This is a genomic window from Ewingella sp. S1.OA.A_B6, assembly GCF_049889095.1.
In the GTDB taxonomy this organism is placed as follows: domain Bacteria; phylum Pseudomonadota; class Gammaproteobacteria; order Enterobacterales; family Enterobacteriaceae; genus Ewingella.
Map to the genome: position 1 here is coordinate 1 of NZ_JBLJFK010000007.1, position 57292 is coordinate 57292.

A 57292-nucleotide genomic window follows, 5' to 3' on the forward strand; every position below is an offset into this window, starting at 1 on the left:
TTAAGGGCAAAGGCTATCTGTTCTTCGGTATAACGGGTCTTTTTCATGGTTGATATGCCTCTCAGTGAGATGAAAGAAAGACCGGATACTTCAGTTTAGACTGGCACTGTTTTCAGGGAGGAGATCAAACTTATATTTTTTGGATAAAATATCACTTAAAAAACTGATTGATAATTTAGAAGGTTTATTATTCTGCTTGCAATCAGTTGATATTGAATGGAAGAATGAATTTCATGAATATTGGTTTGTCTTAGAGCAGGTTTATGCTGTTGCATTGTTTAGAAATGAAAGCATTGATCCTAATGATCCCGACATACTGGAGTCTTTAAAACAACTTCAATGTTTATTGAAAACTTAAAAATGTTCGAATCCCGGCCTACGCCGGGATTTTACTTTTAAGCACTCAGCCCAGCCGTTCTGCGCCTGACAATGATCACATTAGGCGCGGGTATGATATCCACATCCTCCGCCCGGCTGATGTGGAGTTGGGTCAGCCAGCCGTCCGAAATAACCAGGCTGCCGTCGTTGCGTACCCAGTCGGCTCCAAGGTCGTGATTGTACTGGCTGGCCTCGCACAGTGCATCCCAGTCATGTTGATCGGTCACTATGGTGATCCACAGCGCCTGTTGTCTGAGCTGTAGCTTAATCGGCGTGTCGGTCGTAAAACCGTTATCGGCCAGTAAATGGCCACTGAGCGTTAACTCAGGAAACGGCTGAGCGGTAAAGGTGATGTTCATGTGCTTCTCCTTAAGCGTTCAGTCCGGTTCTGATAACCAAACAGCCATTCTCCGCCGTAACTCTCACCGGCTGGCCTGTGCTAAATCCCTGTTCCAGCCACTTACTTTTAATGGCCAACTGAAGGCTGCTACGGCGGCAATACAGGGGCTTGCGGGGGCGATTTTAGGGCAATCAGGCCATTATGCGCAGGCATGCTCAGTCTTGCCTGTGGTAAAAATGCTGCTGCCTATCGCCTGTGCTTTGTCCAGGTGAAGGCCGATATCCGTCGGTTCTGCCGAAAAAAATAGCTCGGACGTTACCACTGGTGCGCCACAATAGTCGAAAATCCCATGATCAATCTGAGTCTTCATAGCATCCGAGTAGCCATGCCGGGCGAATGTTCGCCTATCTGCGCCGCCTATCGCGACCAGATGGACCTTAAGGTGTGACAATTTCTTCGCCACTTTACCTCCGCCATTATCATCATATGCCCAGCCATTGGTGAACACGCGATCAATCCATCCTTTGAGTTGTCCCGGCATTGACCACCAATAAATCGGGTAAACCAGCACTAATGCGTCAGCGCGGTCGAGACGCGTTTGTTCGGCGATAACGTCGTGCGGCAGGGGTGATCTTTTATTAAATGCAGACATATCCGCTGTCGTGAACCGGGGGTCAAAACCCTCGGTGGCCAGATCGGCAATTTCAGCGGTATGACCCGAAGAGGACTGAGAAATACTCCCGGCAATCTTACGGGCGATAGTGTGTGTCAACGAGTCATTGAGCGGATGTGAAACAACGATAAGGGCGTGCATAGTGTAAATTCCTTCTTGTAGATGAGGAGGACGGGTTATATAGTATATATACTATTGGTAAGTTACTTTTGGTATATAGCAATGTCAAGCAGTGAAAATAGAAAACCGATTGCCTCTTCAAGGCCTCGTGTACGGTTATCGAGAGAAGATCGTTATGAGCAACTTTTAAGCGTGGCGTGGGTTGTCATCCGTGAAGAGGGAACTGAAGCATTAACACTCGGCTACCTTGCCGAGCGTTCCGGCGTGACAAAACCGGTGGTGTACGATCACTTCGGTACGCGTTCAGGTCTGCTGGCTGTGCTCTATCAGGATTATGACCAGCGTCAAACCGCGTTGATGGATATTGCGCTGGCACGCAGTGAAGAGACGCTGGTGGATAAAGCCACAGTGATCGCTTCATCCTATATTGATTGTGTATTGTCTCAGGGGCGTGAGATCTCTGGGGTGATCGCCGCCCTGACTGGCGCGCCCGAACTGGAAAAGATAAAACGCGAATATGAAGCGACTTTCGTTGAGAAGTGCCGCGGCATACTGACTCCTTTCGCAACAGGGGAGTCCATCACGTCGGCGGGTCTTTGGGCCATGCTGGGGGCGGCTGAAGCATTGTCGTACGCCGCCGGGAGAGGGGAAATTAGCGGGCAAGAGGCAAAAGGTGAATTGTTTAACACGATCATTTCAATGGTTGAACGCGCTGATGCGCGGCGCGGGTAAGAGATTCATTCCTGATTTTCTATATCACCACGATTGGCGGGCGCGCCAGCCGGGTCGGCGAAGGCAGTGACAAGGTAAATCTGCTCACCGTCGTAGAGGGTGTGCTGCCATATCATTTATATTACTAAAGATTAATGCTTGCTTAATGAATCAAACCAAGCATAATATGCGACATCGGTTTGGAACACAGACCTTATGAAAGCAGTTTTAGTAAAGCAGTCCTCAGTTCAAGCGTTATCCCTAGATACCCTTCTTCATGAGCCGCCTCCTAAGTGCCCAATAAGTAAATTCTGAAAAACAGGCCATGTTCGCCACATTAAGTGGCTCAAAAAATTAAAGGAAGTATCTATGTCTAACAAAATGACTGGTTTAGTAAAATGGTTTGATGCTGGTAAAGGTTTTGGTTTTATCTCTCCTGAAGACGGCAGCAAAGATGTATTCGTACATTTCTCTGCTATCCAGAGCAGCGATTTTAAAACCTTAGACGAAGGCCAAAAAGTAGAATTCACCATTGAAAATGGTGCTAAAGGTCCGTCTGCTGCCAACGTTGTTGCGATTTAATCGCCGTTAATTTCGCTGGAACTTGTAATTGCGTTGAAGGCTAAAGCCTGAGCAAATAAATTCTAGTGTTAAAAAACCCGCCTTGAGCGGGTTTTTTCGTTGATTGAATGTAGAAAAATGATATGAATGCCACAACACCGCATGGGTGCTATTCACTGCAATTGCAGTAGGGAGAACAAAAAACCAAACAGGGCAAATCCAATCATTGTAGCGAACAGTAGACCAATCATAACTCTCCAACCCAACACCTAAACCTCCCTCAAAGCAGTGTCAAAAATCTGCAAAAAATTATCATAATTTGCCTATTAATCAAATAGGGCTCTAACGGGATCCAAACCAACATAACAGGAAGAGTGATCTGCTCTGCCCGAGCGCGTCTCAGACGCTCCATTTGGCATTATCAGGCGGCAGCTAGAGTAGCTGATAATAATTTCACTTTATGCATCGCGCGGAGCTACACCTGAGTTGGTCAGATGAGATGAATAGTTAAAATTATATTTACACATTTAAATGTTTAAATATAATGGTGCGACTTTCACACTCAGGAATCTGGAACGTTATGGCACAAAGTAATTTATTCACTCCGCTACCGTTTGGCGACTTCACTCTACGTAACCGTATTGCCTTACCTCCGCTAACACGTTGTCGCAGCGATCAACCAGGTAATGTCCCTGGTGAACTGATGGTTGAATATTATCGTCAGCGCGCAACTGCGGGTTTTATGATCACCGAGGGAACACAGATAGAGCCGCGTGGACAGGGCTATGCCTGGACTCCAGGTATCTACAGTGATGAGCAAATTACTGGCTGGAAAAAAGTCACTGAGGCTGTGCATCGGGAAGGTGGAATACTTTACTGCCAGCTCTGGCATGTTGGTCGCGTATCCCACAATGAACTTCAGCCGGGGAAACAGGCTCCTGTAGCGCCATCGGCGGTAACAGCAACCGGCGTTCGCGTTTTTATTGAAACCGGTCTTGGCGAAGGAATGCTTACCTCTCCCAGCGAGCCACGCGAACTTACCACCGTAGAGGTAAAAGAGATCGTTGAGTTATATCGTCAGGCTGCTGTAAATGCGAAAGCGGCGGGATTTGATGGCGTGGAGTTACATTCTGCAAATGGTTATCTTATTAATCAGTTCATCTCCGAACATACCAATTTACGTACTGATGAGTATGGTGGCTCATTAGAGAACAGGCTGCGTTTCCTTAAAGAAATTATCCTTGCGGTGAGCTCTGTTTTTGGTCGTCACAGGGTGGGTGTGCGATTTGCTCCGCTCTTTACCAGCACGGATGAAGATCGCGTTTATCTGGGGTTGGTGGAAAGCGATCCGCATACAACCTATATCTTGGCGGCAAAAATGCTCAGTGATTTGGAAATCGGCTATCTGTCTATAGCTGAAGCCGACTGGGACAACAGCCCCGACCTACCTGCGAGCTTTAGAACTGCTCTGCGAGAAGCGTTCAGATCACCCATCATGTATTCAGGGCGATATACCATGGAAAAAGCTGCATATATCCTCGAAAACGGATGGGGTGATTTGTTTGGTTTTGGCAGAACTTTCATCGCTAATCCGGACTTACCGGCTCGTTTCAAAGAAGGGGTGGAGCTGAACCCTGTTGATGCTTCCACGCTGTATGGGGGCACCTGTAAAGGTTATACTGACTACCCGGTTTATCGCTCCTGATTTTTGTGAGGCTGCATGTCACCTGAAAATGCCATGAAATTACTGTCCAATCCTACGCGTATGGCAGTATTGACGTGGCTAAAAGATCCACAAGACGCTTTTGGGGGATACAGTCAGTTATATGAATATGACCTTTATGGTGTATGTGCCAGCCTCATCCAGAACAAGGCCAGTTTGTCACAGCCAGCGACTTCTCTTTGCCTTAAAGTCCTGTATGAAGCAGGTCTCGTTGAAGCAACTAAAGTAGGAAAATGGACCTACTATCGGCGTAATGAAGCACGCATCAATGAAATGACGAAAGCTGTCTCAGACTTTCTGACAATGTTATAAGCTCGCTTTCCGCACAAAGCGGGTGCGATTAGCACCCGCGAGCAGAATTTAATAGTAGTTGCCCTGGCGATAATCCCAGGTCTGGAAAATATCAGACATCATGGACATGATTTTATCAACGTCCAGGCCTTTACGGATCAACATCGGACAAGGCGTTACATTGCGTTGACCTTTTTGCTCCGGTATTAATTTGCCATCTGCATCCACCATTGACACCATCACACCTTGTTCGTAGCGCGTTTTTTCGCTTTCGTTTGGTTGAATCGATGTCACATATTCATTGGCCCCGATGATTAAATCGGCGTGTTCTTCAATGCGCTCGCCGATCCCTTCTACCTTCCCGCTGTTGCCTTTACCTGATGGGTTTGCTGAGCTGGCAAAAGAGAACTTATCGTAATTTTCCCACAGTTCTTTTGCCAGGATCTCACCAGGCTTACCAAATTTTATTACGAAGCAGCTCGTATCACGTTGGTCCATCATCATCGTTTTGGAACCATCATCTGGAATACGCGCTTTTGCTTCTTCTTGCCAGGGTAAGATACAACCCAGCAATACATCTTTATCCCAGTGTTGTTGGTACAACTGCTCGATTTCAGGATTTAACTGAGCCAGCTGCTTCAGTTGCTCCATAGAACCGCACAGCACAACGCCAGGTTTATTGCGGTTCCTTTCTTTCGCTGAAAATTTGCGATTGAGACCCTGGGCATCGGTCGTCATAATGATATAGCCAACTTTTGTTGGGCAAACGATCATACCACCGTAGTTTGATAAGATATCGATGGCTTCTTGCTGCAAACCACCATTCCACTGTATTTTTTTGTTAGTCATTTTTACACCTTTTTTGGGTAATAATTAACATTATCGGGAGACTCAAACCCTGCATTCATCCTGGTATTATAAATACGCGGTTTCTGATCATTAATGCGTTACTGACAATAATCTTCAATAAGGTCTTGGTGGGGTTTCTTCCTGAAAAAGTGACCATCACGTTTAATGGATGTTTAGTTCATTAAAGACATCGTGATTTGAAATTGTCTTTAGTATTAATGGGTTATTTTCTATGGCTTTTGTTCAGGAGATGCCTAATGTTTACCACCATTAATACTACAGGTCTTTTCCTGTGTTTCATTAAATCAGTCAATTTTGATGAAAAGAATGTAGAATAATCTTAAAATATAACCTCGGTGAGTGATTTTTAATGAATTACGTTATTACATATTAATAAATTAATATAAGTGTCATAATTAATTACTACTATTTGTAGTATGTGGAAATATTATATGTATGCATCTCATCTGCGTATTTTGATGATTTTTACGTCTGGTTTTCAGAATTTAAATGTCGATAAATTTATGCGTATCATGGTGGTGCCCCAAGAATAAGGGAATTACCCTATCTTGGGGAGTGCATTTCTGGTTATCTTTAGGCGTAATAACTGCAGCCGAACATGGTTAAATATGAGTGCCTAAAGATAGACAGCCTGTAAGTAAAAAAATAGCCATTGTGCACATAGTAAAGTAGATACTTTTCACGTTTGTCATCATTGTAGTCTCCAAATTAAACACTCAAAACAAAGATACGCATCCCGTCATTACGAAGGACATAGTGATGCACAACATTACTAAATATAATCGAGTCATATTCATTTCATCCCATTAAAGTGAACCGTACCGTACGGTTCACTTTAGGTGTAAAAAAAAAGCGCGTCAAGCTTTATGGCCCACTCACAGAATACTCCTAAGAATTGAAATGACACTACGCAGGATCTGACCCAGCGTTGAACAACGTCACTGAGGCGGGCTTGTTGAATCATCTTTTTGCCACAAACTAGCCGAGATCAGTGAAAAGGGGATAGATTATCGATGGCCGTTCACATTGCTGTTGCAAGTCACGGCATAATGCATAAACAGGGCGCAATACGCTGCGCCCTGATGTTTTAACCAAACACTATTTACCCAGCTCAGACATCACTTTTACGTCGGTTTGAGCGATCTGGCGCTGTTTTCCCCAGGCATCTTTGTACTTGATGAGGCCAGTATCCCGGTCAATCTTCGGTTTACCTTCACTGACTATGGTCCGCCCGTCATTGGTCTGAATCGCATAGTTACTGGAGCAACCTGCGAGCAAGGTGGAGAGAATGACTGCTGATGCTAAAAGATAACCTGTTTTCATAAGCTACTCCTTGTCGTTAAACCTGTTTAAGGTTTAGCACAAGATGAAAATTGAACCAGTTAATTGATGCATTTACTCGCTTGCTGATGGATTTTTGCGCTGAAAAGATTCACTTTATCCCTGGACGGTCAGATGCTGCATGCGGCACGTCATTTAGATATATGCTGCGTAGCCGTTAATTCACCTTCTTATCCCGCTTTCTGCCTTTGCTCTATTAGGGCGAGAAAGCGAACGGTGAAGTGAGGGTGCTGCTGTGGTAAACAGTGTCGATAAAGATATGAAACGTTTATAAGCGCCCGAATGATTTTGGCACTTATAAACGTGGGCTGAAAAAACAGAGTTACCGGCTCCGAGGGTTGGTGCCAGTATCGCAAAACCTAAGGTTAGCTTCCCCATCGACTTTTAAGATAACTGACGGCTTCCTGAGTCTGCGGCTGATTGAGATAGTTTTCTCTGAACAGAATAGTGCCGTTAATTTGCGGCATGGACTCGTTAAGATCGAGCTGCTTTTTCAGCTCCGGTACGCCACCACGGATCATCCAGTCCGGCTCATTCTTTGACGGTTCGCCGACTTTGTACAGTGCAATGCCAATGTACAGGCGCGTGTGAGTGGGTTTCACCACCTCTGCCCACCATGCGGCCAGTACATCATAACGGGCGGCTTTGCGTGAGAAAGGCCAGTATAGTTGCGGGGCAATATAATCCAGCAACCCTTGCTGTACCCAGCGGCGGGTATCGGCATAAGCTTCATCATAGGCCGCTGCTCCCTGAGTTTGGGAACCTGCCGAGTCATGGGAAAGATTTCGCCACACGCCTGCCGGACTGACACCGAATTCGACATTGGGTTTGAGTTGCTTGATGGTGCGCGAAACCTGTTCAATCAACTGCTGAGTATTGTGGCGCCGCCAGTCTGCCTTCGAAGCGAATCCCTGCCCATATTTTTTGAACGTTATGCTGTCGTTAAGGCTTGAACCTGGGGATTCAGCATAGAAATAGTCATCGAACTGCACACCGTCAACGGGATACCGGGTAACGACCTCTGCCACGATGCTGGTGATCCAGTCTCGCGCCTCCGGGATGCCCGGATCGAGCACAAAGCGATCGCCAGCAGTGCGGATCCACTCGGGATGCAGTACGAACACGCTGGCGGGATGCAGAGATAATGTATTGTTAAGCTCTGCAACAGTTGAAGGTTTGGTGTTAACGGATACGCGATAGGGGTTAAACCATGCGTGAACTTTCATGCCACGTTTGTGTGCTTCATCCAGCATAAACTGCAGCGGATCGTAGCCCGGATCCTCACCAATTTTACCCGTCATCATATCTGACCATGGCAAAATTTTTGATGCCCACAGAGCCGTGCCATCAGGCTTAACCTGGAAGAACACGGTATTGATACCGAGACTTTTCAGCTTATCCAGCTTGCTGGTCAGCGCTTGCTGCTGCTGGTTAATGCGGATGGCAGGACTGCTTGCATTGATGGATGCCACCGGTGGCCAGTCAAGGCGGGAAACCGTCGCCAGCCAGACGCCGCGCACCGGCTCATTACTCTGAGCAGATTTTGTTGGCAGTGGTTGCATATTTACCGCAGGAGGTGGGGTGACCAGCGATCTCGGTGGCGCGGAGGAGCAACTGGCAAGTAAAAGAACGGCAGCAGCCCATGCGACGACCTTTTTAACTGTCTTGACGGGAGGAAAACTGAGTGAAAAAACGATGGTAGACTCCGGTTCTATAGGCTAGTCGCTCGTAAAGAGACATTCTCTTATTATTCTTTATAAAGTCAATTTGTTAGAGGCTTAGCTGGCCTGCCAACTTCACCTCATTTGCATCTCTCACTGCCCACAGTTTCATTATTGTATCTATACTCTCACGGAGCAAGATAAGGCACATTCATTCGATTGGTCAAAAAGTGTAAATTGATCATGAGTTTGGCCCTTCTACCTGACAGAAATACTGGCAGAAATAAATCCGCCATTCAGGAGGTTTTTTGCAGCCTAGCGCTGATTGTAAAATTCCCCGTGGATTTATCTGCCGGAAAATGCGTGCTTTGAGGAATTGATATGAAGTTTGAAGGTATTTCAAAAGGATTTTTTATTCTGATCCTTTTCATTGTAACCGTGGCTTTTCTGGATGTACTGGGACCTTACTATTCGTCCGTACTTTGGGCCGTCATACTGGCCGTTATTTTCCATCCGATGAACAAGCGGATAAGGCAGTATCTTGGCGAGAAAAACGGGCTGGCCTCGTTTCTGACCGTGATAGTGATTTGTCTGATTGTATTTACCCCGCTTGCGCTCCTTGGCTCTTCTCTGGCGATTGAACTTAATCTTCTCTACACCAAGTTGCAGAACAATAACACGCAGTTGCCCACGATTCTGGCAGACGTGCTGCAACATTTTCCTGCGTGGGCACGTCAATTCCTGACGGAACACGATCTGGACAGCACGGCTGAAATCCAGCAGAAAATGTCAGGTGCTGCGCTTAAAGCCGGGCAGTACCTTGCCGGCAGCGTTTTTGTTATAGGAAAGGGCACCTTCAGTTTCACGGTAGGTTTCGGCATCATGATCTATCTGCTGTTCTTTCTGCTTAAAGACGGGGCGTATCTGGTTAACCTGACCATGCAGTCCTTGCCGCTGTCCAAAGACATTAAACATCATCTGTTTGTGAAGTTCGCCGCCGTGGCCCGTGCCACTGTTAAAGGTACGGTTGTGGTGGCTATCGTGCAGGGGATTTTAGGTGGTCTGGCCTTCTACTTCACCGGTATCGAGGGGAGTCTGCTATGGGGAGCGCTGATGGCTTTCCTGTCCATCATCCCGGCGGTAGGTTCTGCCATCATCTGGGTACCGGCGGCCATCTATTTATTCGGTGCAGGAATGCTGTGGAAGGGTATTTTCCTGGTCGCCTTCTTTGTTGTCGTTATTGGGCTGGTTGATAACATTCTGCGTCCGTTATTGGTCGGCAAAGATACCAAAATGCCTGATTATCTCATCCTGATTTCAACGCTGGGTGGCATGGAAATTTATGGTATCAACGGCTTCGTCATCGGCCCCTTGATCGCCGCCCTGTTTATCGCCTGCTGGAACATTTTCTCTGGTCGCGAACATCAGGGAAATATGGACGAGATTGACGAAGAGTTTATCGAAGAAGGAAACAATCACCCCGATGTCTGAGAGATAAGGGGAAGATAGGGCTATCTTCCCCTGCTTTTATCTACTCATTATGCTGTGTTGGCCTTCCTTACATTCAACATAATTTGTAAATATTGACTCAATTTGGTGGGCGATTTTTAGTGATAATATTGCCTAACACTCAGCCTGCCATTGCAGAGAGTCAAACCAGGAAGGGAATTCTATGAACAAATTAGTTATCGCCGGGCTTTTAGCCACACTGCTTGCCGGGTGCGCCACGCAATCTCCTTGCGTTCCGGTATACGACTCGGAAGGACGTCTGGTGCACACCAATACCTGCATGAAAGGCACTACGCAGGACAACTGGGATACCGCAGGCGCCGTCGCCGGTGGTGTGGCCGCAGTTGCTGCCGTAACGCTTGGGATAGTGGCACTGACCCGCTAACAGCCTGATATCGTATTGATGAAAATGCCGGTGGTGCTGATAACCCACCGGCATTTTTTCGAATTTTATTGAGCGAATTCTGCCTGCCACCAGTGATTCCTGACTGCTGTCGCCAATGATTTTCGCGCCTGTCAGCGTCATGGCGACCCGCCTCTCTTTTTCGATTAACTCGAGCAAATCAATCCCCCGCCTTTACCGGCGACGGCCAGCGCGTAGACGAAGGCGTGGCCAGTCAATACGCCATCGGCCTTCATGGCTCTCATACGTACGACATCTTAGTGCCAAAATCCCCATGATCTTTGATTTTTGTTTACTTCCGTTTTGCCAACCAAGCTATGAGCAACGTCACTCTTTGATCAGATATAAGGCATTATTCTGAAGGTACAGAAGGTGAGCCAACATGTCCGATCATGCAAAGGTATTAGCCCGATTGGCGCAATGTTGAGTTTTGTGGCTGTCATCGTCATGGCGACGCAATCGTTTACATATGATGCTATTCGAGTATCACAAGGAGTTCCAATGACAAAGATTGAAGGTATTGTGCCGGTGATGTTGACCCCTTTTAACGAAGATAACCACATTGATTACGTGGGGCTGGGCAAGCTGATCGACTGGTATCTTGATAAGGGCGTTGATGCACTTTTTGCGGTGTGTCAGTCAAGTGAAATGCAGTTTCTCAGCCTGAGTGAGCGCGTCGAGCTATCCGCATTTGTTGTTAAAAAAGTGGCGGGGCGTATCCCCGTCATTGCTTCTGGTCATGTCAGTGATGATCTAGACAGTCAAATCAATGAATTGACTGAGATGGCGAAAACCGGTGCTGATGCGCTGGTGTTGGTGACCAATCATCTGGATCCAAAAAACCAGGGCAGTGAAACATTCTTCGCTACCCTGAACGCATTGTTGGCTGCGTTGCCAGAATCTATGCCTCTGGGGTTATACGAGTGTCCGGCGCCTTATCGCCGTCTTCTGACCGACGAGGAACTGGCTTACTGTGCGAATACAGGGCGTTTTGTCGTATTGAAAGATGTCAGCTGTGACCTCGAAACTGTTACGCGTCGGGTGAAGCTGGTGGCGGATACGCCACTCAATATTATCAATGCTAATGCAGCGATTGCCTTCCCGGCCATGCAGGCAGGGTCGAAAGGTTTCAGTGGCGTGTTTACCAACTTCCATCCTGAGCTTTACAGCTGGTTATATCATCACGCCAGCAGTCAGCCGAAACTGGCGGAGGAGTTGGCAATTTTTCTGTCGCTGGCGGCAGTGACTGAAACGCTGGGCTATCCGAAGAACGCCAAAATTTATCATCAACGTTTAGGGACTTTCGAGAGTGAGTTCTGTCGGGTGAACAAAGATAATGTGCTGGAAAAATTCTGGGGCCTGACGGTGTTATTGGATCAGATCCGGAGTGGAACAGCAACATGGCAACAAAAAATTGTCGCTAAATAATTATCGTTAGGATCTGTCACATTAATTTTATTGCCATGTGAAATACATTTTTCTGCGTTTTACATGGTACGAAAAAGTCGTCCAGGAAGATCATCGTGCTCCTTAACTGTGCATTATTTTCGACACTTACATTACTTGCCAAAAATAACGTACTGTATAAATAAATATAAAAGGATTATTCAACATGATCATATGTTGTCAGCGTGATTGGGAACGTGAGAGAGATGCGTTCCATCCTATTATTAATAAAGGCATTGACTTTATTAGCCAAACTAATTTTTCAACACTAACACCAGGGAAATATGACATTATTCCTGAAAAGATGTTTTGTCTTTTACAGGAAATGAATACGCTTCCGGCAAGTGAAATGAGATCTGAGTCACACTTCAATTTTGTGGATATTCAGTTCCTGCTGCAAGGGGAGGAAACTATAGGCGTAGCGCGCGGCACCCAGGAGCATCAGGTCATTGAAGATCGCAAAGAAAAGCAGGATATTGTTTTTTATCAGGATCTAAATAATGAGTCGCTCATTCATTTGGTACCCGGCATGTTTGCCGTTTTCTTTCCGCAAGACTTACATCGCCCTTGCTGCCATACCCATCGCGAGACGTTCATTCGTAAAGCTGTCATTAAAATACATCTGAGCCTGTTTGAAACTGGCTCAGATGACATTTTTATGAATAACAAATAGTGGATAACTAAACTCATGAAAGACGCGACATCTTCCTTAAATATTCCACAAGTTAACGCCACTGCGCCAGTAACTCGCTTACGTTGGGGCATTGTTTTTATTCTCTTAATGGCAGCGGTAATTAATTATCTCGACCGAGCAAACTTAAGTATTGCTAACACAACTATTTCTAAAGAGTTCGGTTTTAGTTCCACGGAAATGGGCCTGCTGTTGTCGGCTTTCTTATGGCCTTATGCATTAGCAAATTTACCGGCAGGCTGGTTGGTTGACCGATTTGGCCCGAAGAGAATGTTCTCTTGGGGAGTCGGTTTATGGTCAACCTTCACGGTGCTGGCCGGTTTTGTTAATGGTTATTCGATGTTCTATACGTTGCGTGTTTTGTTAGGTATTTCAGAATCACCGTTCTTTACCTCGGGGATTAAAATCACCCACCGCTGGTTCTCTGATAAGGAACGAGCACTGCCTACCTCGATTATCAATACCGGTTCACAGATTGCCAATGCCATTGCCCCACCGATCCTTACCATCTTACTGTTGACGTTGGGATGGCGCGGCATGTTTATCGCTATCGGTTTAGCTGGTATCCCACTGCTGCTGGTATGGCTGAAGTTTTACCGTAATCCAACCGAACGTGAAGAGAAACTGATCCATGCGAATTCACAGCTAATACAGCAATCTGTGAAAGCGGCTGCGGGAAATAACAAAGCCAGCTGGGGCGCTTTATTTAAACATAAAACGACCTGGTTTATGGTGATTGGTAACTTCTCAATAATGTTTACAATCTGGGTTTATCTAACGTGGTTACCTAGCTATCTTGAAAAATCGCTGGGTTTTAGCTTAAAACAAACAGGATGGCTGGCGGCTATTCCGTTCCTGGCCGGCATCTTTGGTGTGTTATGTGGCGGGGTTATTTCCGATCGCCTGATTCGTCGTGGTGTTAATACCATTACAGCGCGTAAAGTGCCGATTGTTGTTGGCGCAGCCTTGGCGGCGTGCTTTGTTGCTCCAATCCCCTTCGTGCATGACACCACGTTAAGCATCGCGCTACTGTCAATTGGTTATTTTTTCTCGCAGCTGCCTCAGGGCGTTATCTGGACGCTGGCTTCTGATATCGCTCCCAAAGAACAGGTTGCATCAATGGGTGCGATCCAAAACTTTGGTGGATTCTTAGGTGCAGCTTGTGCCCCGATCGTAACCGGCATTATTTTAGATGCGACCGGACAATTCACCAACGTGTTCTTCCTTGGTGCCGGTCTATTAATGCTAGGCGCACTAAGCTACGGTTTATTCGTGAAGAAGCCTATTTTGGTGACAATGCAGAAATAATAGCGCCCATTCTTAAACATATTAACGCTTCTCTGGCATCAGAGAAGCGTTGTGAAGGGTTTTTTTGCCACAGGTTTTGGCGGGGGAAACCGCCCGGTGAAGGGCGGTTTGGATCCTTAATGCAAGTGAGATAGGCTGGCGGCGCTGATACGCAGACCGTCAGTATTGAATACCATGCAACGCTGCGCATCAAACCAGGTGGTCAGACTCTGGTAGGGATTGAACGCCATGTCGCCCGGCAGCAGCATTTTAAAACCGTCGGTACCGTAACACTGGCCGAACAGGTAGGTGCTGTTGCCCAGACGTTCGACCACTTCGCAGTTAAATTCCAGCTTGTTTTCAGTTTCCTGGGACAGCAAATGCTCCGGGCGGATCCCCAGAGTGATGTTATCACCGGCCGCCAGTTCGCTGGTGTTGAGTGCCAGGATTAGCGTTTTCTCCGGTGTCAGGCGGACTTCCAGCCGGTCCGGTTGCCAGGCGATCACTTCTGCGGGCAGGAAATTCATCTTTGGTGAACCGATAAAACCCGCCACGAACTTATTCACCGGATTGTAGTACAAGTCCATCGGCGCGCCGGTCTGTTCGATTTTTCCGTAATTCATCACGACAATTTTATCGGCTAACGTCATAGCCTCGGTCTGATCGTGGGTGACATACACCATGGTAGTTTTCAATTCCTGATGCAGCTTAGAAATGTGCAGACGCATATCTACGCGCAGCTCGGCATCAAGGTTGGAAAGGGGTTCATCGAACATAAACACCTGCGGGTTTCGCACAATCGCGCGGCCAATAGCGGTACGCTGTCGCTGGCCACCTGAAAGTTGCTTCGGTTTTCTGTCCAGCAGATGTGAAAGTTGCAGGGTCTTGGCGACCATTTCAACCTGATGGCGGATTTCTTCTTTCGGTACGCCGTTCACTTTCAGTCCGTAGCCCATGTTTTCCGCAATCGTCATGTGCGGATAGAGTGCATAAGACTGAAACACCATCGCCACGCCGCGGCGTGATGGATCAACATCATTCACCCGCTGCTCACCGATATACACATCCCCCTCAGTGATATCTTCCAGCCCGGCAATCATGCGCAGTAATGTGGATTTTCCGCAGCCTGATGGTCCAACGAATACCGTAAATTCGCCGTCTTCAATATCAATATTGATGTTATGCAACGTGACGGTCTTATCGAAACGCTTCACCACATTTTTAAGTCTGATGCTGGACATTTTTGGCCTCATGAAGATTCATACAGCTGATGTTTTGGACTATAACCACCTTGTGTAAGCGTTTGCACAGGCCTGTTCGAATTTTGCAGTTAAGATCACACAATACACATCTTTTGATAGTGATTTTTGATTCTTAAGTTTAACGTATAACACAGATTTTATGGCGACAATAATTACCGTTAACCCACTATTTAAAGGGTGTTAGTCACGGGTTGTTGATTGGGTGTCGTCAGAACATGTCTCAAAAAACGACAAAAATGTTATACCTTCACATCCAGGAGCAACAATGAAAATTACCCACCTTACTGCCTTGGTACTGATGTCATTAAGCCTTAGCAGCCAGGCCGTCCGGGCAGCCGAGGGTCAGTTACTTATTTGGGAAGATATTAAGAAGTCTTCCGGTATATCCGACGCCGTTAAAGACTTTGAAAAAGAGAACAACGTCAAAGTCGTGGTACAGGAAACACCTTACACACAGCAAACCGAGAAACTGCGTCTTGATGGTCCGGCAGGGATCGGCCCGGACGTGGTCGTGATCCCTAATGACCAGGTCGGTACTGCGGTCGTTCAGGGGTTGCTGGCTCCGCTCACGCTCGACAAAGCCTTTACCGATAGCTTCACGCCGTCGGCGATCAAAGCCTTCCAACTGAAAGGTCAGATCTACGGGGTACCGAAAGCGGTTGAAACACTGGTGCTAATTTATAACAAAGATTTGCTGCCGAAGGCACCTGACACGCTGGAGGAGTATTACACCTTCTCCAAACAGGAAAAGGCGAAAGGGAAGTACGGCCTGTTAGCCAAATTCGATGAGGTGTATTACGCCTACGGCGCGATCTCCTCGATGGGTGGCTACATCTTCGGCAAAGACGCGAAAGGTGAAATTAACGTTGAAGATATCGGCCTGAACAAACCGGGCAGTGTTGAAGCCGTCACCTACCTGAAAAAGTTCTATACCGACGGTTTATTCCCGGCGGGCATTACCGGCGATAACGGCCTGAACGCCATCGATTCTCTGTTTACTGAGAAGAAAGCAGCGGCGGTCATCACCGGCCCGTGGGCATTCCAGCCCTATGAAGCGGCAGGCATTAATTATGGCGTGAAACCGTTACCGCTGTTACCGAATGGCAAGCCGATGAGCTCATTCCTCGGTGTGAAAGGTTATGCGGTATCAACCTACAGTAAGCAAAAACCGCTGGCGGAGAAATTCATCACTTTCATTAATCAGCCGAAGTACGCCAAGGTGCGCTATGAAGTGACCAAGGAAATTCCCGCACTGACCGTACTGATGAACGATCCGATGATCAAGAACGATGAGAAAGCCAACGCCGTTGCGCTGCAATCTACGCACGCCACCGCGATGCCAGGCGTACCGGAAATGCAGGAAGTCTGGGGACCGGCCAACAACGGCATCCAGCTCGGCGTAACCGGCAAACAGCCTGTGCAGGCGGCATTAAATGACGCAGTGAAAAATATCCAGATGCAAATCGAAGCGGCAAAAGCCAGCAACGAGTAGTACGCAATCAGTCAGTTGCAATCAGTAAGTCGTCGATGAAACTAAACGACTGCCGGTCTGAAAAGAGGGAGTGATTTCACTCCCTCACCAGTGAAAGGAATATCTTTGTGTCTATGCGTCTCCACGAGGAAAACCACGCGCCAGTAACGGCCAGCCATCATGCCCCGCTGGCATTGGCTGTGGCGTTAATTCCCGGTTTTGGTCAGTTTTATAACCGACAATGGGCTAAGGGAATTCTGTTTTTTATCATTCTGTTTTGCTTCGCCGGTGTCTTTTATGATTTTTTGCAGCAGGGATTATTGGGGCTGTATACGTTGGGCGAAGAAGTCCCACGTGATAATTCCATATTCTTGTTGGCCAAAGGCATTATCAGCGTACTGATTGCCGCGTTTGGCGTCGCGTTCTATTACTGGAGTCTGCGCGATGCATGGTTAAACGGTAAGCGGCGCGATCTGGGCGTAGAATTACCCAGCGTCAGAAAGCAATATCACCTGTTGCTGCGCGAAGGTTTTCCTTATTTGATGATCACGCCGGGGTTTATTCTGCTGGTGTTTGTGGTGGTTTTCCCGATTATCTTCGGGTTCTCTATCGCGTTTACCAATTACAATTTGTACCACACGCCACCGGCTAAACTCGTCGACTGGGTCGGGTTCAAAAATTTTATTAATATCTTCACGCTGAATATCTGGCGCTCAACGCTGCTGGACGTTTTGCAGTGGACGGTAGTCTGGACGCTGCTCGCCACCACGCTGCAATGCGCCGTGGGTGTGATGTTGGCGATTCTGGTGAACCAGAAAGATCTGCGCTTCAAAGCATTGATTCGCACTATTTTGATCCTGCCGTGGGCGGTGCCGGGGTTCGTGACGATTCTGGTGTTTGCCGGAATGTTCAATGACACCTTTGGGGTGATCAATAACGGGATTTTGGCAGCACTCGGCATTGAGCCTAAAGCCTGGATGACCGATCCATTCTGGACTAAAACCGCGCTGATCATGATGCAGACCTGGCTGGGCTTCCCGTTTGTGTTTGCAATGACGACTGGCGTATTGCAGGCGATCCCGAATGATTTGTATGAAGCCGCGACAATGGACGGGGCCAGTACCTGGACTAAATTAAAAACCATTACTTTGCCGCTGGTGTTGTATTCCATTGCGCCGATCATTATCACGCAATACACCTTCAACTTTAATAACTTCAATATTATCTATCTGTTTAATAACGGTGGCCCGGCGGTGGCCGGATCGAATGCGGGCGGTACGGATATTCTGGTGTCATGGATCTATAAATTAACCATGTCATCTTCGCAATATGCCATTGCCGCGACCATTACGATTTTGCTGTCGATATTTGTTGTCGGTATTGCACTGTGGCAATTCCGTTCAACCAATTCATTTAAACAAGATGATATGGCGTAAGCGGGAGCAGGGTGATGAGTAAGAACAACAGTATTAAGAGAAGCCGATTTATCCGCCTTTCGCTGAGTTATTTCCTGTTGCTGATCGTGGCAGTGATTATTATTTATCCGCTGATCTGGACCGTTGGCGCATCGCTCAATGCCGGTAACAGCCTGCTCAGCACGTCGATTATTCCGGAAAACCTCTCATTCCAGCATTACAAAGATCTGTTTAATGGCAATGTAAATTACGTCGGCTGGTACTGGAACTCGATGAAAATCAGCTTTCTGACCATGGTTCTGACGCTGATTTGCGTCAGCTTCACTGCCTATTCTTTCTCGCGATTTCGTTTTAAAGGGCGTAAAGACGGGCTGATGCTGTTCCTGCTACTGCAGATGATCCCCCAGTTTTCGGCGCTGATCGCCATCTTTGTGCTGGCGCAACTGCTGGGTCTGATCAACAGCCATCTCGCGCTGGTGCTGATTTATGTCGGCGGCATGATCCCGATGAATACCTATCTGATGAAAGGCTATCTGGATGCCATTCCGAAAGATTTGGATGAATCGGCACGGATGGACGGTGCAGGCAACTTTCGCATCTTCATCGAGATCATCATGCCGCTGTCGAAGCCGATTCTGGCGGTCATCGCGCTGTTCTCCTTCACCGGGCCGCTGGGCGATTTCATTCTCTCCAGCACTATTTTGCGTACGCCGGACAAATACACGCTGCCCATTGGCTTGTACAACCTGGTCTCACAAAAAATGGGGGCGAATTACACCCTGTACGCTGCAGGGGCTGTGCTGATCGCTGTGCCGGTCGCCATTTTCTATCTCGCTTTACAAAAATACTTCGTCTCCGGCCTGACCGCTGGCAGTACCAAAGGATAATCATCATGACTTTCTTGAATACAACGATTTTCAATAAAAGCACGATTGCCTGCCTGTTGCTGGCACTGTCGTTTTCCTGTGCAGCAGAAAATGTCACCATTAAAAAAGTCGCCAACGTGCCGGCGGATTTCATCAAAGGCGCGGACATTTCCACGCTGATTGAGGTGGAAAAACACGGCGGCAAGTTTTACGACCAAAACCATAAGCAACAAGACGCGATGGTGATCCTTAAACAAAATGGCTTCAACTATGTGCGCCTGCGTTTGTGGGTCGATCCCAAAGATGCGCAGGGCAAGCCGTATGGCGGCGGTAATAACGATCTGGCGACCACGCTGGAGCTGGCGAAACGTGCCAAACAGCAGGGCTTTAAGATTTTACTCGATTTCCATTACAGCGATTTCTGGACCGATCCAGGTAAGCAGTTCAAACCAAAAAGTTGGGCGAAAATGGATTATCCGCAGTTGAAAATCGCCATTCATGATTACAGCCGTGAGGTGATTGCGCAGTTCCGCCAGCAAGGTGTGTTACCGGATATGGTGCAGGTTGGTAATGAAATGAACGGCGGGATTTTGTGGCCGGAAGGCAAAAGCTGGGGCGAGGGCGGTGGTGAGTTTGATCGCTTGGCTGGGCTGCTGAACGCGGCAATTTCCGGCGTCAAAGCCGATGAGAAAGATCCGTCGAAGATCAAAATCATGCTGCATCTGGCCGAAGGCACCAAGAATGACACCTTCCGCTGGTGGTTCGATGAAATCAATCAGCGCAAGGTGCCTTACGACGTGATCGGCCTGTCGTTCTACACCTACTGGAATGGTCCGATTTCCGCGCTGCAAGCCAACATGGACGACATCAGCAAGCGCTACAACAAAGATGTGATCGTGGTGGAAGTCGCCTATGGCTACAGCACCAAAAACTGTGATGCTGCTGAAAACAGTTTCACCGAAAAAGAAGCCAAAGATGGGGGGTATCCGGGCACCGTGCAAGGGCAGGCTGACTTCCTCAGCGATATGATCAAAAGCCTGGTAGCGGTACCCGGTAACCGTGGCAAAGGGTTGTTCTACTGGGAGCCAACCTGGCTGCCGGTGAACGGTGCCGGATGGGCAACGCCTGCCGGTATGACCTACATCAACGACCACTGGAAAGAGGGCAATGCCCGCGAAAACCAGGCGCTGTTCAGCTGTGATGGTCAGGTTCTGCCTTCCATTCAGGTCTTCAAGTAATCTACTTTTCCCCGGTCAAATTGGCCGGGGAGCACTGACTATTTTTTAAGGATTTAAAGGATTAAACATGACGAAGTTTCCTCTTCTGAGCAGTAAAATCTCCGGGCTACTACACGGCGCGGATTATAACCCTGAGCAATGGCTGGACCACCCAGAGGTGCTGGTTCGTGATGTCGAAATGATGAAAGAAGCGCGCTGCAACGTAGTGTCAGTGGGGATTTTTAGCTGGTCAGCGCTGGAACCTGAAGAAGGTCGCTACCAGTTTGAGTGGATGGATCAACTACTGGACCGGCTGCATGACAATGGCATCTCGGTGTTTCTCGCTACGCCAAGCGGTGCCCGCCCAGCGTGGATGTCGCAGAAGTATCCCGAAGTGCTGCGGGTCGCGCGCGATCGCGTCAAAGCGCTGCACGGTGGGCGTCACAACCACTGCATGAGTTCACCGGTTTACCGTGAAAAAGTGCAGCTTATGAACGGTGCGCTGGCAAAACGCTACGCGCACCACCCTGCGGTGATTGGCTGGCATATTTCCAATGAATACGGCGGCGAATGCCATTGCGATGCCTGTCAGGGCCAATTCCGCGACTGGCTGAAAGCGCGTTATGTCACGCTCGATGCGCTGAACAAAGCCTGGTGGAGCACCTTCTGGAGCCACACTTACACCGACTGGTTGCAGCTCGAATCGCCGTCACCGCAGGGCGAAAGCGGCGTTCACGGCCTGAATCTCGACTGGCGGCGTTTTAATACCGATCAGGTAATGCGCTTTTGCAGCGAAGAAATTCGTCCACTGAAAGCGGAAAACCCGGCATTACCGGCGACCACTAATTTCATGGAGTATTTCTACGATTACGATTACTGGAAACTCGCCAGCGTGCTGGATTTCATCTCTTGGGACAGCTACCCGATGTGGCACACCCGTCAGGATGATATCGGCCTCGCGGCGTATACCGCGATGTATCATGATCTGATGCGTACGCTCAAGCAGGGCAAACCCTTTGTGCTGATGGAATCGACGCCAAGTTTCACCAACTGGCAGCCGACCAGCAAACTGAAAAAACCGGGGATGCACATTCTCTCCTCGTTACAGGCGGTCGCACACGGTGCAGATTCTGTCCAGTATTTCCAGTGGCGTAAAAGCCGGGGATCTTCCGAGAAGTTTCACGGGGCGGTGGTCGATCACGTCGGGCATATTGACACCCGCGTGGGCCGCGAAGTCTCTGAGCTTGGCTCGATGTTATCGGCGTTAGCGCCGGTGGCGGGCAGCCGCGTGGAAGCCAACGTTGCCATCATCTTCGACTGGGAAAGCCGTTGGGCAATGGACGATGCACTGGGGCCGCGCAACGCCGGATTGCATTATGAAAACACCGTGGCGGAACATTACCGTGCGCTGTGGGCGCAGGGCATTGCGGTCGATGTGATCAACGCCGACGGTGATTTACAGGGTTACGAACTGGTGATTGCGCCAATGCTGTACATGGTGCGTGAAGGCGTCGGTGAGCGGATCAATCAATTCGTTCAGGCAGGCGGGCGCTTTGTCGCGACTTACTGGAGCGGCATCGTTAACGAAACCGACCTGTGCTTCCTCAATGGATTCCCAGGGCCATTGCGTTCTGTGCTCGGTATCTGGGCGGAAGAAATTGACAGTCTGACCGACGAACAGCACAACAGTGTCGCCGGTGTAGAAGGCAATGCGCTGGGGTTAAGTGGACCTTATCGGGCATCGCAGCTGTGTGAAGTGATCCATCTGGAAGGTGCTGCTGCGCTGGCGACTTACGGCGAAGACTTCTATGCGGGCTTTCCGGCCGTGACGGTTAATCTGTATGGAAAAGGGCAGGCGTATTATGTGGCGTCGCGCAACGACCAGCAGTTCCATGCCGATTTCTTCACCTTGCTGGCGAAGGAGATGAACTTGCCGCGTGCCATTAATACGTCGCTGCCGCAAGGCGTGACGGCTGCGCGCCGTACCGACGGTGAAAGCGAGTTTATCTTCTTGCAAAACTACACGGTGGATAGCCAGACGATCGCCTTGCCGGATGACTATAAAGACATGGTTCACGGGGGAATACTGCCGCGCAAGATGACTTTGCCTGCGTTTGGTTGCCAGATCCTGACGCGCCGTGTTTCAGCGTTAAATAAGTAATTTTTCATCGATGACGTGCAGCGGGGAATTCCCTGCTGCACGTTTTTTTTCATTCCTGCAGGAGAGTATTTATCGTGGTAAATATAAAAGACTTTATGCATGTGTTCTCAGCTAAAAATAAAGACACGAAAGTTGAAGTCCCGCCAGCAACGGATGTGGCCCTATTAATTGATGCGCTCGGTGGCCGCGACAATATTATTCACGTGGATGCCTGTATCACCCGTCTGCGTGTGACGGTCAAAGAGTTAAAGCGCGTCAACTCCGGCGCTATCCAGCAGACCGGCGCAATTGGTGTGGTAATTATCGGTCAGGAAGTGCATGCAATATTCGGTAAGCAGTCCGACAGCCTGAAGAAACTCATGACCGAGAAATTTGGCTTGAAAAGTAATTAATTATATTTTTGTATTGAGTTAGTGCTATTTAAGATATGTCAGAAGTAATAAAAAGGCAGCCAGTAATACAGGCTGCCTTTTTACTTTTTACGCATAACTGATTAAATAATAATAATGCTGCTGTGTGGGTACAAAAAACGTCACGATCCCCTACAAGAGAAAATACGTTAAACCCTGGCGTTTAAGACAATGAGGTTATTTCTAGCTTTTACTTTAGACACAAAAGGTACGATAGACACAGCTTTTACTACAGACACAGACCGTATTTGTTCGACGGGGAAATTACCACCAGGCCTCTACCTGAACCCCAAAGTTCCAGGTATCGGATTTAGTATGATCCTCAAACGTATCACCGTGCTCTGAATCATTCAAATATGATGCAAATACGCGCAGTTCAGGGCGTGACATAAATTCAGGACCGGCCGCCAGACCCATTGCCAGGGTGTATTTCTGGCCGCCTTGCTTTAAGTTAGAACCGTTCTTGTAATCATCTTTCTGGTAGAAAGTACCTACTTCACCGATGGTACGCACATAATCCGTCCACTGGTACTGCGCACGGCCAACCAGAGAGACCAGTTCGGTCGTGTCGGTGTAATCAGTGATGTTTTCTGCGTGACCGTAGGTCAGCACGTGGTTGAGGCTGAATTTGCTGGTGATTGGAATCAGACCGGTGATGATGCCGCGATAACCCGTTGCGTCATTGGTGTAGTTCCACATGTCATACCAGCCGCCGCCTTGCGAAACCATGTTCTGCGCCAGACCTTTGTTCGCGTACTGTAAAACCAGTTTGTTGTAGCCGCCCCACATGTCCTGGCTTATTTCGCTGGTCAGCATCACGCCATTATCCGCGTCATACAGGCCGCCGTACTCTTTCTGGTCGTGCGTCAGGTTTGGCATGGCGTAGTCGGCACCGACTTCCATCCACGCGCCGTTCCACGGTTTGATACCGGCATAGCGCACGTCGATGTAGTTGATGTTCACATCACTGTCGCCCTCTACGCGGTAATCAACGTCATTGGCATCGCCACGGATCCAGGCAACAGACAGCGCGCCTTCACCCATTTTTAAGTTTTCTACCCCGGCCCCGGCACCTGAGATGTTCCAGTATTTGGTATCGATAATATGTAAGTCATGGCGCTGATAATAACGTTTACCCCCCCAGATCACGGCATCCTTATCCCAAGGTACCAGCCCTTTGATTTGCAAGTTCAACTGACTCAACCCGAACTGTGCATCGTCGTTGAGAGTGCTTTCGTTATCATTTGAGCCGTCTGACACCATATTGACCATGGAATCGACATAAAAGCTGACATCGTCTTTTTTGTAGACTTCACTGCCTAATTCTATTTCGCCGTAGGTGTCGTTTTCGTTACCCAGGCGACCGACTTTGTTTTTCTGGTACTGCTCTAAGCTGCCACTGCCGGAAACGCCAAGTCCGGAACGCAGATATCCATGAAAATCAATATCGTTTGCCACTGCAGGGCCTGCCGTGATGGCGAGAGAGACCGCCACAGCCAGAGCGCGTAAGTTGTATTTCATTATTTTTCCCTATGGTTTGTATGACGTTCACATTTAGAGAATCTATAAGATACCCAGAAACAACAATGATCAATTTTACACATTCTGAATTGTGAGTTAGATCTATAACTTATGGGTTAAAAATAAATGCTTAGTGATTTTAATCACAAGATTATTTAATGTTAACGTATAACTTATAGCGTGTCGGACTCTCCAGATTGAACTTTTAGATGAGATCCCGTAGTTTGACTCGATTAATGTGGGGGTAAGCTACGTTCACAGGTTTGATGCAGAGAAAGAGAATGAAATCGAAAAGTTCGACGTTAGAAGATGTTGCCCGCTATGCCGGTGTGTCTTATCAGACGGTTTCACGGGTCTTGAACAAGTCAGCCAACGTTTCTGACGCCACACGCCTGAAAGTTGAGCAGGCGATTGAGGTTCTGCGCTACGTGCCTAACCGTCTGGCACAGCAACTGGTGGGCAAGCAGAGCTTCACTCTCGGGCTGGTGACGACCTCGCTGGCCTTGCATGCACCTTCGCAGATTGCCGCTTCCGTCAAAAAATATGCTTATCAGGCTGGTTATCAGGTGCTGATTTCGATGATTGACGATGACGTTAACCAGAGCATTCAGAATTCCATCAACGAACTGAAATCTCAGCGTGTCGATCGCGTCATCATCAACATTCCGCTGGAAAGCGACGAAGCGGAGCGGATTTTTGAGAATAACCGTGACATTCTTTGTCTGTTCCTCGACGTTGATCCGACCAGTACGGTGTTTAACGTCTGCTTCAATCCCGCCGACGGTTCACGCGCTAGCGTGGAATATCTGCTTGAGTTAGGGCACCGGGAGTTTGCCTTGCTGGCGGGGCCGGAGGATTCCGTTTCATCGCGCCTGCGCTTGCAAAGTTGGCAGGAGACGCTGACAGAGAAAGGATTGCAGCCGGTGACGGTGATCCACGGCGACTGGAGCGCGAAAAGCGGCTACTACAACGCCCTGCAAATACTGCGTGAGACGCCGCAGTTTACGGCGATGCTGGTGGGGAATGACCAGATGGCGCTCGGGGTGATCAGCGCACTGCATCAGCACAACGTGGCGATCCCGCAGCAGGTGTCGATCATTGGCTATGATGACACCTACGACAGTGCGTTTTTCCACCCAGCGTTGACCACCGTATCGCTGGATCTCGATTTGCAGAGCAAGGAAGCGGTCGAACGCCTGCTGGCGGCCAACAATGACGTGACGGTATCCAAAGTCTTACCGGCAAAGTTGGTGGTGCGTAGTTCAACCCGCGCGCCGGGAGAGCAGGACAAAGATCTGAATAAGATAGCCGATCAGTTGGATCAGCTTGCTTCTCAACTGCGCGGCCAGTGAGCAACGTTTTAAACTCTCAGATTTTTTGAGCATTAATAAAATAAGTAAGTCGGCAAAAGGAAGTGACGGAATGACTGTATGGGATTGTTATGTACAGGGCTGGAAAGGCTATGTGCAATTTGAGGACAGGGCGACCCGAAAGGAGTTTTGGATCTTCACGCTGGGCAATATCTTGTTGATGATGCTACTGGTCATGAGTGTAGTCTCATTCTTCTCCATGGCGGGTGACCCGTATATGGGTGTGTTGTATGCCGGAATGGCTTACAGCGTTTTTGCTCTCGGCCTTGCGCTGCCATTGCTCGCAGTCGGTATCCGCCGTATGCACGATATCAACCGCTCCGGTTGGTGGTTTGGCGGTGTCTATCTGGCGTTTGTGCTCTCGCGGCTGCTCAATACGATTCTGCTGGAGTACGCCTCGCCTGAAACCTATGTGTGGATGAAAATCACGTTGGGCATTGTACTCGGCGGGATCCCACTGTCAGGAATGATTTACCTTTGCTGTCAAGCCACGTACCGTCATGCTGCAGGATGCGCAGAAGGACGGCCATGACTATAGTGAGGAGCGTGGGCAAGGTATAGAGCTTGCCATCAGAATACTGAAAAAATTCGCTTAAGGCCTGCCCTGTGGTGATTTTCTCTGGCGGTTCAGGAAAGATGTCACTCTATTCAGGTGGCACTACTTTTGTGTGCCACTTCAGTTTTACTTTTCTCCTCGCGCCGATCAGCATTGCAGCCCAGAACACTCCACCGAGCAGTGACAACGCGATACCGACAATAACGGCGATAGTGATCCCTTCGGAGAGTGGCTGAAATGCACTCATCAAACCGCCAAAAATGGCGACGCCAAGCGCTGCTCCTGTTTGTCTGCCGGCGTTGAGTACGCCGGCACCCACACCTGCCTGTTCCTGCTTCACATTACTCAACAGCGAAGCGGTAGCCACTGGGGTAATAATCCCAGCCGCCAGACCTAATGCCGGAAAGAACAGAGCAATACTCCAATAGGGGACATTGTTGCTCAAGTTAAACAGACCGATAAAACCAACGACATATAAAATACAACATCCTGATATCAGCCAAAGAGGGCCGAATATTTTGTTCAGTTTTCCAGAAATAAAACTGCCTGTTGTGACCATTACGGTTAAAGGTAGAAAAGCCATACCAGAATTAAAGGGCGACCAGCCCCGGACTTGCTGAAAATACAGACTTAACAGAAAAAACATCCCATAAAAAACCAACCCAGACATTAAAGATACAACGACAGATGCTGAAAATAGAGGAAGCCGAAATAAGGTTAAAGGCAGCATAGGGTCCTTGTGTGCTTGCTCTGCCCGAATAAAACCTCCCCATGAAACTAACGCGATTAACATGCCAAAGCGTATCCAGTTATTCTGCCACCCCAGTTGGGAAACCTGAATAAGTACGGCCATCGATGTACTCAGCGCTATGATCACCCATAGCTGACCTGCGAGGTCCATAGATCTCTTTTGCTGCATCGGCGGTGGTGCGGTGACCCACATGGTCATCACCATTCCTAACAGTGCGACGGGCACATTTAGCAGAAAAATACTTCGCCAACCCAGTAATTGAATAACGATCCCGCCAAACAACGGACCTGCGGCCATTGCCAATCCTCCGCACCCGGCCCAGACAGCGATTGCTTTAGCACGTTGATGCGATTGAGGAAAAGCTTCGTTGATTAGCGACAGCGAGGCGGGGACGAGAAGTGAGGCACCTATTCCTTGTAATACTCTTGCCAATATAAGGACAGTAAGCGTTGAGGAGAATCCGCAAATCAGTGAGGCGATGGCAAATAGCAGCAGCCCACCAAGATAAATATTTTTGGCTCCGAGTTTGTCTCCCAGAGAACCCCCGCTTAGCAGCAGGGCCGCAAAGGTCAAGGTATAAGCATTAACTACCCACTGCAGGCCGGATACCGTCGAGTTCAAACTTAGCGCGATCGACGAGAGAGCCACATTAACGATACTGGTATCCAATATAACGATGACATAACTCAGACTGGTCGCGAGCAGAACCCACTGTTGATTGGTATAAAGATTTTTCATGTAATAGCATCAGGTGGCTATGAGGGTAATGGATTATACCGTTATACTTACAAACCACGGTTCGACCAGAATCGAAGTATGAATTTTCCCCTAATGCCCCTAAAGTGATGCTGTAAAATAATGAATCAATTTCAAATTTCAGTCGTGGCTCATCTCATTGCAGAACCTGTTCGTTCGGTGATGTTGATCATGCTATCAGGAGGGGAAGCTTTCTCCGCCGGTGCATTGGCAGAGGCGGCGGGTGTGACGGCACAAACCGCGAGTTTTCACCTTGGAAAGTTACGTGATGGCGGGTTGGTCAGCATGGAATCTGTCGGTCGCTACCGTTATTTTCGGTTAGCCGGACCACACATTGCGCATTTACTTGAGAGCCTGGCCTCCGTGGGCCCGGTGACATCTCCCTGGTTAACGACTCCCAGCCCTGCCGCTAAAGATTTGCGTTTTGCTCGCTGTTGTTATGACCATTTGGCCGGGCAAGTAGGCGTTGCTATTACTCAGGGTATGCTCAATCGCCGTCTGATTATGCAGTGTGCTGATTCCCAGTATTCTCTGACTGATGTGGGTGTAACGTGGTTTGAGGAGCAAGGAATTGAACTAACGGAAAGGGACGTAGAGAAGATAAATAATATTCGTGGATGTCTCGATTGGACAGAAAGGCAGTATCACATTTCCGGGCCTCTCGGCGCACAAGTGATGCATGCTTTTTTTGACAGGAATTGGATAAGGCGACTACCGGATACGAGAGCCCTAAAGGTAACCTCTCTTGGTTGGGATGCATTTGAAAGAAACTTCGGCATTAACTACGATAATGACAATATCACGTTGACGCCGATAATAAGCTCGATGTCCTGCGGTCAATGACGCATTAGATAACATCCTCAATGGGACATGAAAATTATATCCTGTTAAATATAAAGCGCGGTCGTTAAAATTATCTAGCTAAAGTTGATGTATTTTATCTGCTGCTTTATGAATATATTTAATAATTTGTGAAAACTTATTTTCCGAGCTTGTTTTCATTTTTTCTTCAATGGCGCGAATGTCCTTTCTTCTGTTAGCCAGATAGCCAGAACCTGCCCGCATTATCGAAATTTTTTTACTGCTGTCAATTTATGCCACGCTGGCATACCTATGCTCGACAATCAGCGACAGGATCGGATAGGTCATCCCGCGGCTGGGGGATGCATACACCCATCGAATAGCCGGCGCTGTTTTATCGATCTTGTAATGTCTTGTGCGATCTCATGCATCAGCTCTTGCTGCGTGACGACCAGACCTGGAATACCGCCACGCGTTACCAGTTGATGCCGAGTCCGGCAGGTGAGTAATAATTCCTCCGCCGTGCCCGCATCAAAACTCAACCTCCAGGTGGCTTCAATACTGGCATGTCTCTCCGGCCATGCATCGAACCGCTGAACCGCTATGCTGATACCGACCACCGGTTTGTCCTGCGGTGGTGTCAGTCCTGTAATTTCGACGGTATTCAGTGCGCGTTCTAGCTGCCCTGTGAGTGCGCTGCGCATTTCTTCCGGCAACGGTGATGCCCACAGGGCATTGTCGGACATGACAATTTCGCCGTCACCTTTGCGGGTCACCAGCTGTGGCTGATTTACTTGTTCAGGTATGGACACCGGATGCAACCGGATCACAAATGGCACAGCAGCCAAGGCAGGCGGTGTACCCTCAAATTCGGTGACCAGCGTGTAATAGTGTGGTGTGGATGGGGCACAACCGCTTAACAGCAGCAAAGAGCAGGCGGTGTTTATGACAGCGGTGAGGTTCATGGTTGTTCCTTGTCGTCATTATTTCTGCCGGTCAGCGGTGCCTGCGGCTGGCGGGTAAGTAAGCCGGTGAGTGTGCGCAGGGAATACAGTGTGCGCTGGAATTCGGCCAGGGCTTGCAACAGTGGAGAATCGGCTGCGAGTAGGTTCTGTGCGCTGCCCATCGTTTTATCCAGCTGTCGCAAGGTTTGGGTGGTTTGCGGCAAGACTTGGCCATTCACCTGAATCAGCGTCTGATTAAGATTCCCCAGCGTTGCGTTGAGGTTGTTACCGATCGACTCAATCGGCATTTTCGACACTTTGCCGATCAGCGTCGCGACCTGTTCCTGCAAGTGATCAAAGCCACCATTGAGCGTGGGAATGCGCAAAGGCCGGACGTTGAGATCAAAGAATACTGGCGCGGCGTTGGGGATAAAATCGAGCGAAATATACAGCTGTCCGGTGAGCAGATTGCCGGCGCGCGCCTGTGCCCGCAGGCCGTGTTGTACCAGGTCACGCAGGATACCCGCAGCCTGTTTCTGACCATCTTTTTCAGGCTTCGGAAATTTATCCAGGACACTGCCTAAACGGTTCGGGTAAATCTCAATGGTGACCACCGAAATAAACTGCGAGCGGGAAGGGTCGAAATCCAGAGCAATTGCCGTGACTTTGCCTAATTTCACGCTGGAAAACTCAACCGGCGCGCCGGTTTGCATACCGCGCAGCGACTGCTGAAAGCGCAGTTGAAGAATTTGTGGCGTACCGTCGGGTGGTGCCATCGCAGAGGCCTGACCATCTGCCAGCGTGAAGACGCTGTGGCCGGAGAGGGATTTTGCGGCGCTGACACCGGGTTGATTGGCAAAAGCAATGCCGCCGGCAATGACCGAGGCCACGGTTTGTGTTTTAAGCTGTAAGCCTTCTGAATTCAGTGACAAATCTATGCCGCTGGCATTCCAGAAACGGCTGGAGGGAGTGACAAACCGATCGTAAGGCGCGTCGATGAAAATATTCAAACTGACACCTTGGCCGTCCGGGCGCAGCGCATAGGAAGAGACTCGACCGACCGGTATCCGCCGGTAGTAAACCGCCGAGCCGATATCCAGCGACCCCAGATCGTCGGCCACCACTTCAAATTGTTTACCCGGCATGCCGTTAATAACGGTGGGCGGGGTTTCCAGCCCTTTAAACGTGGATCCGTATTTGTCAGATGTTCCGGTATCCAGACTGATATACGCGCCGGAAACCAGGGTGTCGATCCCCGAGATACCCTCCATGCCGATACGCGGTCGCACCACCCAAAAACGGGTGTCTGCTTTCGCCAAATTCTCCGCGTTTTTCATCAGCGAAACGGTCACCAATACGCGCTGGCTGTCGGGGCTTAATTCGATGGATTTCACCAATCCGATGGTGACATCTTTGTATTTCACTTCTGTTTTACCGGCTTGTAAGCCACTGGCGGTCTGAAAGGTAATAGAAACTTCTGGTCCTGAGGAGGCCCACAACTGAATCAGCAAGAACAAGCCGATCAATGCCGCGATAGCCGGCACCAGCCAGATTAGCGAAGGGCGCAGGCGACGGGGGACGATCTCAGGTGACGGTGCGTGGTGTTCAGTCATTCTTATTGTTTTCCCAGAGCAAACGCGGGTCGAACTTCATTGCTGCCAGCAGGGTGAAAATCACCACTGCCCCAAAAAAGACAATGCCGATGCGCGGTTCGGCTGTACTGAAACCGGGGAACTGCACCAGCGCGGAGATCAAAGCGACTACCATGACATCGAGCATTGACCAGTAACCGATATGTTCAGTGAGGCGAAAAAGGTGCGAACGTCGGATGCGTCCGGAAACACCGCGCCTTTTTGTGGCGATCAACAGCCAACTCAGGATCCCAAACTTAGCGCATGGCACCATGATGCTGGCGATGAAAATCACCACGGCGATACCGTAAGAGCCGGATGACCAGAACCCTGCGATGCCGCCGATGATGGTGCTTTCGCTGCCCTGACCGGCGAAGCTGTTGTACATCACAGGTAATAAATTGGCGGGCAGATACAGCAACAGACCGGTCAGTAACAGCGCCCAGGTTTGGCTCAGGCTGTCAGGTATGCGTGGATGCAGTGCTGCGTGGCAGCGCGGGCAGGGTAAATCATGCACCCCCGCCACATGTTCACAGACCAGTCCGCAAACGTGACATCGCACGATGCCCTGAGGTAACGCACGTCTGACCGATGTCATTAGCGTTTCTCTTTCAAGGTTTTCAACATCCACAGGGGATGAAAATCTTGATGGTTAATCACCGGCAATAACATACATAAACCGAGTAACGCCCATGTGCCGGGACCGGTGGAGATTTGTACCAGATCGGAGAGTTTGATGGCGGCGATCAGAATGCTCAGCAGCGCCACTTCAGCCATGCTCCACGGCGCCAGCCCGGCCAAAAGCCGCATCGCGGCGGCAAAACCCGGTGCGGCTTTTTTCCGGCAGGCGTGATAGAGCACCCAACCCAGCAGCAGGATTTGTAGACACGGGCAAACGATGATCAGCAGCGCTACCGGAATGGCCATTGGCGAGGCGTAGCTGTGCGCCAGCGCCATTGCGGTTTCTGCTAACGTTGCCGCTTGCGATTGTCCGTGGAACTGGATTTCCAGCACAGGAAACAGGTTGGCAATAATAAAAAACAGCCCCGCTGTTAGCGTTAAGGCAAACCATTGTTCCAGACTCAGCCAGCTTCCCCGGTACAACACTGCGTGACAGCGCTGGCAATGTGCCGCCTCGCCGGATTGCACGGCTTTTCGGGTATACAGACTGTCACAGTGTTTACAAATCACCTGCTGCGGATAGATTTTCATCACAGAGTCCTGCTTATTTCAGCTGTTCTTGCAGCTGTTCAGCGCCTTTATCCAGGCCGGTTTCTGCCGCACTCAGTGAGCCCCAGTTTGCGCCGACATTCAGCGAGTTTGGGTACTGCTTAGAGATATAGGCTTTGAGTAGTTGATTGGATGAGGCATCGTAAACTTCCACCGCATAACTCACTGAGCCGGTGAATGAGCCCTGTTTGCCACGGATGGACTGCAGGATGTTGTACGGCCCGCCCACCAAATCAAACCTGGACAACCCCCCAATCACCGGTGTGGTGGTTTCGGCACCGGTGAGCGTCAGGCGAATACGCAACGTGCCGGGCGTGACCTTATTAGTGAGCGGAAAACGCTCACCAACACTTTTGCCGAACTGCTGTTGCATATAGGTCGCCAGTTGTTGTTTTTGCACGGGAGATACATCGTCAAACTGCGCATCCATCCCCTGATAAATCACGACCGGATCGAGGATCGCGCGGGAGTATTTATTCCAGTCGATCGGGGCGTTGTAGCTGTAAGCGATATGTCCTGAATCATCCTGAGTATCGGGTTTCATTTGAGAGGATGAAGCGACCCCGGTGTAGGCCACTGGTTGGGTACTCGCGCACCCCGATAGAAAAACTAATGAAATCAATGCTGCCATAGAATATCGGTATGTTAACGCGGACATGTGTCTTACCTTATATGTAAAAAATCGCAGCGGGATGTTGGTTTATTTTCATCTAAAACCGTACGGTACGGTGTATTTATGAAGTAAAGCTTTTAACATGTCAATAAAATGTACACATCGGTTCACTTATGGGGAAATTTCGCACCAGAATGGTTAAGCCACTTCTTCGCACCGCGCAGGAAAACCCTATGATTGAGCTGGAAAATGTCAGTATTCATCGGCAAGGGCGCAGCATTATTGATGGGGTCAGCACCCGCCCTGAGACCGGGAGCGTCAACGTCATCATTGGACCGAACGGGACCGGGAAAACCACGCTGTTGAACGCGATATTTGGCGAGTTGGCGCTGGCGGAAGGACAGATTCAGTTTGGTGGACGCACGTTATTGCCGGGTAAAATACGTGGCAAAGTGCTGCACGATCTTAATCTCGCCTGCCAGTACGCCGACAATTTGTTGGTGGTCGCGCGGGGGGAAATTCAGGCAGCCGGGAAACCGCGCGAGGTGGTGACCGCCGGGTTGATTGCCGAAACCTATGGCGTTGAAGTTGAGGTGTTGCAGGATCGTTCAGGGAATCCGGTTATTCAACCGGTAAGCGGAACGGTGGAGTCGAATGAGTAGAAGTAACGTATACTTTACAACCCACAAACCCGCGGTTAGAGTGGATGCAGGAAATAACTGTACCGTACAGTTTATCTCCCTGAGGGGGTTTTTATGTCTCCGCCGGAGCAGGCGATATTAATCAGGAGTGAGGATGAAAGTTCGTACCGAAGCACGCCGGGAAGCGATCATCGAGGCTGCCGCCACGTTGTTTAAAGAAATGGGCTATGAACGCGCTTCAATGAATGAGCTTGCAAGACGCCTCGGCGGATCAAAAGCCACGCTTTACAGTTATTTTCCCTCGAAAGAATCGATCCTGGTGGCGGTGGTCAAGGCCTTCAGCACGGGACATCTTTCCGACGCGGTGAAGGGCCTTGCTGCGCCGTTCCCCGATCTTGATTTAGAAACCGTGCTGACCCGTTTTGGCGAAAGAATGTTGCTGGTGCTGACTAATGACGGCACCGCGCTGGCGGTGTATCGCATGGTGATCGCAGAAGCGGGACATTCCGAAATAGGCATGTTGTTTTATGACGCTGGCCCAAGTGAATCTATCGAATCGCTGGCTGCGTTTCTGACAATGGCTATGGAGAAAGGGCAATTGGCTAAAGCGGATGCGCATCTGCGAGCGCTGCAATTTCTGGCGCTGGTGACTGCGGAAACTAATATGCGCATTTATCAGCAAAACCCTGCGCCGATGGATCTCCCTGAGATCCGACAGATGGTCAAAAACGCCGTGGATATGTTCCTGCGCGGCGGTGTGCGGTAGATAAACGTTATTGACTGTTTGTTATTACTCTTTGTTCGCAATAATTTTCCAGAAGAGAGGATGTATGTCACAAAAAGGATTTCCGACAGATTTTTTATGGGGCGGCGCGGTTGCTGCGCATCAGGTTGAAGGTGGATGGGACCAGGGTGGCAAGGGCGTCAGTATTGCTGATGTGCTGACCAAAGGCGCGCATGGCGTAGACCGCATTATGACCGACGGCGTGCTGACGGAATATGTCTATCCGAATCACGAAGGCATCGAATTTTACGCGCATTACAAGAACGATATCGCCCTGTTCGCTGAGATGGGATTCAAATGCTTTCGCACCTCGATCGCCTGGACGCGCATCTTCCCGAAAGGCGATGAAAACACACCAAATGAAGCCGGTATGCAATTCTATGACGATCTGTTCGATGAACTGCTTAAACACAATATCGAACCCGTGATCACGCTCTCTCATTTTGAAATGCCATACCATCTGGTGAAAAAATACGGCGGCTGGCACAACCGTAAAGTGGTCGATTTCTTTGTGCGTTTCAGTGAAGTGGTCATGGAGCGTTATAAGGCGAAGGTGAAATATTGGATCACCTTCAACGAAATCAACAACCAGCGTAACTGGAAATATCCGCTGTTCGGTTACTGTAATTCGGGCGTGATTTTCACCGACTACGAAAATCCAGAACAGGCGATGTATCAGGTATTTCATCATCAGTTCCTCGCCAGTGCGCTGGTGGTCAATCACGGCCATAAAATCAATTCAGATTTCCAGATTGGTTGCATGATCCATATGATGCCGCTGTATGCTGCGACCTGTAAGCCGGAAGATTTAGTGTTCGCGCAAGAAGCAATGCGCCAGAAATATGTGTTCAGCGATGTACAGATGCGTGGCCGTTATCCGACCTATCTGCTTAAAGAGTGGGAACGCAAAAACATCGTGATCGAAACCGAATCCGGTGACGACGATATTCTGAAGAATGGCTGCGCGGACTACATGGCGTTCAGCTACTACATGTCGAATATCGTTTCGCCAGAATTCCGTGGCTCCGATAGCGCGTTAACCTTCTTTGAAGGCAGCAAACTTAACCCGAACCTGAAAGCCTCCGAGTGGGGATGGCAAATTGACCCGGTCGGCCTGCGCTACAGTTTGTCCGAGCTTTACGAGCGTTATCAGAAACCGCTGTTCATCGTGGAAAACGGTTTCGGTGCGCTGGATAAACGTGAATCGGATGGTAGCGTGAACGATGACTATCGCATTGAATATCTCAAAGCGCACATCGAAGAGATGCAAAAAGCGGTGGCGCTGGATGGCGTTGAGCTGCTCGGTTACACGCCGTGGGGCTGCATTGATTGCGTGTCATTCACCACCGGTGAATACGCCAAACGCTATGGTTTTATCTACGTAGACAAAAACGATGACGGCACCGGCACGCTGGAGCGCTCGAAGAAAAGAAGCTTTGCGTGGTATCAGGATGTCATTACCTCCAACGGAAAGAATCTTTAGCACGATGTAATGGCCATCCTTCGCGATGGCTATTTTTTTCACTTTCCTTACTGCGTTAGTGTTGAGTAAAATATAACTAAGATATATCTTTAACGGTGACTAATTTCCTGAAAGAGAAAAAAATGGAACAGCATCGTACGGAGTCTCCTGCTACAAACCTGCCTGTTCGTGTGAAAAACGAGCTCGCGTTCCGCCACCTTACCGTTAAGCACAGCAAAAATATCGCCGGCTGTTTCAAGCGAATCGTCCTTAGCGGCGAAGATCTTAAAGGCTTTAATTCCCGTGGCTTTGACGACCACATTAAGTTGTTTTTCCCAGCCAATCCGGGTGATGTGATCACTCTGCCTGCCGCTACCGAAGACGGTATTGTCTGGGGCGAAGGGCCGCGCCCGATTAACCGTGAATACACGCCGCTGCATTTTGATGCGCAAGCTAACGAATTGACGCTCGATTTCTATATTCACGACGGCGGTGTTGCAAGCGAGTGGGCGGACCATGCAAAACCGGGCGACCCGCTGATTATCGGTGGCCCGCGTGGTTCGTTGCTCATTCCTGTCGACTATCAATGGCAGCTCTATCTGTGCGATGAAACCGGCCTTCCGGCGCTGAAACGTCGTCTTGGCGAGCTGAAACAGGCAGCGTCGAACGCTAAAGTCACCGTGCTGGTTAATGTCAAAGAAGCCAGTTGCATCAGTTATTTAGAGGATGAAACTGCGTTCAACATCGAGTGGGTGGTGAGCGATGACTCCAGGGGGGATCGGAAAGACGATATCGTGTTGCAAAAAGTGAAAAGCTTGTCACTTCCGGAAAATGATTACTACGTTTGGGCAACCGGCGAAGGCAAGTTTGTGAAAGGTCTGCAAGATTATTTCACGGTAACAAAAGGCCTGGAACCTGCGTATGTGCGCTGTGTGGCTTATTGGCATAACAAGTAATGCTGATGAGCAAACATCGTCGCGAAAGAATGTTTGAAACCGGAGATATCCGGTTATTAATGCTGTATTTTTTGCAACAGCGTCCCGCGCACGGTTATGAGTTGATCAAAGCGATAGAAGCGTTATCCAAAGGCGAGTACACACCGAGTGCCAGTATTATTTATCCCAATCTGACTTTTCTGGAAGAGCAGGCGCTGATCCGTGTCAGTCAGGAAGAGGAGGGAAAGAAGCAGTATACGATCACCGCAGAAGGCGCAGAATCGCTCGCTCAACAAGGGGAACTGCTGAGTACGGTGACAGAGCGGCTGCATTCGTTGGCGATATTATCCAATAACCGCAGTATTCCTGAAATGCAAAGAGCGATTAATAATATCCGCATGGCGCTAAATCTGCGGTTGGCAAAAGGGCCAATCGAACAGGACACGCTGTATAAAATTACCGATGCATTAGATCTCGCGACCAAAGCCATAGAGCGCAGCTGATCTGAGCTGATAATGAATAAAGCCTCCGTTTACGCAGAGGACTTATTATTTAAAATGTGGTGATTGCTTCTGTAGCGCTGCTTCACGAACCGGTGCAGTGCTCTTATTATTCTCCGCGCAGTGCTCGTGGGAATAACAGGTTGTTTTCTAAATGAATGTGTTCCATTAAATCGGTGATGAACTCATTGATCCCTGCGTACAGCGCACGCCAGGTAACGCATGCGCCTTCGGGCGATGTAACGTTATTGGTCAGATGTTTGATCTCTTCCAGAATTTCTCCAGCGCTATCATGCTCGCTTTCCATAACAGAAATCGGACCGCCTGCATGACTGCCCATACCCGCGCGGATCATCGGGAACAGAATCTGCTCTTCTTTCATCATGTGGCTGCTCAGTTCATCGAGGATAAGCTGCAACTGAACCGCCAGGCCACGCGGGCAGGGGGCTTTGTCAGCATGTACGCGCTCGACTTTTTCTGCCATTAGCACCAGTTCAGGCAGTTCCTTGCGATGGCGGTCGTGAAAGCGCGGAATGATAAAATCAATCAGCTGAGCCAGTGGAGCGGTTTGCCAGTCAGTTGAAGTATCCGGTTGTTTCGCAATTTCGGCAATTTGCTGTTCAATTACATCAATATCCAGATCTTTTTTAGTCACAGCACGCAGCAAGGTTTGTTTTCCCCCGCAGCAAAAATCGAGATCGTACTGACGAAATAAGCGTGTAGCACGGGGTATAGCAACAGCCAGAACACCAAGAGGTTGGTCGCGATAGTTCATGATGAGTCCTCGTTAAATGAATAACATGTATTATAAATACATGTTTAAGGCAATGCTATAGCTCAAACGAAGTACGAGGGATTTAAATGCTACCCTCACGACATGACTGAAGAGAGGAGTCAGTGTTATTGCTGTCGCAAAAAATCGCGGTAGTTGGGGCTCACTTTATTTTTTGTCTGCTGCACGTCAGCGGTAAAGCGGTAACCAATTGAGGCTGGAAAGAATATGTACTGCGGCATTGAGCAAACCAAACAGCAGTACCAGCACAATCATTTTATTACCGCCCCACACTCGGTAGCACGGGCTGCCAAAGCGCTGGCGCGATGCGCGGGCCATCAATGCAGGAACGATCACCGCCCAGACGGTAGCGGCTAAACCGGCAAAGCCGATGGCGTAGATGAAACCATCCGGGTAGATAACGCCGCCGATAATGGGTGGAATGAAGGTCACCAGCGCAGTTTTAAGACGACCCATCCGGTTATCGTCGAATTTAAACAGGTCGGCCAGATAGTCAAACAGCCCCAGCGTTACGCCAAGGAAAGAACAGGCGACGGCGAAATTTGAGAAGATAGTTAGCAGCAGATCCAGCCCGGCGCTGTTGAGGATCTGGCTTAGCGACTGCACCAGTATGTCAATATTACCGCCGCGTTCGATGATGCCGACAAACGCCGGGCGAGGAATATTGCCCATCGTCCCCAGCATCCAGATGATATACAGACCCAGCGCCATGAGTGTGCCAAGTAGCAGACATCTTTTAATCATCTGCGGATCTTTGCCGTAATACTTCATCAGGCTTGGTACGTTGCCGTGATAACCAAACGACGCCAGACAGAATGGCAGTGTCGCCAGCACATAAGGCGCGTAACTCGGATTGTACTCCACGCTGTTGAGCAAATTGACCGGTTTGATGTGCCACAGAAGACTGCCGAAGGTGAGGAAAAAGGCGATGATCTTTGCGCCCAGCACAATGGCTGTCATACGGCTCACCGCACGGGTACTTAGCCAGACAATGAAAGCCACGGCAAGCGCCGTCAGCAGGCCGCCGAGACGCGGCGAAAAGTCGACTGACATTTCACGCATTGTATGTTGAAGAACTGAGCCACTGGCTGAAATATAAGCGTAGGTGAGGATGTAAAGTACGAAGGCAATGGTGATGCCGTTAAGCATATTCCAGTGGTTACCTAGCAGGTCTCGCGTCACAGTGTTAAAACTGGAGCCGACCGGGTAATTCAGGTTAGCCTCCAGAATCATCAGACCGGAGTGCAGCATACAGAACCAGGTAAACACCAGTGCGGCGATTGACCAGAAAAACCAGGCACCTGACATCACTACCGGCAAAGAGAACATCCCTGCACCAATGATGGTGCCTCCGATAATCATCGCACCGCCCAGTAATGAGCGTTGCGGGGGATTTACTGTAAGCGTAGCCATAGTGCGGATCCTCGCGTGGCTTTAATCATGATGAACCTGTCAAAAAGGGCAGAAACTAACAGGGTAAAAAACCTGCGTTTTTTCTGTGGCACGGTCCTTAAGCGCGGCAATATAGTGCATCTGGAAATCAATGTATACGCTTGACTAGTTTGCTAGTACGAGGAAGGCTAAATAACTCTGTTCGCTGATATGAGTTGCAGCGCATCAATGATGTGACCGGGTCGTGGTGCAGAAAGACAGAGAGAAAGAGGGTGATGAAGTGTATTTTGTGCAGCTTGACGGGATGATCCACGTCTGCATGCAGATGAGCGGCATCTTAGATGCGGCGGAAGAGCTTGATGAGTGATGTCACTCAGTTCTGCATCCTTCCGCCATCAGGCAATGGGCGTAATGCGTTATGCCGGCGGTTGCTGCTGAGCAGGTGTCGTGTCGGTGTTTAGCTCTGAAAATGCCGGTTTGGTTTTGGTCACGCTGTACGCTACGTGTTTTGCAGCGTCGGAGGTAGTGGTGATTTCAACCGGTGCAATAGTGACGCGTCCAATCAGCGTCCGGGCATAACCTCCGACCTGATGCTGGCCTGCGGGAACGTGTAACTCGACGCTTTGGCCCTTCTTCAGCGCAGCAGCATCGGTACCGTCAACGGTGACAAAAACCGTGGTGCCGTCGTCAGTTTTGCCAGAAATATGTGCCACGGTGACCAGCGTATCGCCACTGGCGAAGTTGGCTGCAGGCTCGCCAGTAGGGTGCTTGGCGCATCCGGTCAGCGTAATGGCGGCCGCAATGACGGCCAGGGTGAAACGGTGAGTCATAGTGCGACGTTATCCTTTAATGCATCAATGTGAGATTTCTAGCCTGACGTAGTGGTCAGGGCAGTAATATAACTGATATCTCTGTCGTGATGAATGCATTGGGTGCGAATCTCAGAGGAATCGTCTTAGACATTTTAGACATAGGCCCGGTAAGCGATGCGTAGAATGGGTGCACATCAGTGGTCATCCTGCTATCTGCCCAGTTTCAGCGGTTGCTATTTCTTATACCGTAACGCTTCTACCAATCGTGAGAAGGCGGTAGTGTGCTCATTCTTGTCCTCAGACGTTACAGATGAAGCTCATGTGACAATTCTACCGCCGTATACAAGGTGAGCAGAAGCCGATTTGCAATACTATTTATGACTCAAGCTCATAAGTTCTTGCTGACTTCACCCTATCGTTAATACATACCAATCTCGGTAACGTGATCACATCGCATGACATATCAGAGGAAAACATGAAAATTATTCGTAGCGGTACCCAACCTTCCAAAGTCGGTCCGGCAGAGTACTTTACTGGCATAGTGCGTATTGACGCATCTTTCAGCGGCACTGAACCGGCCCGTGTTGGAGGCGCTACTGTGACATTTGAGCCTGGTGCACGCACTGCGTGGCATACCCATCCGCTTGGACAGACGCTGATCGTCACGCAGGGTCGTGGCTGGATCCAGAAAGAAGGAGAGGCAATTGAAGAGTTGAATCAGGGCGATATTGTTTGGATCCCTGAAGGCATAAAACACTGGCATGGTGCGACATCCCAGACTGCCATGACGCACATTGCTATTGCAGAATCGCTAAATGGCAGCCCGGTTGAGTGGCTTGAGCATGTTACGGATGCGCAGTATCAGAAATAATTAACGTCTGTAAACAGTGGGACATAAGTCCCTCTGGAATAAATGAAAAAAAGCTTAAGGCCACGGCGTCAATACTTCGTGGCCTTCTTTGGTCACCAGCACCATGTGCTCCCACTGAGCCGACAACGAGTGATCTTTGGTCACCACGGTCCAGCCATCTTTTAAGACTTTCGAATGGCGCTGACCGGCGTTGATCATCGGCTCTATCGTAAACAGCATGCCTTCCTCAAGCATAAGCCCTTTGCCTGGCTGACCATAGTGCAGCACCTGCGGCTCTTCGTGATATCCCTGACCGATTCCGTGGCCGCAATACTCTTGCACCACGGTAAAGTTCTGCCGTTCAGCTACGCTGGCGATGGCATAACCCACATCCCCTAAAGTAGCGCCAGGGCGCACTACGGCAATACCGGCGTTCATGGCTTCGAGCGTCGTATCAACCAGACGGCGTGCCAAAATTGAGGGTTCGCCTGCATAAAACATGCGGCTGGTGTCGCCGTACCAACCGTCTTTGATCAGGGCCACATCAACGTTCACGATGTCGCCTTTTTTAAGGATCTTCTCCGAGGGTATACCGTGGCAGATGACATGATTGACTGAGATGCAGGTAGTCTTTTGGTAGCCGTGATAACCGATATTGGCTGGGATCGCTTGTAACTCATTGACGATAAAATCATGACATAATTGATCGAGATGCTCGGTGGTAACGCCGGGCTGGACGTGCGGTTCAATCATTTGCAGAACGCGGGCGGCAAGCCCTCCGGCGATACGCGCTTTTGCGATACCCTCTGAGGATTTGATAAAGGTGTTGTCAGTCATTGTTTGTTTTCCTTGCGGTGACACCATCATTTAGCAGGGTTTTAATACCATCGAAGTTCTCCGTGGATCCTGCACTTGCGCGAACCAGCAACTGACAGATATCGCGGTGAGACAGATCCGGGTGCATCTCCATCAGCATGCCCACTTTCATCCAGTGTTCCGCCTGAGCATTCATCGAACGGGTGAACGCGAGGCTGGCGATGCGCAGATTTTCATGCATCATTTCAGATATTTTGATAATGCCCATTGAGGGCCCCTCAGTATATGGTTTGTATATGTTTTATATATTCTCGTATCATACCTGAGCCCATGACTTACTTACAACCCTGCGGTCCTGTAATCTTTATTATTACTGTACTGAACATAAAAACATGTGCTTAAAAACAGTGTTGACACCCTGCAAAGAACGAGTAGATTAGAACTCAGCACCAACGGAAACGACAGAAATATGTTTATTAGCGTGGTGTTCAACTAGCTGAAAACTAGTTATACTTTAGAAGTAAATACAGTGCGATAAAGGCCACGATATATTGTAGTTTGGGATAATCGATACTGAGTTTTAACACTTAACTCATACGATGACGCTCCAAGGCCATGCAGTAAATCTGTATAATCGCATGTGGGTCAGTACCGCGATGATGTAAGGCCTTGTTATTAATAGTTATGTTCGCGATTTGGGTACGTTAAGTATGAAATCGAGAATGTCGCGACGGAAGTAAGGCAACGCATCAAAAAGTATATATCGCGAGGGTGATGTGCTCATTTTGTTATATCTTCTCGAGATAACACAATGAAAGTTACAGGATCACGACCTTATTCCATCAAAATATCGGAGGACAGCGTTAGAGAAAGTAATAATATATCCTGTAAAAAATGTACATCTTTTGAAGTAGTACTAAGTTATTAAGTTGATTAATGTTAATTATTAATAATGTAGTCCCTTAAAAGCCCTGGCGATAATATTGTCAGGGCTTTTATCATTTAAGGACTGCTCCAGCGATTGCTGAACTCCCCTCGTCTTAACTTACCTTTACTCTTTGATATCAATCATCAATAGCGACATGCTTGCCGGTATGCCGCAGAAACCTCTTATCGCATCGGTTCGGGTTTTAGGTTTACTCGAAAAATATATCGCCAGATTCCGCTTTGAGAATTTTGCCCTCTGCGTCGGTGATCAGCGCATAGCTGCCGCCTATGTAGGTCCAGTGGCTATTCGCCTCTGGCGCAGGCAAATTACGTTTTTGCCACTCGTCGATCTCATAGGGTTTAGTCCGGTAGAGGTCCGGTACCACGCTGCCTAGTGTATAAAGTTTCGAGGCATCGTAGAAAGATTTTATTTCATGAGAATTTTTTGCCGCAAACGCCGTCCCGGTCATCGTAAGTGCAGAGGAAAATACAAAAGCCGATAACATTACCCATTTAAAATGACGCATATTTTTTCCCGTCTAAAACGATCAACTTATAGCATGCTTCACGGCCAGTCTGGTGCACCAGCGGCACAGTGAAGCCTGTATCGCGACTCCAGGACAGAATAATAACGAGAAAACGCCGTCATACCGGCGAGATTTATTGTGTCGAAATGCAAACATCATTTCAAAGAGAGCCTGCGTCAGCGCTGTTTCTGATTTCATTCTGCTTAATAAGGACTGTAATCGATATGAAGCTGAACTCTTCCGTGATGTGCTAACAGCATGGGCAATAGTATGCTTGAGACGGGATTTTCCCGGACATCACAGCCCGCTTTGCTGCTCTATGTTACCTACAAATGATCACATTTTATCAACTTCAGCGATTAGCTGAACGTGCAGTCTAGCCAGAGAAAGCGCGGTTACATATCGAAGCGACAGTTTTCAACGTATTGAATACGCGTCCATATTTAGATGTCTGATCTTGATTGCCGCCAAAAATTCGATTGATTCAACAAAGCCGTTTTTGGATTGTTAAAACGATAATTTGATGTTTTATGTTAAATTTTTGTTTGTTTTTGCTTTTTTAATGTTTACATGATGGTTATCACTTTATGCCATCACCTCGTTTCGTATCCTCAATTACACGACGAGGGAGCAAACTATGTTTCTTGAAGAAAGAAGAATAAAAATTCTGAGTTTTCTTGACGAGAATGACAGAGCAACAGTGAAATATCTCGCCCTGTATTTTAATGTCACTAAGGAAACAATCCGTAGTGATTTAAATGCGTTGTCATTCCAGGGAATGGTTCAACGATGTCATGGCGGAGCCATTATTATTCGAAAGAGCCTGCAATCACGTTTAATTTCTGATGTCGCCAGTGATTTTGAATCCATTTTAAAACATATTGCGTGTGAAAGTAATAAAAAAGGAAAGGGTGAAAAAGTGAAGGATAAGGTTTGTATTCTTGGTTCTTTTAATGTCGACATTGTTGCTAAAGTTACTCGTTTCCCTAAAGGCGGAGAATCTATTTTTGCTGAAGGAAGCACTTTAGGCCCTGGAGGCAAAGGCGCTAATCAGGCTCAGGCAGCAAGTCGTGCCGGCGCAAAAGTACATTTTGTTTCTAAAGTCGGCAAAGACCAATTTAGCCAATTTGCTATGGATCACCTTTCTTCTTCAGATATTTACTCTTTTAAACTTTATCAATCTGAAACTGAACCAACGGGCAATGCCATTATCTATGTTTCTCAGGAAAATGGTGAAAACATGATAGCAATTCATTCTGGCGCTAACAAAACCATCAGTGAAGAAGAGATCTACGAATTGCGCGAAGAGCTATCAAATTCAAGCGTTTTATTGCTGCAATTGGAGAATAATTTTTCAGCAACGCTAAATGCAATGAAACTTGCGCGCGAGCTTGGGGTAAAAATCATTATGAACCCTGCGCCTTATTCTCCCGAGGTGTTATCGGCACTCGAATATATCGATGTGATCACACCGAATGAAACAGAAGCATCTCAATTATCGGGCATTGAAGTTACAGATATTGAAAGCGGTAAAAAGGCTGCACAAGCTATTTTTGCACTGGGGGCTCGTCGGGTGATTATTACCATGGGATCGCGAGGCGCACTGCTCTATGAAAATCAACAATTCCAGCATATCCCGGCATTCCCGGCAATGAGCATTGATACGACGGGAGCAGGCGATGCCTTTAATGGTGCTTTGGCCGCATCGATGGCCAACGGTCAGTCTCTCCCCCTGGCAGCCACTTTTGCTTCGGCCTTTGCCTCACTCGCTGTGGAACGAGAGGGGGCGTCAAATATGCCCGATCGCAAGAAAGTATTGGCCCGGCTGCGAAGTGCCTAATCTCATTTATTTCACCGTTAAGAACGGTTACAAGGAGAAGAAATAAACACGAAGAAAACAGTTATTGATGGAATCCATTCTCTTTCTTGCTTTCCCTTACTCCGGCCAACAGACGTTCAGCCAAGCAGGGGGATTATGGGCGAGTTGTTGTGCCAACGGCTTATATTTTGAGTCAAGGTGAGATGCCATCCAATATAATCCCTGACTACTTTTCGCGGCCCATGGGCCAGAAAAACCATGTTCACCGGCTTCACGGCGCGCCGCATCAAAAGGCACGCTGGAGTGTTGATATTCTTGATGCGTTTTACGGCCATCTGCATAACTTACTAGCCAATCGAGTGCTTGTGCCAAATTGCCCCCCCTGTCATGCCCCAGATAAGACCAGTGCTGTCCTCCCCGAGCGGCTGCCAGCGCTGCCATCGTCAGCGGCTCAAGGTCATACACTACATAGTGCAAAGCATCGCGTTCATAAAAGTCGAAGACCGAACCGTCGGCATTAATATTCTCGCCAGTTTGCTGTTTGAATAGCATCTTAGCCTGTTCTTGTAACGGTTTATCGTCCAGCACGAAGGCAATCATGGTCACTAATTTGATGCGATGACTTTGCCAGTTATCCATGAAAATCGTGGAAGGATGGGGTTTCTGTTTGGCCTGTATAATGCGTTTGACATAACCCTGAGCCATTTGGCGCAAGAAGGTTTGGGTCGCATTACGCAGGTCAGGTGCTAAAGCATGTTGAGTCACGCTGTAGGCGATGATCAAGCTCTCAAAATGTGTTTCATCAATAGGATCGTAACTAGGTTGATAGGTGTTGACCCACGCCGCCAAATAACGACTGGTTTGATTAAGATAGCGGCTATCACCATTGAGGCGCCATGCCAACGCAGCGTCGCGCATCAGCGGGAGGTCTTTTTCTGCTACTTCGCTTTCGTCGCGAATGCCTCGATGTAGCAAGGTTCCTTCCGTATGCAGATGGGGTAAAGCATCAGGATTATTCGCCAGATGTGCATCAACGCTGCGAAGTAAGGAGGTTGCTGCGGGGGAATTTCTATCGGGTGATGGTGAGCAAAAATCTGCGGCGTTGGTTAACCAAGGTGTACAGAGCAGTGCCAATAACGTATAGCGGCGCAAAGTCAGTGGGAAAGGAAGAGCGGACAGTTTCATAGTGGATCCCTTCAAACGTTAACGGTAGAAAGGTTGTTTTCAATAACACATAGTACATTTAACATAATCAATGTTATGCGCACCAAATATGTAACACCAATATTATAATGTCACCTTTTAACAAGTTTAAAATGCCCCCCTTCAGACAACTCGGAGCATCACAGTTAATTTCTTGTAAACTGCTGTTCCATAATGCTATTTCCCCACTGTTCACCTTGCCATTCCTTGACCAGTCCAAAGCCGATAGATTCATAAAGACGGCGGGCGGCTGTCAGTTTGTTGAACGTCCACAACTGCACAGAAATAAACCCATATTCATCGCAAAATTTAATCGCCTCACTCAGAAGCCGTTTGCCTGTGCCAGTTCCCCTGCAGCTCTCATCAAGGATAAACCAGCGCAAATGCGCCTCGCCGTTGCCAAGATCCTGACCATCAATGGCGACAGAGCCGACTATTCGCCCGTTCAGCGTTGCCGTCCAAATCTGGTTGCAGTTTTCATCAAGGCGGCCCGTAAAATCGGCCAGTCCTGCGGCCACTTTTGCCTCAAAAAAGCGGCCGAATCCATGATGTGTGGAATAGTAATGGACGTGCATCTCAGAAATACGGCCAATCATTCCCGGCTGATAACCCGTTTCTATATCAATTCGTTGCGGTGTTATTTCAACATTATCTTTACGACAGGATTGCAGTGCGGAAGCGTAAACCGAAATGCCCTCCTTTACCGTTTGTTGCTGATCAGGGCTGAGCTTTGCCAGCGCAGAGATCACCTGGTTTTTACCATAGGCATGTATCTTGCTGACACTCTCCTGGCCTAGCCAGGTTAACTGTAGTTCTTTCACTCTTGCGTCTTCGCTAGAGGCGGTTTCAACTAATTCCCCCGCAATGACCAGCTTCGCCAGCATCCGGCTAACGCTCGATTTTTCTAAACACAGTACATCCACCAACTGTTTGGCGGTCATTTTTCCCCTGGCTTCAATTTCAAGCAGGCTATGGACAACTGAAGGAGAATAGTTTGTCGCGGCCAATGTGGTATTCATAAAACCCAGTTCCCGAACCATCAGTCGGGATGCTAACCGGATATCGTCGACGATCGGAGATTCGGCTTTCATGCGTAGAGTTCCCGGCGAGTTATTATAGTTGTGCAATGCAACCACTTTAACCGGTTTCTGTCAACAGACATCCGTAACCGTGAGCGTCAGCCAGATTACAACAGCGCAGCAAGGGAGAGTCCGCTTTGGGAAACGGACGGGTTTCAGTGAACAGGAATGAGAGCCCAAGTAATTGAGTCGGGTGATATAGCGGGATCGGAAGCTTTTTACTTCCGATCCCGCTTAGGAACGATTTTGCCGTAAAGGTTTCCCTGGTGAAGGAAGAATCATTTATGGCTGGCGTCCTAACTGCTGGTCGAAACGTTGCCAGCTTTCGGTCAGGTCGATCACTGAACGCGTTTTTCGCGCTTCGTCGATTTTAATCGCCGTTAACCCGGCTTCCAGCGCATCAATCACTGAGACATTGAGTGGGCTGCCGGTTTTAAGATGTTTAACTACGTGCTCCGCCATCAAGGCGTCGGCCCCATAGTGGCCGTCATAGGCATTCCCTTCATATTCGGTTGAGACAATTTTATCTCCCGAGCGTGCGTCGTGTACGCGGAAGAAGTTGCGTACAAAATCTCCCTCTGCCATCCCTTTTGCTCCTATCACGCAGAAGCGGCGGAATTCGTCGGGAACGTTGAGATTGGCGTGGAAAGCAAGGGTCGCACCTCCGCTGTACTCGATCAGCGCGGTCTGATAATCCACTATGTCAGCATCGCTGGTAAACACCGCGTCAGTGCTGGACCATCCGCTAGGTTTGATATGGTAAAGCTCGGCGCTGGCATTGAACTCACCCTGTGGCTCCTGCTCTGGCGTGAAAGATTTACGTCCGCCAAAGCTGGCTACCCTCACTGGTCTCTCGCCCATCAATCCCTGATAGAGATCGATATCATGGCAACATTTTTCCAAAATGTAAGGACCTGCGTATTTTTCATAACGGCGCCAGTCTCGTTGGAAAAATGCGCCGTGGAAGGGGCGAATGTGTTCGGTGGCTTCAATTGAGGCTATTTCACCCAATTGTCCTTGCTCTTTAGCACGCATCAAGTCAATGAACAGCGGCGAATAGCGCAGCACCAGACCGACGATAATGTGGTCTGAACCGTACTGTCTAACCAGTGCGGCCATTGCCATGGTTTGCTCTTCGTTAATCACCACCGGTTTTTCGGTAAACACTCTTTTGCCTGCCTCAAGACCGGCTTTGACGTGCTCCAGGTGAAGATAGTTAGGCGAGCCGACCATTAACAGATCGAAATCGGCGTTTTTCAACATGTCGTCAAGGGATGCAAAGGATTGCCCCGGCTCAATACCAAATGTGTGCAGGTTGGGAAGACCGGCGGGTGCAGGATCAACGTAACCCGCGATGCGGAATTCGGGGTCAACTTTATTAAACTCGTTAACTACGTTGGACATTCGAAAACCGAGACCCACAATGCCTACTTTCATGTTTTATCCCCTGGCTGCCTTTATAAGGTGAGCACGATGCTGATGTCTGCGCAGAAAGAACGTTGGCGCAGCATGCAGTTGCCTAATGATTAGCCACTAACTTATTACGGTGACAAAAGTAATGTCAATAAATTGAATCTCACTTAAATCGCTAAGTTAATCTAACATCATGAAATATAATTATTTAATTTTATAATTAATTTCAATGTTTTTTTACTATTGCGATTTATGTTTTTTTGCCCTATCTTTTGGCTCATCACAGGTCATGTGTTTCAATAGCTTGAAAGGCTTGTGCGGCGTCAGACAGGAGGATAATTTTGCAACCAGAATATTTCGTTGGAATTGACGCCGGTGGAACTCAATGTCGAGCGCGACTTACCGATAAGCAAGGAAGAGTGTTGGCAAACTGCAGCACGGGTTCAGCCAACATATTCAGCGACTTTGAAGGGGCGATCGCGGCAGCATTAACGGCAGTTGAAAACTGCTTCATGATGGCCAAATTATCGAAAGATACGTACCAGAAGACATCCGCCGCTTTTGGTTTTGCCGGGGCTAACGTCACGCGCATACGTCAGCAGGCGCGTGACTGGCCTATGCCTTTTCTGCGTCAGCACATTGCCTCCGACGTTGAAATAGCCTGCCTGGGCGCGCATGCCGGTGAACTGGGTGCAGTGTTGATTGTTGGTACCGGAAGTCAGGGTACGGCCTACGACGGCCAGGATTTCCATTCCGTAGGCGGGTGGGGATTTGCGCTTTCAGACGATGGCTCTGGCGCTCAGTTAGGTCGCAGTGCGCTCCGGCTCGCCCTGCGCTGCCACGAAGGGCTTTCAGTGCCCTCACCTTTGACGCAAACCCTCATGGCACACTTCTTCAACAGTCCTGAAGCCATGCTGGAATGGACCTGTTCCGCAACGCCCGCCCGGTGGGGAGCATTTTCTCCGTTAATATTCGAGCATGCAGCGTTGAACGACGTTAATGCGTTGTCTTTGGTCAAAACACTGGCGGCGGATATCGATCGGCTGCTCTCTTTTTTGGTTAAAACCAGTCAGGCAAAAGTCTGTCTAATGGGCGGGATTGCCCAACCTGTCACGCGCTATCTTTCACCCGAATTACAGCAAAAGATCGTTATACCGCAAGGTGATGCCTTGCAGGGTGCTTTGTTATTTGCAGCACATAAACAATCACTTGTGGTAACTTTACCGGACAGGGACCCTCACAAAGAAGATGACCTCCTAAAATTATGACTGCCGCCAAAAAAATTGCTCCCAATGTATCGGCGCGTCTCCTGCGCCTGATTGTTGAAAACTCACCGATTAGCCAGTCTGATTTGAAAGTGCGAAGTGGGTTGAGTATGTCGACCGTTTCACAGGCCACCAACCGGCTGCTGGCGAAAGGTATCATTCATGAACTTGGGCTGCGCCGCGAGTCGATAGGTCGACCAAAAATTTTGTTGGGGCTCGATCCCGATCAGGCCGCGGTGGTGGGTATTCAGCTCAATGCCGAACGTAACCTGATTGTGATGACTGACCTTAACGGCAAACTGATTGGCGAGCAGCAGATCCCGAGCGGTGCGATGACGCCCAAGCAGCTCAGCGACGCGCTGGCAAAATTTTTAAAGAACGTTGATGCCGACAAGGTGGGGGCTATCGGACTGGCCTTATCGGGCATTGTTGATCCCGACAGCGGTTCGTGCGTGCGATCCAAGGTGCTTGACTGGACCAACGTGCCCATTGCCAACATTCTGGCCGAACGCTTTCATATCCCCGTATATATAGAAAATGATGCCAATGCTATGGCGTTGGCAACACTAGTATTTGGTCAACTGGGCAGTGCGCAGTCGGCGATTATTGCCACTTACGGTAAAGGAATTGGCGCAGGTATTATTATCGAACGCCAGCTCTATCGGGGCAGGCACGGTAACGCCGGTGAGATTGGAAACGGGTTGATTGGCGATGGCACCACCAATCTGGAAGAGGTGGCGTCATCGAGCGCCATTCTAAACGCTCTGGCGGTTCAGCACGCTGATGCGCCAGCTATTACTCATCTGTTGGACATTGACCAACACCCTTCTCCTGCGGCGCTCGAAATTCTGGCGAAAGCCGGCCATCACCTTGGCATCTCGCTGGCCAACCTTTCCATCGCGCTTGATCCAGACGTGGTGTATCTGGCTATGGAACCTTCGATGGCCTCGCGTATCCTGCTAGAGAATGTCACCATGAGTTTCCAGGTAAACCGCCTGAAACTGACGCCACAGCTCACGCCGCTGATGTTCCTGACCGATTCTAATCGTATGTGGGCGCTGGGGGCTGCAGGCTTTGCTGTGAATAAGCTGATTGATATTTTAGCGGCATCGGCGGACGAAGAGTAATTTTAACGCCATCTCCTCCGACAATCAGGAGGAGATGGAATACGGGAAAACTAGCGAATTCTTTCACCACTTTGCGCGAACAGCAGGCTTTGTTGGGCATTAATCCCAAAAGTGACGCGGTCACCGTTTATGTGCTGTTCAAGCTTCCGCTGTTCGATCACCAACGTTTTGTCTTGTGCATAATCAAGATAAAGATAATTGGTGTGCCCCAGGTGTTCTGCAAAAGTGAGCGTGCCGCTGAAGTGGCAGTCTGCACTGTCCGCAGAAACAAAATGCTCTGGTCGAACCCCCAGCCACATCTTCTCCCCCTCGTTCAACGTTTGCTGTACCGGAATAATCAGGCTGTCGATCCCCAGTTCCGCGACGCGAAGTTGAACCTGCCCTTTTACGGTAGTCACTACTTCTGCCGCCATAAAGTTAATGCGCGGAGAACCAATAAAACCTGCAACAAACATATTATCGGGATTATGGTAAAGCTCAAGCGGCGCCCCAACCTGCTCAATGACGCCCTGTCGTAGTACCACCATGCGGTCCGCCAGAGTCATCGCTTCGAGCTGGTCATGGGTCACGTAAATCATGGTGTTGCCTAATGACTCATGCAGTTTGGCGATTTCAATCCGCATTTCCAGGCGCAGCTCGGCGTCAAGGTTAGACAGCGGCTCATCAAACAGGAAAATGCGCGGTTCGCGGATAATCGCCCGCCCAATAGCAACGCGCTGGCGCTGTCCTCCTGAAAGTGCACGTGGCATGCGGTCGAGCAATTCGTTCAAGTGCAGCTTTTGTGCCGTCAGCGCCACCAGCCGTTTGATCTCCGCCTTGGGGCGCTTCGAGACCTCCAGCGGATAGCTAAGGTTACCGCGCACGGTCATGTTGGGATAAAGAGCGTAAGACTGAAACACCATGGCGATACCGCGTTCGGTAGCGGGCTGATGTGTCATATCAACGCCATCAACCAATAAATGCCCCTGCGTTATCTCCTCCAATCCGGCGATCATGCGCAGCAGTGTTGATTTACCACAGCCAGATGGGCCGACAAAAACAATGAACTCGCCGTCTTTTATTTCAAGGTCGATGCCGTGAATGACATTGACGTTGTCATAGGACTTCTTGATTGCTTTGAGCTGCAGATTAGCCATAAGCCCTCTCTTATAAGATTAAACCCATGTAGATGGCATTGCTGCGCATCAGAAATTTGAATCCCAGTTTGGAATAGAAGCCGCAGACCTGCTCGTTTTGCAGGCTAACGCCAAGGTGAACGCCCTTCACGCCCGCAGCGCGTAACGCATTCAATTCGGTTTCAACCATCCTGCGGCCGTGATGGTTCTTTTGTGCCGACGGCAAAATATTAATGTGCAGATGCGCAGGATAATCGGTGGTCAGCTCTGCAGAGGCCTGGGAAGGCTGGCGAATGGCTTCCAGCACCTTGTCGTCGAGCGGTGCTACAGGCTGCCGCTCAGCAAATTTCTTGCGCAGTTCCGGCCACCACTGCTGTTCAAGGTGATGGGTAAACGCCACGGTATCGCGGGTGCCAACCACATAGCCTAATACCTGGGCATCTTGACACAGTACAAACGCCAATTCGGGTTCAAACACCGCGTAAGGAACGGAAAAACGCAGCCCCGGATAGCTGGGGTCGCTGTAAAGTGCCGTGCCATCTTGGCCTGCGTCGGAGGTTTTCAAACAGATAGCCGAAAGAGCTTCGAGGTCGCCAGTTTCAACCTGGCGGATAATAACAGACGACGTTGGCATAATAAGTCCCAAGGATTGTATAAAAAACCTGCCTTTAAACTAAAGAATGAGTACTTAGTTTGCAATATATAATAATTCGTATTTTTTAGAATTATCCAACCTATGACACCGATCACAGGTTTACCCAAAAGAAAAACTGATTACCGGCTATTTTCTCCCAGACGACTTATCCTTTATTACAGCGCTTAATCAAAGGTTTTACGCGCTTTCATTCGCATGAAAACATAATTTTATCCTATGTTTGGCAATAAGTTATAGTCATTATGCCGGTTAAGAGAATTCACGCAGCACGATAGGGTTTATTAAAATAAATCGCCTGTCACTGGCCTGTAGTTCAGCGTTTAAGCGTTCTTTTAATAGACTTTGACAGTAGTAGATCGGGTTTTCGTGATGGTTTGAACAGTAAGAAAAGCTGTTTGACTTTATTTTATGATTAAAGTAAGTATTGATGGTCATGTGAATTTTAAGCCAAAAAGCCAATGAAAAGTGCCGGATGTGCTTTTGCTGCCAGAGAGAAGGATGCCTGTTCGTGTCGGATGAGAGGAATACACCACCATGTCTAAAGCCTTGCATGCACCACATCATTTTCGTAAAACCGCTGGCAATCGTGCACCTCGCACCCTGCTATCGCTACTTGCACTTACTGTCGGGTTGAGCCTGAATCCGGTCCATGCCGAGACAATCGCAGCGTGGGATATCTATAACTATCCGTCACAAACCGCGGTCATTGATCAGGCGATTAAGGACTTTGAGGCGCAAAACCCGGGAGAGAAAATTAGCCGCACGGTTCACTCCTTCGACGATACGCGCATTCCACTCAAGCTCGCCCTTTCTTCAGGCGAAGGCCCGCAGGTCGCGCAGGTTAATCAGGGGGGCGGGGACATGGGCGCATTGGTGAAAGAGAAGCTTCTTTTCCCTATGGACGACTACGCAAAACAGTATGGCTGGGAAACGCGTTTCCCAAGCTCAATTCTTAAACGTAACCGCTGGTCTGATAAACAAGATTTTGGCAGCGGCCACCTTTACGGCGTTGCCAGCCTCGGCGAAATGGTCGGCTTGTACTATAACAAGGCGGTGCTGGATAAAGCTGGGATCCCGGTACCTAAAACCCTGCCGGAGTTTGAGGCCGCGCTGGCTAAGCTGAAACAACAAGGCACCGTACCGATTATGCTCGGCTTGCTTGATGGTTCAGTTGGCGCGCAATTACTTTCCACGCTGTGGGAAGAACAGATCGAGAGCAGCGACCGTAAAACGCTGGACGACCTGATCTACGACGTGGGCGGCACCTTTAAAGACGCAAAGCTGGTAAAAGCTGCACAAACCATGCAGGACTGGAATAAAAAAGGGTATTTCTTCCCGGGCTATCAGGGCATGGGCCGCGATGACGCCGCGTCGTTGTTCCAGAACGGTCAGGCCGCCTTCTTCATCAGTGGCACTTGGTACATGGGGCAGTTCAAACCGAACAAAGACATTCACTTCTCGGCGATGCCTGCCGTTCCGGGCGTAAAAGCGCCGTTGATGGTGGGAGGTACTGACTTGCCTTTCTCTATCACTATTACGGCTAAAACCAAGGCGCAGCAGGACACTGCGGCAAAATATATCAACTATATTGTTTCCGATAAGGTGGCTACAGCTTGGCTGAACGCCGGTTTCCTGCCCGCTTCGGCTGACAAGAATGCCAAATTGCCTGCTGACAACCCACTGCTGGCCGACATCTATAAGGTCTGGACTGCGGTCAACGCTACTGATGGACTGGGCCATTATGTCGACTGGGCAACGCCGACCATGGGTGATGTGCTAAATGCCAACGTTCAGCTGCTTTTGGCCGACAGACTTACTCCTCAGCAATTAACCGAGAAGCTTGACGAGAATTACCAGCAGTATCTGAAAACCCTTAAACACTAAATCGAAATACGGTGAGGAACGTGGCGATATGCTCGCGGGCATATCGCCAGTACCGTAAACATGAGGCGTATCAATGCTCAATAAATCAATGCTGAAAAATATGCTTTTTGTTTTGCCGTCCCTCCTTATTTACGGTGTATTTTTGCTGGCCCCTCTGTTGTTCTCAATCTGGGCGAGTTTTACCACCTGGGACGGCACCTCATGGCCAGTATTCATTGGCTTGCAGAACTTTGTGAATATGTTTGCAGACGCGACGTTCTGGATATCGATTGCCAACAACGCCATGCTGCTGCTGTTTTATACGCTTTGCCCGATAGTTATCGGCCTTGCGCTGTGCAGTTTTCTTAACGACACTCGCCGCCACGTTGAGCGCAGCCTGCTGCGTATTCTGTTTTTTCTGCCATACATCATGCCGATGGCCGTGCTGGGCGTGGTGTGGCGCTGGTTATATAACCCCGCTTTTGGGCCTATCGACCAACTGCTGCGTGCCATCGGCCAGCCGCAATTGGCAATAGCCTGGCTGGGTGACTTTGACTGGGCGCTGCCCGCCGTAGGTTTAGTGGCTACCTGGTATTTCTTCGGCTTTTGCCTGGTGCTATTTATGGCCGGTTTGCAGCGCATGGACCCTTCACTGCTCGAGGCAGCCGAACTTGATGGCTCCAGCCGTCGGCAGAAATTTATGCGCATTACCCTGCCCGGGCTTAAACCAGAAATCCGCGTTGCTCTGCTGCTAACGGTGATTGCTGGTATCAAATCCTTCGACCTGGTTTATGTGATGACTCGCGGTGGACCGGGTACTTCTACGCTGGTGACCAACATTTATATGTATCAGCAGGGTTTTGACTTACGTCATTTTGGCTATGCCTCCGCCGTGGCGATTATTGGCATGGTAATGGTGTTTATTCTTAATGGGCTGATTCATCTTGCACTCAGGGAGCGTCGTTAATGCGTAGCACATCTCTTTTCTCTCGCGGCGTTATCTGGCTGGTTGCATTGATGACTATTCTGCCATTTTTGCTGGCCCTGATGACATCGTTCAAAACGCAGTCGGAACTGTTTCAGGGGGCATTTACCCTGCCGGGTAGCCTACAATTGGGAAATTATGTTTCAGCATGGCGTGAGGGACATTTCAATGTTTACTTTCTGAACTCGGTCATTGTAGTAATACCCGTTATCGTGGTGAGTCTTTTCGCCGGGATATTGTCTGGGTTCGGTTTTGCATTTTTACGCTTGCCAGGTAAAAAGTTTTTGGCATTTCTGCTGGGGTTGGGCATGGTGCTGCCTTCAGAAGCTTTTATCATCCCGCTCTATCATGAACTGCACTGGATGGGCCTGACGAATACCTATCTGGCGCTGATTATCCCGCAGATCGCACTCTCCATACCTTTCAGTACGCTGATGGTCGCCACTGCATTTCAGCAAGTGCCCAAAGAATTGATTGAAGCCGCCGTGATGGATGGATCGAGCCGCAACAAGATTTTATGGGGTATTCTGGTGCCTGCTATCAAGCCCACACTGTCAACGCTGTCGCTGCTGCTGTTTATTTGGACCTGGAATGAGTTCTTGATCCCGCTGATATTGGTCAATAAAGATGAACTGCGCACGCTACCGATCGGCATGATGTTTTTCCAGAATAAAAATACCCTGAATATCCCTGAGCTGATGGCCGGAGCCATGATAGCTATCCTGCCGATCGTCGCAGTATTTCTGGTTTTCCAGCGGAAATTTATCAGCGGCGTGACCGAAGGTGCTGTGAAATAGTCATTATTGCGGCACAGAGGCGAGTTTTACTGACTTTATTGAGTGCGCGTTTGTCACAGAACGGCAACGCGCACCGATAAGTATGCAGGTGACAACTGGCATAGGCAGATGTTTAATCAGTGATTCGCAGGGTCTATCCGCCACCTGGCCCTGTGCAATACCAACATTGAACACGCCAATATACAGTGCGGAGGCCAACATTATTGCAGTGTTGTATCGGTATGATCCATGATGAAACCGTAAGGGAAATGAATAATCAGGAAGTACTGCAAAGGAGATAACATGTTTGGTCCTGATCCTAATAATAAGCATCCGATGACAGGTTTTCCTCAAATCTGCTTTATCAAAAATACCATCAATAATCCGAATATCATTATTGGTGATTACACCTATTACGATGATCCGCAGGATTCTGAAGATTTCGAGCGCAATGTGCTGTACCACTTCCCATTTATCGGCGACCAGCTAATCATCGGTAAATTCTGCGCAGTCGCCCGTGGTGTAAAATTCATCATGAACGGTGCAAACCATAAGCTTTCTGGCGTATCCACC

General features: G+C 49.0%; 56 protein-coding genes and 1 pseudogene (1 of these 57 cut by a window edge). 31 read left to right on the forward strand and 26 right to left on the reverse strand.

From position 1 onward, the window contains the following. Positions 1 to 395: 395 nt before the first annotated feature. From ACMV8I_RS14175 to ACMV8I_RS14185, 3 genes are all read right to left on the reverse strand, one after another. A complete protein-coding gene (locus ACMV8I_RS14175; RefSeq protein ID WP_498865855.1) occupies positions 396 to 737 on the reverse strand; it encodes a SymE family type I addiction module toxin in 342 nt (113 codons plus the stop codon). 10 nt (positions 738 to 747) lie between these two features. Then, complete coding sequence (locus ACMV8I_RS14180; RefSeq protein WP_498865856.1) at positions 748 to 855, reverse strand: SymE family type I addiction module toxin; 108 nt, start codon at positions 853 to 855, stop codon at positions 748 to 750. Between the two features lie 62 nt (positions 856 to 917). Next, positions 918 to 1532 (reverse strand): NAD(P)H-dependent oxidoreductase, encoded by a 615-nt coding sequence (locus ACMV8I_RS14185; protein WP_498865857.1) that lies wholly within the window; start codon positions 1530 to 1532, stop codon positions 918 to 920. 108 nt (positions 1533 to 1640) lie between these two features. Here ACMV8I_RS14185 and ACMV8I_RS14190 point away from each other — a divergent pair, with 108 nt between their 5' ends. The 4 genes from ACMV8I_RS14190 (at position 1641) to ACMV8I_RS14205 (ending at position 4818) form a co-directional block, all read left to right on the forward strand. Next, positions 1641 to 2243, forward strand: a complete 603-nt coding sequence (locus ACMV8I_RS14190) for a TetR/AcrR family transcriptional regulator (protein ID WP_498865992.1) — start codon at positions 1641 to 1643, stop codon at positions 2241 to 2243. Between the two features lie 348 nt (positions 2244 to 2591). Beyond that, on the forward strand, positions 2592 to 2804 hold the full coding sequence (gene cspE, locus ACMV8I_RS14195) for a transcription antiterminator/RNA stability regulator CspE (protein ID WP_498865858.1): 213 nt from the start codon (positions 2592 to 2594) through the stop codon (positions 2802 to 2804). 559 nt (positions 2805 to 3363) lie between these two features. After that, the gene (locus tag ACMV8I_RS14200) at positions 3364 to 4488 is read left to right on the forward strand and encodes an alkene reductase (RefSeq protein ID WP_498865859.1); all 1125 of its coding nucleotides are present in this window, start codon (positions 3364 to 3366) and stop codon (positions 4486 to 4488) included. Between the two features lie 15 nt (positions 4489 to 4503). Continuing rightward, complete coding sequence (locus tag ACMV8I_RS14205; protein WP_498865860.1) at positions 4504 to 4818, forward strand: ArsR/SmtB family transcription factor; 315 nt, start codon at positions 4504 to 4506, stop codon at positions 4816 to 4818. Between the two features lie 48 nt (positions 4819 to 4866). On the opposite strand, the gene ACMV8I_RS14210 is transcribed toward ACMV8I_RS14205, so the two are convergent. The 3 genes from ACMV8I_RS14210 to ACMV8I_RS14220 all read right to left on the reverse strand — a co-directional run bounded on the left by ACMV8I_RS14210 (position 4867) and on the right by ACMV8I_RS14220 (position 8705). Next, positions 4867 to 5646: an L-threonylcarbamoyladenylate synthase gene (locus ACMV8I_RS14210; protein ID WP_498865861.1), complete on the reverse strand. Its 780-nt coding sequence runs from the start codon at positions 5644 to 5646 to the stop codon at positions 4867 to 4869. A 1119-nt stretch (positions 5647 to 6765) separates the two neighbouring features. Next, positions 6766 to 6990, reverse strand: coding sequence for a YgdI/YgdR family lipoprotein (locus ACMV8I_RS14215; RefSeq protein WP_498865862.1), 225 nt, complete (start codon positions 6988 to 6990; stop codon positions 6766 to 6768). Between the two features lie 383 nt (positions 6991 to 7373). Further along, positions 7374 to 8705: a glycoside hydrolase family 10-like protein gene (locus tag ACMV8I_RS14220; RefSeq protein ID WP_498865993.1), complete on the reverse strand. Its 1332-nt coding sequence runs from the start codon at positions 8703 to 8705 to the stop codon at positions 7374 to 7376. Between the two features lie 345 nt (positions 8706 to 9050). On the opposite strand from ACMV8I_RS14220, the gene ACMV8I_RS14225 reads away from it, so the two are divergent. Both ACMV8I_RS14225 and ACMV8I_RS14230 read left to right on the forward strand, forming a co-directional pair. Then, positions 9051 to 10160 (forward strand): AI-2E family transporter, encoded by a 1110-nt coding sequence (locus ACMV8I_RS14225; RefSeq protein WP_498865863.1) that lies wholly within the window; start codon positions 9051 to 9053, stop codon positions 10158 to 10160. A gap of 181 nt (positions 10161 to 10341) precedes the next feature. Beyond that, positions 10342 to 10563, forward strand: a complete 222-nt coding sequence (locus tag ACMV8I_RS14230) for a hypothetical protein (protein ID WP_498865864.1) — start codon at positions 10342 to 10344, stop codon at positions 10561 to 10563. 87 nt (positions 10564 to 10650) lie between these two features. Here ACMV8I_RS14230 and ACMV8I_RS14235 read toward each other — a convergent pair. After that, a pseudogene (locus tag ACMV8I_RS14235) lies at positions 10651 to 10838 on the reverse strand (alpha-hydroxy-acid oxidizing protein); the annotation flags it as partial. A gap of 244 nt (positions 10839 to 11082) precedes the next feature. Between ACMV8I_RS14235 and ACMV8I_RS14240 the strand changes: the two are divergent. The 3 genes from ACMV8I_RS14240 to ACMV8I_RS14250 all read left to right on the forward strand — a co-directional run bounded on the left by ACMV8I_RS14240 (position 11083) and on the right by ACMV8I_RS14250 (position 14026). Further along, positions 11083 to 12009 carry a dihydrodipicolinate synthase family protein gene (locus ACMV8I_RS14240; protein ID WP_498865865.1) on the forward strand — a complete coding sequence of 309 codons (927 nt, stop codon included), beginning with the start codon at positions 11083 to 11085 and terminating at the stop codon, positions 12007 to 12009. A 184-nt stretch (positions 12010 to 12193) separates the two neighbouring features. Further along, positions 12194 to 12700, forward strand: coding sequence for a NanQ anomerase/TabA/YiaL family protein (locus ACMV8I_RS14245; protein WP_498865866.1), 507 nt, complete (start codon positions 12194 to 12196; stop codon positions 12698 to 12700). Between the two features lie 15 nt (positions 12701 to 12715). Further along, the gene (locus ACMV8I_RS14250) at positions 12716 to 14026 is read left to right on the forward strand and encodes an MFS transporter (RefSeq protein ID WP_498865867.1); all 1311 of its coding nucleotides are present in this window, start codon (positions 12716 to 12718) and stop codon (positions 14024 to 14026) included. Between the two features lie 116 nt (positions 14027 to 14142). Here ACMV8I_RS14250 and ACMV8I_RS14255 read toward each other — a convergent pair whose 3' ends face one another. Next, on the reverse strand, positions 14143 to 15246 hold the full coding sequence (locus ACMV8I_RS14255; protein WP_498865868.1) for an ABC transporter ATP-binding protein: 1104 nt from the start codon (positions 15244 to 15246) through the stop codon (positions 14143 to 14145). Between the two features lie 286 nt (positions 15247 to 15532). Between ACMV8I_RS14255 and ACMV8I_RS14260 the strand changes: the two genes are divergently transcribed. From ACMV8I_RS14260 to ACMV8I_RS14285, 6 genes are all read left to right on the forward strand, one after another. Then, positions 15533 to 16759, forward strand: coding sequence for an extracellular solute-binding protein (locus tag ACMV8I_RS14260; protein ID WP_498865869.1), 1227 nt, complete (start codon positions 15533 to 15535; stop codon positions 16757 to 16759). Between the two features lie 113 nt (positions 16760 to 16872). After that, positions 16873 to 18174 (forward strand): carbohydrate ABC transporter permease, encoded by a 1302-nt coding sequence (locus ACMV8I_RS14265; RefSeq protein ID WP_498865994.1) that lies wholly within the window; start codon positions 16873 to 16875, stop codon positions 18172 to 18174. Positions 18175 to 18188: 14 nt separating this feature from the next. Continuing rightward, a complete protein-coding gene (locus ACMV8I_RS14270) occupies positions 18189 to 19040 on the forward strand; it encodes a sugar ABC transporter permease (protein WP_498865870.1) in 852 nt (283 codons plus the stop codon). Between the two features lie 5 nt (positions 19041 to 19045). Further along, a complete protein-coding gene (locus tag ACMV8I_RS14275; RefSeq protein WP_498865871.1) occupies positions 19046 to 20257 on the forward strand; it encodes a glycoside hydrolase family 53 protein in 1212 nt (403 codons plus the stop codon). A 67-nt stretch (positions 20258 to 20324) separates the two neighbouring features. Further along, positions 20325 to 22397 carry a beta-galactosidase gene (locus tag ACMV8I_RS14280; protein ID WP_498865872.1) on the forward strand — a complete coding sequence of 691 codons (2073 nt, stop codon included), beginning with the start codon at positions 20325 to 20327 and terminating at the stop codon, positions 22395 to 22397. A 74-nt stretch (positions 22398 to 22471) separates the two neighbouring features. Continuing rightward, positions 22472 to 22789: a PTS sugar transporter subunit IIB gene (locus ACMV8I_RS14285; RefSeq protein WP_498865873.1), complete on the forward strand. Its 318-nt coding sequence runs from the start codon at positions 22472 to 22474 to the stop codon at positions 22787 to 22789. Positions 22790 to 23071: 282 nt separating this feature from the next. Here ACMV8I_RS14285 and ACMV8I_RS14290 read toward each other — a convergent pair whose 3' ends face one another. After that, on the reverse strand, positions 23072 to 24328 hold the full coding sequence (locus ACMV8I_RS14290; protein ID WP_498865874.1) for a maltoporin: 1257 nt from the start codon (positions 24326 to 24328) through the stop codon (positions 23072 to 23074). Positions 24329 to 24609: 281 nt separating this feature from the next. Between ACMV8I_RS14290 and ACMV8I_RS14295 the strand changes: the two genes are divergently transcribed. Both ACMV8I_RS14295 and ACMV8I_RS14300 read left to right on the forward strand, forming a co-directional pair. After that, positions 24610 to 25680 (forward strand): LacI family DNA-binding transcriptional regulator, encoded by a 1071-nt coding sequence (locus tag ACMV8I_RS14295; protein WP_498865875.1) that lies wholly within the window; start codon positions 24610 to 24612, stop codon positions 25678 to 25680. 70 nt (positions 25681 to 25750) lie between these two features. Then, positions 25751 to 26230: a DUF805 domain-containing protein gene (locus ACMV8I_RS14300; protein WP_498865876.1), complete on the forward strand. Its 480-nt coding sequence runs from the start codon at positions 25751 to 25753 to the stop codon at positions 26228 to 26230. Between the two features lie 112 nt (positions 26231 to 26342). On the opposite strand, the gene ACMV8I_RS14305 is transcribed toward ACMV8I_RS14300, so the two are convergent. After that, a complete protein-coding gene (locus tag ACMV8I_RS14305; RefSeq protein WP_498865877.1) occupies positions 26343 to 27743 on the reverse strand; it encodes an MFS transporter in 1401 nt (466 codons plus the stop codon). Positions 27744 to 27863: 120 nt separating this feature from the next. Here ACMV8I_RS14305 and ACMV8I_RS14310 point away from each other — a divergent pair, with 120 nt between their 5' ends. Further along, positions 27864 to 28604: an ArsR/SmtB family transcription factor gene (locus ACMV8I_RS14310; protein WP_498865878.1), complete on the forward strand. Its 741-nt coding sequence runs from the start codon at positions 27864 to 27866 to the stop codon at positions 28602 to 28604. A 302-nt stretch (positions 28605 to 28906) separates the two neighbouring features. On the opposite strand, the gene ACMV8I_RS14315 is transcribed toward ACMV8I_RS14310, so the two are convergent. The 5 genes from ACMV8I_RS14315 to ACMV8I_RS14335 are packed head-to-tail and all read right to left on the reverse strand — an operon-like array spanning position 28907 to position 33025. After that, positions 28907 to 29527, reverse strand: a complete 621-nt coding sequence (locus ACMV8I_RS14315; RefSeq protein WP_498865879.1) for a PqiC family protein — start codon at positions 29525 to 29527, stop codon at positions 28907 to 28909. Continuing rightward, positions 29524 to 31119, reverse strand: coding sequence for a PqiB family protein (locus ACMV8I_RS14320; protein WP_498865880.1), 1596 nt, complete (start codon positions 31117 to 31119; stop codon positions 29524 to 29526). The genes ACMV8I_RS14315 and ACMV8I_RS14320 overlap by 4 nt, the downstream gene beginning before the upstream one ends. Next, on the reverse strand, positions 31112 to 31735 hold the full coding sequence (locus tag ACMV8I_RS14325; protein WP_498865881.1) for a paraquat-inducible protein A: 624 nt from the start codon (positions 31733 to 31735) through the stop codon (positions 31112 to 31114). The genes ACMV8I_RS14320 and ACMV8I_RS14325 overlap by 8 nt, the downstream gene beginning before the upstream one ends. After that, complete coding sequence (locus tag ACMV8I_RS14330; RefSeq protein ID WP_498865882.1) at positions 31735 to 32349, reverse strand: paraquat-inducible protein A; 615 nt, start codon at positions 32347 to 32349, stop codon at positions 31735 to 31737. Before ACMV8I_RS14330 ends, ACMV8I_RS14325 begins: the two co-directional genes overlap by 1 nt. A gap of 13 nt (positions 32350 to 32362) precedes the next feature. Beyond that, the gene (locus ACMV8I_RS14335; RefSeq protein ID WP_498865883.1) at positions 32363 to 33025 is read right to left on the reverse strand and encodes a DUF3313 domain-containing protein; all 663 of its coding nucleotides are present in this window, start codon (positions 33023 to 33025) and stop codon (positions 32363 to 32365) included. 188 nt (positions 33026 to 33213) lie between these two features. On the opposite strand from ACMV8I_RS14335, the gene ACMV8I_RS14340 reads away from it, so the two are divergent. The 5 genes from ACMV8I_RS14340 (at position 33214) to ACMV8I_RS14360 (ending at position 37305) form a co-directional block, all read left to right on the forward strand. Further along, on the forward strand, positions 33214 to 33642 hold the full coding sequence (locus tag ACMV8I_RS14340) for an ATP-binding cassette domain-containing protein (RefSeq protein ID WP_498865884.1): 429 nt from the start codon (positions 33214 to 33216) through the stop codon (positions 33640 to 33642). A 133-nt stretch (positions 33643 to 33775) separates the two neighbouring features. Further along, complete coding sequence (locus tag ACMV8I_RS14345) at positions 33776 to 34387, forward strand: TetR/AcrR family transcriptional regulator C-terminal domain-containing protein (protein WP_498865885.1); 612 nt, start codon at positions 33776 to 33778, stop codon at positions 34385 to 34387. A gap of 64 nt (positions 34388 to 34451) precedes the next feature. Beyond that, the gene (locus ACMV8I_RS14350) at positions 34452 to 35888 is read left to right on the forward strand and encodes a 6-phospho-beta-glucosidase (protein WP_498865886.1); all 1437 of its coding nucleotides are present in this window, start codon (positions 34452 to 34454) and stop codon (positions 35886 to 35888) included. A 122-nt stretch (positions 35889 to 36010) separates the two neighbouring features. Further along, complete coding sequence (locus ACMV8I_RS14355) at positions 36011 to 36823, forward strand: siderophore-interacting protein (protein WP_498865887.1); 813 nt, start codon at positions 36011 to 36013, stop codon at positions 36821 to 36823. Positions 36824 to 36828: 5 nt separating this feature from the next. Beyond that, a complete protein-coding gene (locus ACMV8I_RS14360) occupies positions 36829 to 37305 on the forward strand; it encodes a PadR family transcriptional regulator (protein ID WP_498865888.1) in 477 nt (158 codons plus the stop codon). Between the two features lie 106 nt (positions 37306 to 37411). Here ACMV8I_RS14360 and ytfE read toward each other — a convergent pair whose 3' ends face one another. The 3 genes from ytfE to ACMV8I_RS14375 form a co-directional block, all read right to left on the reverse strand. Next, a complete protein-coding gene (gene ytfE / locus ACMV8I_RS14365) occupies positions 37412 to 38077 on the reverse strand; it encodes an iron-sulfur cluster repair protein YtfE (protein ID WP_498865889.1) in 666 nt (221 codons plus the stop codon). Positions 38078 to 38263: 186 nt separating this feature from the next. Then, complete coding sequence (gene mtr / locus ACMV8I_RS14370) at positions 38264 to 39508, reverse strand: tryptophan permease (RefSeq protein ID WP_498865890.1); 1245 nt, start codon at positions 39506 to 39508, stop codon at positions 38264 to 38266. Positions 39509 to 39903: 395 nt separating this feature from the next. Next, entirely contained in the window at positions 39904 to 40317 is a 414-nt protein-coding gene (locus tag ACMV8I_RS14375; RefSeq protein ID WP_498865891.1) for a hypothetical protein, read from the reverse strand. Between the two features lie 457 nt (positions 40318 to 40774). On the opposite strand from ACMV8I_RS14375, the gene ACMV8I_RS14380 reads away from it, so the two are divergent. After that, positions 40775 to 41170: a (R)-mandelonitrile lyase gene (locus ACMV8I_RS14380; RefSeq protein WP_498865892.1), complete on the forward strand. Its 396-nt coding sequence runs from the start codon at positions 40775 to 40777 to the stop codon at positions 41168 to 41170. Positions 41171 to 41224: 54 nt separating this feature from the next. Here ACMV8I_RS14380 and map read toward each other — a convergent pair whose 3' ends face one another. The 3 genes from map to ACMV8I_RS14395 form a co-directional block, all read right to left on the reverse strand. Then, the gene (map, locus tag ACMV8I_RS14385) at positions 41225 to 41986 is read right to left on the reverse strand and encodes a type I methionyl aminopeptidase (protein ID WP_498865893.1); all 762 of its coding nucleotides are present in this window, start codon (positions 41984 to 41986) and stop codon (positions 41225 to 41227) included. Then, positions 41979 to 42233 (reverse strand): ParD-like family protein, encoded by a 255-nt coding sequence (locus ACMV8I_RS14390; RefSeq protein ID WP_498865894.1) that lies wholly within the window; start codon positions 42231 to 42233, stop codon positions 41979 to 41981. Before ACMV8I_RS14390 ends, map begins: the two co-directional genes overlap by 8 nt. A gap of 868 nt (positions 42234 to 43101) precedes the next feature. Next, positions 43102 to 43419, reverse strand: a complete 318-nt coding sequence (locus ACMV8I_RS14395; protein ID WP_498865895.1) for an RcnB family protein — start codon at positions 43417 to 43419, stop codon at positions 43102 to 43104. Between the two features lie 637 nt (positions 43420 to 44056). Here ACMV8I_RS14395 and rbsK point away from each other — a divergent pair. Further along, entirely contained in the window at positions 44057 to 45259 is a 1203-nt protein-coding gene (gene rbsK / locus ACMV8I_RS14400) for a ribokinase (protein ID WP_498865896.1), read from the forward strand. A 96-nt stretch (positions 45260 to 45355) separates the two neighbouring features. Here the strand turns inward: rbsK and ACMV8I_RS14405 are convergent, their stop codons facing one another. The 3 genes from ACMV8I_RS14405 to ACMV8I_RS14415 form a co-directional block, all read right to left on the reverse strand. After that, positions 45356 to 46423, reverse strand: coding sequence for an alginate lyase family protein (locus ACMV8I_RS14405; RefSeq protein ID WP_498865897.1), 1068 nt, complete (start codon positions 46421 to 46423; stop codon positions 45356 to 45358). Between the two features lie 164 nt (positions 46424 to 46587). After that, on the reverse strand, positions 46588 to 47532 hold the full coding sequence (locus ACMV8I_RS14410; protein ID WP_498865898.1) for a bifunctional helix-turn-helix transcriptional regulator/GNAT family N-acetyltransferase: 945 nt from the start codon (positions 47530 to 47532) through the stop codon (positions 46588 to 46590). Positions 47533 to 47802: 270 nt separating this feature from the next. After that, a complete protein-coding gene (locus ACMV8I_RS14415) occupies positions 47803 to 48957 on the reverse strand; it encodes a Gfo/Idh/MocA family protein (protein ID WP_498865899.1) in 1155 nt (384 codons plus the stop codon). A gap of 317 nt (positions 48958 to 49274) precedes the next feature. On the opposite strand from ACMV8I_RS14415, the gene ACMV8I_RS14420 reads away from it, so the two are divergent. Beyond that, the gene (locus ACMV8I_RS14420) at positions 49275 to 50201 is read left to right on the forward strand and encodes a glucosamine kinase nucleotide-binding domain-containing protein (RefSeq protein WP_498865900.1); all 927 of its coding nucleotides are present in this window, start codon (positions 49275 to 49277) and stop codon (positions 50199 to 50201) included. Then, entirely contained in the window at positions 50198 to 51325 is a 1128-nt protein-coding gene (locus tag ACMV8I_RS14425; RefSeq protein ID WP_498865901.1) for an ROK family transcriptional regulator, read from the forward strand. The genes ACMV8I_RS14420 and ACMV8I_RS14425 overlap by 4 nt, the downstream gene beginning before the upstream one ends. A 50-nt stretch (positions 51326 to 51375) precedes the next feature. Here ACMV8I_RS14425 and ACMV8I_RS14430 read toward each other — a convergent pair whose 3' ends face one another. Together ACMV8I_RS14430 and ACMV8I_RS14435 are read right to left on the reverse strand one after the other, a co-directional pair. Continuing rightward, positions 51376 to 52461 (reverse strand): ABC transporter ATP-binding protein, encoded by a 1086-nt coding sequence (locus ACMV8I_RS14430; RefSeq protein WP_498865902.1) that lies wholly within the window; start codon positions 52459 to 52461, stop codon positions 51376 to 51378. 10 nt (positions 52462 to 52471) lie between these two features. Beyond that, positions 52472 to 53074: a GNAT family N-acetyltransferase gene (locus tag ACMV8I_RS14435; RefSeq protein ID WP_498865903.1), complete on the reverse strand. Its 603-nt coding sequence runs from the start codon at positions 53072 to 53074 to the stop codon at positions 52472 to 52474. A gap of 555 nt (positions 53075 to 53629) precedes the next feature. Between ACMV8I_RS14435 and ACMV8I_RS14440 the strand changes: the two genes are divergently transcribed. From ACMV8I_RS14440 to ACMV8I_RS14455, 4 genes are all read left to right on the forward strand, one after another. Next, positions 53630 to 54979, forward strand: coding sequence for an extracellular solute-binding protein (locus ACMV8I_RS14440; RefSeq protein WP_497233858.1), 1350 nt, complete (start codon positions 53630 to 53632; stop codon positions 54977 to 54979). Positions 54980 to 55052: 73 nt separating this feature from the next. Next, complete coding sequence (locus ACMV8I_RS14445) at positions 55053 to 55925, forward strand: carbohydrate ABC transporter permease (protein WP_498865904.1); 873 nt, start codon at positions 55053 to 55055, stop codon at positions 55923 to 55925. Then, a complete protein-coding gene (locus ACMV8I_RS14450; RefSeq protein WP_498865905.1) occupies positions 55925 to 56740 on the forward strand; it encodes a carbohydrate ABC transporter permease in 816 nt (271 codons plus the stop codon). The genes ACMV8I_RS14445 and ACMV8I_RS14450 overlap by 1 nt, the downstream gene beginning before the upstream one ends. Before the next feature lie 282 nt (positions 56741 to 57022). Next, a protein-coding gene (locus ACMV8I_RS14455; RefSeq protein ID WP_498865906.1) for a Vat family streptogramin A O-acetyltransferase crosses the window boundary here: on the forward strand, positions 57023 to 57292 show its beginning. Its footprint extends 360 nt past the window's final position; only the first 270 of its 630 coding nucleotides appear in the window; the start codon lies at positions 57023 to 57025; its stop codon lies beyond the right edge, outside the window.

Coding starts and splice junctions, on each gene's coding strand:
- ACMV8I_RS14345 (WP_498865885.1), top strand. CDS start 33,776: ATGAAAGTTCGTACCGAAGCACGCCGGGAAGCGATCATCGAGGCTGCC.
- ACMV8I_RS14290 (WP_498865874.1), bottom strand. CDS start 24,328: ATGAAATACAACTTACGCGCTCTGGCTGTGGCGGTCTCTCTCGCCATC.
- ACMV8I_RS14355 (WP_498865887.1), top strand. CDS start 36,011: ATGGAACAGCATCGTACGGAGTCTCCTGCTACAAACCTGCCTGTTCGT.
- ytfE (WP_498865889.1), bottom strand. CDS start 38,077: ATGAACTATCGCGACCAACCTCTTGGTGTTCTGGCTGTTGCTATACCC.
- ACMV8I_RS14335 (WP_498865883.1), bottom strand. CDS start 33,025: ATGTCCGCGTTAACATACCGATATTCTATGGCAGCATTGATTTCATTA.
- ACMV8I_RS14270 (WP_498865870.1), top strand. CDS start 18,189: ATGAGTAAGAACAACAGTATTAAGAGAAGCCGATTTATCCGCCTTTCG.
- ACMV8I_RS14360 (WP_498865888.1), top strand. CDS start 36,829: ATGAGCAAACATCGTCGCGAAAGAATGTTTGAAACCGGAGATATCCGG.
- ACMV8I_RS14440 (WP_497233858.1), top strand. CDS start 53,630: ATGTCTAAAGCCTTGCATGCACCACATCATTTTCGTAAAACCGCTGGC.
- ACMV8I_RS14425 (WP_498865901.1), top strand. CDS start 50,198: ATGACTGCCGCCAAAAAAATTGCTCCCAATGTATCGGCGCGTCTCCTG.
- map (WP_498865893.1), bottom strand. CDS start 41,986: ATGACTGACAACACCTTTATCAAATCCTCAGAGGGTATCGCAAAAGCG.
- ACMV8I_RS14410 (WP_498865898.1), bottom strand. CDS start 47,532: ATGAAAGCCGAATCTCCGATCGTCGACGATATCCGGTTAGCATCCCGA.
- ACMV8I_RS14390 (WP_498865894.1), bottom strand. CDS start 42,233: ATGGGCATTATCAAAATATCTGAAATGATGCATGAAAATCTGCGCATC.
- ACMV8I_RS14200 (WP_498865859.1), top strand. CDS start 3,364: ATGGCACAAAGTAATTTATTCACTCCGCTACCGTTTGGCGACTTCACT.
- ACMV8I_RS14350 (WP_498865886.1), top strand. CDS start 34,452: ATGTCACAAAAAGGATTTCCGACAGATTTTTTATGGGGCGGCGCGGTT.
- ACMV8I_RS14295 (WP_498865875.1), top strand. CDS start 24,610: ATGAAATCGAAAAGTTCGACGTTAGAAGATGTTGCCCGCTATGCCGGT.
- ACMV8I_RS14185 (WP_498865857.1), bottom strand. CDS start 1,532: ATGCACGCCCTTATCGTTGTTTCACATCCGCTCAATGACTCGTTGACA.
- ACMV8I_RS14435 (WP_498865903.1), bottom strand. CDS start 53,074: ATGCCAACGTCGTCTGTTATTATCCGCCAGGTTGAAACTGGCGACCTC.
- ACMV8I_RS14375 (WP_498865891.1), bottom strand. CDS start 40,317: ATGACTCACCGTTTCACCCTGGCCGTCATTGCGGCCGCCATTACGCTG.
- ACMV8I_RS14230 (WP_498865864.1), top strand. CDS start 10,342: ATGAACAAATTAGTTATCGCCGGGCTTTTAGCCACACTGCTTGCCGGG.
- ACMV8I_RS14250 (WP_498865867.1), top strand. CDS start 12,716: ATGAAAGACGCGACATCTTCCTTAAATATTCCACAAGTTAACGCCACT.
- ACMV8I_RS14305 (WP_498865877.1), bottom strand. CDS start 27,743: ATGAAAAATCTTTATACCAATCAACAGTGGGTTCTGCTCGCGACCAGT.
- mtr (WP_498865890.1), bottom strand. CDS start 39,508: ATGGCTACGCTTACAGTAAATCCCCCGCAACGCTCATTACTGGGCGGT.
- ACMV8I_RS14225 (WP_498865863.1), top strand. CDS start 9,051: ATGAAGTTTGAAGGTATTTCAAAAGGATTTTTTATTCTGATCCTTTTC.
- ACMV8I_RS14175 (WP_498865855.1), bottom strand. CDS start 737: ATGAACATCACCTTTACCGCTCAGCCGTTTCCTGAGTTAACGCTCAGT.
- ACMV8I_RS14260 (WP_498865869.1), top strand. CDS start 15,533: ATGAAAATTACCCACCTTACTGCCTTGGTACTGATGTCATTAAGCCTT.
- ACMV8I_RS14215 (WP_498865862.1), bottom strand. CDS start 6,990: ATGAAAACAGGTTATCTTTTAGCATCAGCAGTCATTCTCTCCACCTTG.
- ACMV8I_RS14330 (WP_498865882.1), bottom strand. CDS start 32,349: ATGAAAATCTATCCGCAGCAGGTGATTTGTAAACACTGTGACAGTCTG.
- ACMV8I_RS14240 (WP_498865865.1), top strand. CDS start 11,083: ATGACAAAGATTGAAGGTATTGTGCCGGTGATGTTGACCCCTTTTAAC.
- ACMV8I_RS14315 (WP_498865879.1), bottom strand. CDS start 29,527: ATGAACCTCACCGCTGTCATAAACACCGCCTGCTCTTTGCTGCTGTTA.
- ACMV8I_RS14275 (WP_498865871.1), top strand. CDS start 19,046: ATGACTTTCTTGAATACAACGATTTTCAATAAAAGCACGATTGCCTGC.
- ACMV8I_RS14325 (WP_498865881.1), bottom strand. CDS start 31,735: ATGACATCGGTCAGACGTGCGTTACCTCAGGGCATCGTGCGATGTCAC.
- ACMV8I_RS14395 (WP_498865895.1), bottom strand. CDS start 43,419: ATGCGTCATTTTAAATGGGTAATGTTATCGGCTTTTGTATTTTCCTCT.
- ACMV8I_RS14210 (WP_498865861.1), bottom strand. CDS start 5,646: ATGACTAACAAAAAAATACAGTGGAATGGTGGTTTGCAGCAAGAAGCC.
- ACMV8I_RS14310 (WP_498865878.1), top strand. CDS start 27,864: ATGAATCAATTTCAAATTTCAGTCGTGGCTCATCTCATTGCAGAACCT.
- ACMV8I_RS14340 (WP_498865884.1), top strand. CDS start 33,214: ATGATTGAGCTGGAAAATGTCAGTATTCATCGGCAAGGGCGCAGCATT.
- ACMV8I_RS14280 (WP_498865872.1), top strand. CDS start 20,325: ATGACGAAGTTTCCTCTTCTGAGCAGTAAAATCTCCGGGCTACTACAC.
- ACMV8I_RS14450 (WP_498865905.1), top strand. CDS start 55,925: ATGCGTAGCACATCTCTTTTCTCTCGCGGCGTTATCTGGCTGGTTGCA.
- ACMV8I_RS14405 (WP_498865897.1), bottom strand. CDS start 46,423: ATGAAACTGTCCGCTCTTCCTTTCCCACTGACTTTGCGCCGCTATACG.
- rbsK (WP_498865896.1), top strand. CDS start 44,057: ATGTTTCTTGAAGAAAGAAGAATAAAAATTCTGAGTTTTCTTGACGAG.
- ACMV8I_RS14320 (WP_498865880.1), bottom strand. CDS start 31,119: ATGACTGAACACCACGCACCGTCACCTGAGATCGTCCCCCGTCGCCTG.
- ACMV8I_RS14380 (WP_498865892.1), top strand. CDS start 40,775: ATGAAAATTATTCGTAGCGGTACCCAACCTTCCAAAGTCGGTCCGGCA.
- ACMV8I_RS14245 (WP_498865866.1), top strand. CDS start 12,194: ATGATCATATGTTGTCAGCGTGATTGGGAACGTGAGAGAGATGCGTTC.
- ACMV8I_RS14205 (WP_498865860.1), top strand. CDS start 4,504: ATGTCACCTGAAAATGCCATGAAATTACTGTCCAATCCTACGCGTATG.
- ACMV8I_RS14445 (WP_498865904.1), top strand. CDS start 55,053: ATGCTCAATAAATCAATGCTGAAAAATATGCTTTTTGTTTTGCCGTCC.
- ACMV8I_RS14415 (WP_498865899.1), bottom strand. CDS start 48,957: ATGAAAGTAGGCATTGTGGGTCTCGGTTTTCGAATGTCCAACGTAGTT.
- ACMV8I_RS14430 (WP_498865902.1), bottom strand. CDS start 52,461: ATGGCTAATCTGCAGCTCAAAGCAATCAAGAAGTCCTATGACAACGTC.
- cspE (WP_498865858.1), top strand. CDS start 2,592: ATGTCTAACAAAATGACTGGTTTAGTAAAATGGTTTGATGCTGGTAAA.
- ACMV8I_RS14265 (WP_498865994.1), top strand. CDS start 16,873: ATGCGTCTCCACGAGGAAAACCACGCGCCAGTAACGGCCAGCCATCAT.
- ACMV8I_RS14300 (WP_498865876.1), top strand. CDS start 25,751: ATGACTGTATGGGATTGTTATGTACAGGGCTGGAAAGGCTATGTGCAA.
- ACMV8I_RS14255 (WP_498865868.1), bottom strand. CDS start 15,246: ATGTCCAGCATCAGACTTAAAAATGTGGTGAAGCGTTTCGATAAGACC.